The organism is Cupriavidus sp. JZ107, from assembly GCF_053903255.1.
This window is the reverse complement of record NZ_CP096480.1, coordinates 1,941,465-1,997,345: the sequence shown is the minus strand read 5'-3', so window position 1 is coordinate 1,997,345 and position 55,881 is coordinate 1,941,465. Positions and strand designations below refer to the sequence as shown.

Sequence of the window (55,881 nt, the reverse complement as noted above, 5' to 3'; positions counted from 1 at the left end):
CGGCGCTGGCCTTCGACGCGGTGCCGCGCGCGCTCGGCGGCCTGTTCGGCGCCAGCCAGAACGCCAACATGAGCGGCGAGAACGGGATTCGCTCCAGCGGCGGTTCCAGCGCGGCCAATACGTTCAACGGCACCATCACGGTCACCGTGATCGAAGTGCTGGCCAACGGCAACCTGGTGGTGTCCGGCGAGAAGCAGATGGCCATCAACCAGGGCGCGGAATTCATCCGTTTCTCGGGCGTGGTCAATCCGCGCACGATCACCGGCGACAACGCGGTGCCGTCGACCCAGGTGGCCGACGCGCGCATCGAATACACCGCCAAGGGCTATATCGACGAAGCGCAGAACATGGGTTGGCTGCAGCGCTTCTTCCTCAACGTTTCACCGTTCTGATTCGCGTCATGTCTTTGCGCTTGGCTGATTGCCTCCGCGGTTGCCGCCGCCCTAGCCGATCCGGCGTCTCCACGCCGGGCCTCCTGCCGCTGCTCGCGCTCGCCCTGGTGCTGGCGCTTGGCGTGCTGCTGCCCGCGGGCCCCGCCCATGCCGAACGCCTGAAGAACCTGGCGACCATCCAGGGCGTGCGCGACAACCCGCTGGTCGGCTACGGCCTGGTGGTCGGTCTGGACAACACCGGCGACCAGACCATGCAGACGCCGTTCACGACGCAGAGTCTGACCAACATGCTGTCGCAGCTGGGCATCACGCTGCCGGCCGGCCGCAACATGCAGCTGAAGAACGTGGCCGCGGTGATGGTCACCGCGACGCTGCCGCCGTTCGCGCAGCCGGGCAGCCAGCTCGACGTGGTGGTGTCGTCGATGGGCAATGCCAAGAGCCTGCGCGGCGGCACGCTCTTGATGACGCCGCTCAAGGGCGCTGACGGCCAGGTCTATGCGATCGCGCAGGGCAACCTGCTGGTCGGCGGCGCCGGTGCCTCCGCCAACGGCAGCAAGGTACAGATCAACCAGCTGGCGGTCGGCCGCATCGCCAACGGAGCCATCGTCGAACGCGCGGTGCCGGCGTTCCAGGCGGACAACGGCATGCTGACGCTGGAGCTCAAGAGCTCCGACTATGGCACCGCCGAGCGCGTGGTCGAGGCGATCAACCGCAATCTGGGCGGCGGCGTGGCCAGCGCGCTCGACGCGCGCGTGGTTCAGGTGCGCGTGCCGCAGGCCTCGTCGCAGCGCGTGGCGATGCTCGCGCGCATCGAGAACATCGACGTGACGCCGGCCCGCGCCGCGGCCAAGGTCATCCTGAACGCCCGCACCGGCTCGATCGTGATGAACCAGGACGTCACCGTGCAGGACTGCGCGATCGCGCACGGCAACCTGTCGGTCGTCATCAATACCCAGCCGGTGATCAGCCAGCCGGCGCCGTTCAGCGGCGGCGAAACGGTGGTCGCGCCGGTGTCGGAGATCAACCTGAAGCGCGACGGCGGCTCGCTGCAGCTGGTCCGCGCCGGCGCCTCGCTGTCGGCGGTGGTCCGTGGCCTGAACTCGCTGGGCGCGACGCCGGCCGATCTGCAGACCATCCTGGAAGCGATGCGCGCGGCGGGCGCGCTGCGCGCCGAGCTCGAAATCATCTGATCGCGACGGGCCATCGCATGAGCCAACCGATCCACGCTCAAGCCGATCTGTCGCAGCGCTTCGCGCTCGACACGCAGGGATTCGAAGCGCTGAAGCAGGGCGCGCGCGACGGCAGCGCCGACACGCTGAAAGCCGCCGCCAAACAGTTCGAGGCCGTCTTCACGCAGATGGTGCTCAAGAGCATGCGCGAAGCGACGCCGCAGGACGGGCTGTTCGACAACGAGCAGACCAAACTCTATATGTCGATGCTGGACCAGCAGCTGGCCCAGCATCTGTCGTCGAAGGGCATTGGCCTGGCCGAGGTGATGGCGCGCCAGCTGGCGCGTGCCAGCGGCCAGCCGCTGCCGCCGGAGGCCGCCGCCGCCAGCCGCATGGACGATGTGGCGGGCTCCCTCGGTCCGCTGCTGGACGGACGCACCACCGCAGCGGCCGGGGCCGACGAGGAACAGGTGCCGCGCGCCGGCACCGTGGTGCCGGGCGCCAACTGGAACCCGACCGCGGGCCTGCGCCAGTACCAGGCGCAACAGAGCGGCCAGTGGCAGGGCGGCGCCGCCATGTCCGAAGACACGCCGTCCCATATCAGCGCCTTCGTCAGCCGCATGGCCGGCCCGGCCGTGGCCGCCTCGCGCGCCAGCGGCGTGCCGGCACGGTTGATCCTGGGCCAGGCCGCGCTCGAGTCGGGCTGGGGCCGCCGCGAAATCACCCATGCGGACGGCAGCACTACCCACAACCTGTTCGGCATCAAGGCTGGCGCCAACTGGAAGGGCCCGGTCGCCGAGATCACCACCACCGAATACGTCGACGGCCAGCCGCAGAAGATCAAGGCGAAGTTCCGCGCCTACGGCTCGTACGAGGAAGCCTTCTCCGACTACGCACGGCTGCTGACCAACAACCCGCGCTATGCCGGCGTGGTATCGGCGGGCTCGGCCGAGGAAGCCGCCCACGGCCTGCAGCGCGCCGGTTATGCGACCGATCCCGAGTATGGAGCGAAGCTGGTCAGGATCATGCGCAAGGTGCCGGTCTAAGGACCGGCTTTGCGATCCAGAACACCGCCGGTTTTCTCCCTCTCCCGCTTGCCGGAGAGGGGCGGGGGAGAGGGCATTTGGCGTTTCGCACGCCACCGCCGCCCGAAACGACCCGCAACCCTAAAGTCCGCCGCCCAATCTGCCGTTACCACCCTCATCCACCGCCACGGTCGCGACTGCATCGCGCGGCCAGGGCGACCAACAGAATCCGGGGCTAGTGCATGTCTCTCTTCAATATCGGCTTGTCCGGCCTGAATACGGCACAGAACGCGCTGACGACCATCGGCCATAACGTCAGCAACGCGGCGACCGCCGGCTACACGCGCCAGAACACCATCATCGCGTCGTCGGGCGGCCAGTACACCAGCCAGGGCTTCTTCGGCCAGGGCTCGACCACCACCACGGTGATGCGGGTCTACGACGAATTCCTGACCAGCCAGCTGCGCGCCGCCGAAACGTCGAGCGCGCACCTGTCGACGTACTCGGAACAGATCAAGCAGATCGACAGCCTGCTGGCCGACCAGAAGGGCGGCATCGCGCCGCTGATGCAGAAATTCTTCGCCGCGGTGCAGGGCGTGGCCGACAAGCCGGGCGACACCGCGGTCCGCCAGAATATGCTGAACGCCGCCCAGTCGCTGGCCGGCCAGCTGCGTTCCGCGGCGTCGTACTTCCAGAACCAGCAGGAAGGCATCAACAGCGAGATCCAGAGCTCGGTCACGCAGGTGAACGCCTTCGCCAAGGAGATCGCCTCGCTGAACAGCGAGATCGCCAAGGCCACCGCCGCCAGCGGCGGCCAGCCGCCCAACGATCTGCTGGACCAGCGCGACGAAATGGTCGCGCAGCTGAACAAGCTCGTCGGCGTCAAGGTGGTCGCGCAGGACGGCGGCAGCTACAACGTGTTCGTCGGCAACGGCCAGCCGCTGGTCGTCGGGGCCAACTCGTACGACCTGAAGGCCGTACAATCCGCGGCCGACCCGTCGCGGATGGGCATCGCCTATACGCTTCCGGACGGCACCGCGATCGAGATGGATGACGCGCTGTTCAGCGGCGGCAGCATCGGCGGCCTGATGCAGTTCCGCAGCGAGACCCTCGACGCCGCGCAGAACGCGATCGGCCGACTGTCGCTGGCGATCGGCCAGACCTTCAACGCGCAGCACCGCCTGGGCATGGACCTGAAGGGCCAGATCGGCGGCGACATGTTCGCGATGGGCTCGCCGACGGTGATCGGCAACACGCGCAACAACGGCACCGGCACGGTAGCCGCCACGGTTGCCGATGCCACCGCGCTGACCACCAGCGACTACACGGTGACCTACGACGGTACCAGCTACAGCCTGGTGCGGATGTCCGACAACGAAGTGGTCGCCACCGGCGCCGGCCCCACCTTCACGGCCGACGGCCTGAGCATCACGGTCGGCGGCACCATGGCCGCGGGCGACACCTTCCAGATCCAGCCGACCCGCAATGTCGCTCGTTCGTTCGACCTCGCCATCACCGACCCCGCCAAGGTCGCCGCCGCCTCGCCGGTGCTCGCCGAGAGTAGCGCATCCAATGTCGGCTCCGGTACGGCCAAGGTCAGCAATGTCGCACAGGGCTTCAACGTGCCGCCGTCGAAGATCGTCGCGACCTACGACGGCACCGGCTATACCTTCACCGACGCCGCCGGCAATCCGGTGACGCCGGACGCCGGCCCGGTGCCCAACGGCAGCGCGGTCGACTATACGTTCGACGGCGTGACCGTCAGCTTCGGCGGCGCGCCGAAGGCCGGTGACAGCTTCACGATCGGCTCCAACGTCGGCGGCTCGTCCGACAACGGCAATGCGCTGGTGCTGGCCAAGCTGCAGACCACCAAGACCATCAACGGCGTGTCCAGCTTCAACGACGCCTATGCCGAACTGGTCAACGACATCGGCAGCCGTACCAAGTCGATCGATATCGCGTCGACCTCGCAGAACAGCATCACGACCCAGGTGCGTACCGCCCAGCAGTCGGTCTCCGGCGTCAACATGGACGAGGAAACCGTCAACCTGCTGCGCTTCCAGCAGCTCTATCAGGCCAGCGCGCAGGTGATCCAGACCGCCTCGTCGCTGTTCGACGCCATCATCAATATCCGCTGACGGGCCGCCCGCCTACCGAGACCAGGAAACCATCATGCGTGTCGCCACTTCCACGTTCTACCAGCTCGGCCTGTCCGCGATGAACGGCCAGCAGTCCTCGCTGCTGCACGTGCAGCAGCAGCTCGGCACCGGCCGGCGCGTGCTGAACCCGTCCGACGACCCGATTGCCGCCACGCGCGCACTCGGTGTGACGCAGTCGATTGGCGTCAACGAGCAATACGCCACCTCGCGTACCCAGGCCAACATCAGCCTGGCGCTCGAGGAAAAGACGCTGCAGAGCGTGATCACCACGATCCAGAACGTGCAGACGCTGATCGTCAACGGCGGCAACGGCACCATCAGCAACGCCGACCGCGCCTCGATCGCGTCCGAACTGCAGAGCAACTACGAGCAGCTGCTGGGACTGGCCAACGCCGACGACGGCAACGGCCAGTACCTGTTTGCCGGCTTCAAGTCGGGCACCCCGCCGTTCGCGGCCAATGGCGGCACCGTGCAATACGTCGGCGACACCGGCTCGCAACTGCTGCAGGTCGACGTCGCCCGCCAGATGGCCGCCGGCGACAACGGCCGCGATGTATTCCTCAGCGTCACCGGCTCGGCCGACTACGTGATGACCGAAGGCGGCGGCAACACCGGCACGGCGCTCTACGGCGCGCTGTCGGTCACCGACCCGAGCAACCCGCTGTACGGCCACGAATTCTCGATCGACTTCACCGTCGACGGCGCCGGCAATACCAGCTACACCGTCACCGACAACAGCGCCGTGCCGCCCACGGCCATCGTACCGTCGACGCCGTATGTCGCCGGCGACGCGATCCAGTTCGGCGGCGTGTCGTTTACCGTCAAGGGCGCGCCGGCCAACGGCGACTCGATGACGCTGGCCCCGGCCAAGCAGGCGGGCACCGACATCTTCGCGAACATCCAGGCCGCCATCGACGCGCTGAAGCAGCCGATCGTCACCGACGCCGACCGTGCGCGGCTCGATAACGCACTGTCGACCGCCAACCGCAAGATGTCCAACTCGCTCGACAACGTGCTGACCGTGCGCGCGTCGGTCGGCTCGCGGATGCAGGAACTCGATGCGCTCGACACCATCGGCGCCAACCGCGACCTGAACTACGAGCAGACGCTGTCGGGCCTGCAGGATCTGGACTACGCGTCGGCGATCGCCGAGTACTACCAGCGCCAGACCGCGCTCCAGGCGGCACAGCAGTCGTTCATGCAGATTCAGGGGATGAATCTGTTCAATTATCTGCGGTAAGCCTGGATAAGGCGGACAGGGCCGAGCGGCCTGCCTCGCCTCCTTACTGCGCCTTCGCTCCGGAGCGGCGGACCAGCTCGGCGCACTTGCCGGTCTCTTGCTGGATGAAACGGGCGAAATTCTCCGGTGTGGAGGCGAGCGGCCGCAGCGCCATCGTGGCATTGGTGCGCTCCATTTCCGGGGTCTTCAGTGCCTGTGCGATGTCCGCATTCAGGCGCTCGATCACCGGGGCCGGCGTTCCCGCAGGTGCCACGATGCCTCCCCATGCCACGGCTTCGAAACCGGGGAAGCCAGGTCGTCGCCACTGCCGGGCAGGCGCTGCGGATAGCGGATATCGAGCGGCGCGCATAACGGCAGGCACGCGACGATGGCTCGTGGCGGGATGCCAAATTCGACCAGCCGGGAACGCTGCAAGGCGGCGAGCATCGTCAGATGGCCGCCGGCCGACTGGCCCCCGATGGCGATCCGTTCCGGGTTCCCACCATGCCTGGCGATGTTCCGATATACCCGTGCCAAGGCGCCAAGGCAATCGCCGAGCATCGCATCCCACTTGTGTTCGGGGGGCCAGGCGATACGAGACAGACACCAGCACGATCCCCGCAGCGGTCAGCGCCGGCGCCATCAGGCCCATCGATTCCTTGTATCCGTTCGTCCATGCCCCGCCATGGGCAAACACCAGTACCGGTGCGCCTTCCGCATTGGGCGACTTCGCGGGTAGACGTCGACCGTCTGGTAAGGGTCGGGGCCATATGCCGGAGCGGCGATGCGCGTGCACTGGCCGAGGGCCGCTGCCGAGTGCTCGAGGGCTCTGCGGGCGTAGTCCTCCGCCTCGGCGGGAAAGATTGGCCGCTGCGGTGGAAGATCGGCAAAGGACATCGGGCGGCTTACTCGGGATGGCGCGGTGACGTCACTGTACGTATAGTACGTACACAGCGTATATCCGGGTAATTCCCGACTTCGGTGGAAACCGCTTGCGGTACTCGTTGGCGCCGAGGGCTTAAGACGCGGGGGGCTCGGAGTCCTGCTGTGCCTCGACAATGATGCGCAAACATTTGAGGAAGAGCGGCCGGTATTCATCGGGCAGCAATGCCATGAAGCGCCGCTCGACCTCGACGTCGCGGGGCATCACCCGCTCCAGCAGCCGCGCGCCTTCCGGCGCCAGGAATAACTGATACGCGCGCTGATCGTCCTTGGCAGCTACCCGCTGAATCAGGCCGGCGGCCGACAGGCGCTTGACCATCTCGGCCATGGTGTTGCGGTCCATGAACAGGCGATCGGCCAGTGCGCTTTGGCTCAGACCCGGCTCCTGGTACAGGATGACCAGCGCGGCCTTCTGCCTCGGGGTGATCGAGTCGCTGGCGAACGTCTGCGCAAACATCTCCTCGGCGCGGAAATGCGCACGCCGCAGCAAGTGGGTCGGGACATCTTCCAGCTTGAATCCCTGCAATATTTTCCTGACCTCAGGCGATACCTGGCTGCCCGCATGATCGCTTGCAGCGTGTCCGTGCTTGTCCTTGGCACGCGATGTGGAAGCGGTCTCCCGGTTCCGGGAGGTGGTGCGTGTCGGCATGGGCAAATCCATCAGCAATGTACTGAGCGCCATTGTGCCAAATACGCACGCCTGTGCACATGCCACCCATGCTCCATCTAAGCACTATGCGTACTAATTTTTCCGGCGAATGAGGGTAAACGTGCATCGGCGCGGTCGCGTTTTGCATTGACTTCGTTGTTTCCCGTTGCATAGACTGATGGACATAGAACGTACACGTACAAATGCACCAAAACGGAACTTCGGATTCCGGCCAACTTGATGGTGCTCGTGCCCGCGTCAGAAACCATCCGGAGAGCGGATTGAGACAGATCGTTGCCACCCGTTGCCTTCCCGAGCCGCGCTTTCACTACAGCCCGGTCGTTCGGACACAAGCCGGCGTGTTCGTATCGGGCCTCGTCGGTCTGGAGCCACGAACGGGAGCACTTGCTCAGGGCACGCATGCACAGACGCGGCAGATTCTGATGAATCTGTTTGCGCTGTGCCATGAGCAAGGTTGGCCCCGCGAGTGCATCGCGATGGCGAGGCTCTTCTGCATTCCCTCAGCGCGGCAGGCCGACATGCATCGTGCATGGGAGGAGGCGTTCGCCGATATCGCGCCGCCGGCACGGTCGTTCGTGGTCGTGCATTCGCTGCCGTTGGGCGCGGATGTGGAGATCGAATTTCAGTTGGCGCCCTGAGAGCGCAAGGAGGTCGGTATGTCGAACGGAGAAATCGTGGCGGGCTTCCTTGCTCCGCATCCCCCGCACCTGGTCTACGCCGAGAACCCGCCGCAGAACGAGCCGCGTGCGGAAGGCGGCTGGGAACAGCTGCGCTGGGCCTATGAGCAGGCCCGCGCAAGCCTGGACGCGCTCAAGCCCGATGTGCTGCTGGTCCATTCGCCACACTGGATCACGCAGGTCGGGCACCATTTTCTCGGTGTCCCTCATCTGTCGGGCAAGTCAGTCGACCCGATCTTTCCGAACCTGTTCCGCTACCGCTTCGAATTGGACATCGATGTCGACCTCGCGCAGGCCTGTTGCGACGAGGGCCGCAAGCTCGGCCTGGTGACCAAGATGATGCGCAATCCGAATTTCCGCGTCGACTACGGAACCATCACCACGCTGCATATGGTGCGACCGCAATGGGATATTCCGGTGGTCGGCATCTCGGCCAACAACACGCCTTACCACCTCAACACGAAGGAGGGGCAGGGCGAGATGGACCTGCTCGGCCGCGCCACGCGCGAGGCGATTCGCAAGACTGGCAGGCGCGCAGTCCTTCTGGCCAGCAACACACTGTCGCACTGGCACTTTCATGAGGAGCCGTCGCTGCCTGAAGACATGAGCAAGGAGCACCCGGAGCGCTACGACGGCTACAAGTGGGATGTCCGCATGATCGACCTGATGCGCAAGGGCCAGATGAAGGAAGTGTTCGAGCTGCTCCCGCAATTCATCGACGAAGCATTCGCCGAGGTGAAATCCGGCGCCTTCACCTGGATGCACGCGGCGATGGGGTATCCCCAGCTTGCCGGCAAGCTGCATGGCTACGGCACCGTCATCGGTACCGGCAACGCCGTGATCGAGTGGAACCTCGAGGAGGCCGGCCTCTCCAGCCTGGAGCCCGTGACGCAATCCAGTCTGAGCCCGGCATAACCATAAGAAGCAGGAGACCTGAACGTGACGATCGTATCCGCATTCCTCGTTCCCGGCAGCCCGCTGCCGCAACTGCGGCCCGACATCGGGCCGTGGGGCCGCATTCGCGAAGGGTTCGCGCGGGCCGGCAGGGCGCTCGCCGAATCGAAGCCCGACAGCGTGCTGATCTACTCCACGCAATGGTTTGCGGTGCTCGACCAGTTGTGGATCACCCGCGAGCGCAGCACAGGCCTGCACGTCGACGAAAACTGGCACGAGTTCGGCGCGCAGGAGGTCGACATCCACTCCGACTGCGCACTGGCCCAGCGGTGCGTGCAAGCCTGCAATACCGCAGGCATCAAGACGCGCGGCGTCGACTACGACCAGTTTCCGGTCGATACCGGCACGATCACCGCCACCACGCTGATGAGCATCGGCTCGACCGAGCTACCGGTCGTTGTCGCGGCGAACAACCTCTACCACGGCGCCGAGCAGACGGAGCAACTGGGCGCGATCGCGTCAGCCGCGGCGCGGGACAAGCGCGTGGCCGTGGTGGGGATCGGCGGCCTGTCCAGCAGCATGTTCCGCGAGAACATCGACATGGAGACGGACCATATCGTCTCCGACGCGGATGACAAGTGGAATCGGCGTGTGCTGGGCCTGATGGAAGGCGGCGATATCGACGCGCTTCGCGCGGCGCTGCCGCAGTACGCCGCCGAAGCGCGCCCCGACATGGGCCTCAAGCACTTCTACTGGCTGCTCGGTGCGATGGGCGGCAGTTTCAAGAAGGCCACGGTGCATCAGTACGCGCCGCTGTACGGCAGCGGCGGCGCGGTCGTGGAGTTCTCGGTCCAGTAGCGTGTCTCGGTAAGGGCTTGCACTGCAGGCTTGCACTGCGGGCCCGCATTTTGTCTCCAAGGAGCATTCGTCTTGAAGCAGTACAGAAATTTCATCAATGGCCGGTTCGTCGAGAGCCAAAAGCGGTTTGCAGGAATCAACCCGGCGACCGGAGTGCGCTTTGCCGATGTGCACGAAGCCACCAGGGAGATGGTGGATGAAGCCGTCGCGGCGGGCCATCAGGCAGTGCGTGGCTGGGGCGCGACCTCGGTGGCCGACCGTGCCGATATGCTCTATCGCATCGCTGACGAGATCGATCGGCGCGCCGATGACTTCCTCGACGCCGAAGTCAGCGATACGGGAAAACCGGTATCGCTGGCCTCCAAACTGGATATCCCGCGCGGCGCGGCCAACTTTCGCATCTTTGCGGACATTCTGAAGACGGCTCCACTGGAGACCTTCCGCACCGAGCTGCCTGGCGGAGCCCACGCCATCAACTACGCCGTGCGCAAGCCATTAGGGGTGGTTGGCATCATTTCTCCGTGGAACCTGCCGCTGCTGCTGTTCAGCTGGAAGGTCGCTCCCGCGCTGGCCTGCGGTAATGCGGTGGTGGCGAAGCCGTCGGAAGAGACGCCGGGAACCGCGACGCTGCTCGCCGAGGTGATGCAGGAAGTGGGGCTACCGGGCGGCGTGTTCAACCTGGTGCATGGGTTCGGGCCGAACTCGGCCGGCGAGTTCATCACCAAACATCCCCGCATCAACGCCATCACCTTCACGGGGGAATCAAAGACCGGCACGGCGATCATGCACGCCGCCGCCGAGGGCGTGAAGCCGGTTTCGTTCGAGCTGGGCGGCAAGAACGCTGCCATCGTCTTCGCGGACTGCGATTTCGACAAGACCGTGGATGGCATGACGCGCGCGGCGTTCCTCAACAGCGGCCAGGTTTGCCTGTGCTCCGAGCGGATCTTTGTCGAGCGTCCCATCTACGATCGCTTCGTGACGGCGCTCGCCGAACGCGCCAAACAAATCAGGCTGGGCGACCCCACCGACGAGGCGACTGGCATGGGCCCCGTCATCTCCGCGGGCCATCGCGACAAGGTTCTCAGCTACTACGCGCTGGCGCGTGAAGAAGGCGCCGAGTTCATCGTCGGCGGTGGCATCCCCAGCCTGGGCACCCCGTTCGATGACGGTTTCTGGGTCGAGCCGACGCTGATCGCCGGCCTGCCGGACGATGCACGCTGCGTGACGGAAGAGATCTTCGGGCCGATCTGCCACGTCACGCCTTTCGACTCGGAAGCCGAGGTCATCCAACGCGCGAATGCGACGCCCTATGGCCTGGCCGCGACCATCTGGACCAGCAACGTGAACAAGGCCCACCGCGTCGCGCAATCGATGAATGTGGGTGTGGCCTGGGTCAATGCCTGGTTCCTGCGAGACCTGCGCACCCCGTTCGGCGGAAGTGGCCTGTCCGGCATCGGGCGCGAGGGCGGCCTGCACTCGCTGAACTTCTACTCCGAGCTGACCAACGTCTGCATCCATGTCGATGCCCCGGATGCACGCCATGACTGAGAAGACTCCGAGCAAGGCCGCGACTTCGGCGGCCGTCGTCGAAGGCCGGGCGCAGCCGCGCGGCAGGTTTCCGCACGTCAAGCGCGCCGGTGATTTTCTGTTCGTCTCCGGCACCAGCTCGCGCCGGCCCGACAACAGCTTCGTGGGTGCGGACGTCGATGCCATGGGCGTGCTCGACGCCGACATCCGACAGCAGACCCGCGCGGTCATCGAGAACATCCGGGCCATTCTGCAGGGCGTCGGCGCGGAGCTGAACGATCTGGTGGAGCTGTCCGCCTATCTGGTCGATATGGGCGATTTCAAGGGCTACAACGAGGTGTACGCCGAGTACTTCGACTACGACGGTCCGGCCCGCACCACGGTGGCCGTACACCAGCTGCCTCACCCGATGCTGCGCATCGAAATCAAGGCGGTCGCCTACAAGCCGCTGGCTCCACGCGCATAAAGGAAGATTGCATCGTGACACCACAACAACGCGAAGAGGCCGCACGGGCCCTTTATCACGCCATGGATAGCGGGAAGCCGATTGCGCCGTTGCGCGACAGCTACCCGGACATCAACGACGAAGATGCCTATGCGATTCAGGCCATCAACACGGACCGTCGCATCGCGTCAGGCCGGCGCGTGATCGGCCGCAAGATCGGCCTCACCTCTGTCGTCGTTCAACGGCAGTTGGGCGTAGACCAACCCGACTTCGGCGCGCTCTTCGATGACATGTCGTTTGGCGATGCCGAGCCGATTCCGCTGTCGATCCTGCACCAGCCAAAGGTCGAGGCAGAGATCGGCTTCGTCCTGGGCCGCGATCTCGACATGGACCGGCCCACGCACCAGGAAGTGCTGCAAGCCGTGGACTACGTGATCCCGGCCCTCGAAATCGTGGGGAGCCGTATCGCCGACTGGAACATCAAGTTCGTCGACACCGTCGCCGACAACGCTTCGTGCGGGGTCTACGTATTGGGTTCGACACCGGTTTCCCTGCGCGGCCTGGATCTTGGCCTGGCCGGGATGTGCCTGTCGCGCCGTGGCGAACCGGTGTCGACCGGCGCCGGCGCGGCCTGCCTGGGCAACCCGCTGAACGCGGTGGTCTGGCTGGCGCGCACGATGTCGCGGCTCGGAAAGCCGCTGCGCGCAGGCGAACTCGTCCTCTCTGGAGCGCTGGGCCCCATGGTTCCGGTCAAACCGGGCGACGTGTTCGAGTGCCACATCAATGGGGTGGGACGCGTATGCACGCAGTTCGAATCGGATAACCAGGACACGGGAGTGGCGGCATGACTGCGTACGAAGAGATCACCGTCCGTCTGGACGATGCTGCCCGATACGCGCGCGAGATCCCGCAGTTCGACACGGACAGCAAGCTGAGCCTGCGGGACGCCTACGAGATCCAGCGGGCCTCCATCGCACGCCGACTCGAGCGAGGAGAGCGCCGTGTCGGCCTGAAGATGGGCTTCACCAGCCGGGCGAAGATGGTCCAGATGGGCCTGTCGGACGTGATCTGGGGCCGGCTGACCGACGCCATGCAATTGGAGGAGGGCGCCAACGTCGAGCGTTCGCGCTTCGTGCATCCGCGGGTCGAGCCGGAACTGGCGTTTCTATTGAAGAAGCCGTTGGCGGGAAACGTCACCGGCGCCGAGGCCCTGGCGGCGGTCGAAGCCATTGCCCCCGCGCTGGAAGTCATCGACTCGCGCTATCGGGACTTCAAGTTCACGCTTCCGGAGGTCATTGCCGACAACGCGTCGTCCAGCGGTTTCGTGGTCGGCGGCTGGCATTCGCCGTCAACGGACTTCAGCAATCTGGGACTCGTGATGAGCATCGACGGACGCGCCGTGCAGATCGGCTCGACGGCGGCACTGCTGGGCGATCCCTTGCGCTCGCTGGTGGCCGCGGCGCGTGTTTCGGCGGCGGCGGGCGAGCCGTTGCAGGCCGGGTGGATCGTGCTCGCCGGCGGGGCGACGCCAGCCGAGTGGATCCATCCCGGACAGCACATCGCGATGCGGATGCAGGGATTGGGCAGTGTCGGCTTTCAACTGGTCTGAGCACCCGGTCCGCTCATCCGCATCCCAGCACCCGTTCCTATCCTGAGTTCGCTATGCCCAGAAAATTCAAGGCTGCCATCATCGGCAGCGGAAACATTGGCACCGATCTGATGATCAAGATCCTGCGTCACGGCCATTGCATCGAGATGGCGGCCATGGTCGGGATCGATCCTGCCTCGGACGGTCTCGCCCGTGCATCGCGCCTGGGCGTGGCGACCACGCACGAGGGCGCCGAGGGTCTGACGCGCCTGCCCGTTTTCGACGAGATCGACTTTGTGTTCGATGCAACCAGCGCCGGCGCGCACGTACGCAACGACGCGCTGTTGCGTGCGCACAAGCCCGACATCCGCATCATCGATCTGACGCCGGCCGCCATCGGCCCGTACTGCATTCCCGTGGTCAACGGTCAACGAAATCTGGACGCGCCAAATGTCAATATGGTGACCTGCGGCGGTCAGGCGACCATTCCGATGGTGGCGGCGGTATCGCGCGTCGCCAAGGTCCACTACGCCGAAATCGTCGCCTCCATCGCCAGCAAGAGCGCCGGGCCCGGAACCCGGGCCAACATCGACGAATTCAACGAGACAACATCAAAGGCGATCGAGGCAGTGGGTGGCGCCTCCAAAGGCAAGGCCATCATCGTGCTGAACCCGGCCGAGCCGCCGCTGATCATGCGGGACACCGTCTACACCCTCAGCGATGTCGCCGACGAAGCGGCCATCGCGGATTCGGTGGCGAGGATGGCAGCCGATGTTCAGGGCTACGTGCCCGGCTATCGCTTGAAACAGGCCGTTCAGTTCGACCGCGTCGAAAACCTCAATGTGCCCGGCGTGGGCCGCATCTCCGGCCTGAAGACCAGCATCTTCCTGGAGGTCGAAGGGGCCGCGCACTACCTGCCGGCTTACGCGGGAAACCTCGACATCATGACCAGCGCTGGCCTTCGCACGGCCGAGCAGATGGCGGCACGCATGGCGGCCGCGACGGCCACTGCCTGAACCCGGGACACGACGATGAGCAAAGAACAGAACGCCATGCCGCCCAAGCTTTACGTCTCCGATGTGACGCTGCGAGACGGCAGCCACGCAATCCGACACCAATACTCGTTGACCCAGGTCCGCCAGATCGCCAAGGCGCTGGACGACGCCCGCGTCGATTCCATCGAGGTCGCACATGGCGATGGGCTTCAGGGTTCGAGCTTCAACTACGGCTTCGGCGCCCACACCGACCTGGAATGGATCGAGGCGGTGGCCGATGTGGTCAAGCACGCCAGGATCGCGACCCTGCTGCTGCCCGGCATCGGCACCGTTCACGACTTGCAGGCGGCGTACAACGCCGGGGCCCGCATCGTGCGCGTGGCAACCCATTGCACCGAAGCCGATGTGTCGCGCCAGCACATCGAGTTCGCGCGCCACCTGGGCATGGATACGGTGGGCTTCCTGATGATGAGCCACATGTCTGCTCCGCAGGCGCTGGCTCAACAGGCCAAGCTGATGGAAAGCTACGGCGCAACGTGCTGCTATGTCGTCGATTCCGGCGGCGCGATGACCATGAACGATGTTCGGGATCGCGTCCTCGCACTGCGCGAAGTCTTGCAGCCCGAAACCGCCATCGGCATCCACGCTCATCACAACCTGAGCCTGGGCGTGGCCAACTCCATTGTCGCGGTGGAGGCTGGCGCCATCCGTGTCGACGCGAGCCTGGCCGGGATGGGCGCCGGTGCAGGCAATGCACCTCTGGAGGTGTTCATCGCCGCTGCGGAACGCATGGGCTGGCAGCATGGCACGGACTTGTACCGACTGATGGACGCCGCCGATGATCTGGTACGTCCGCTGCAGGATCGCCCGGTGCGCGTAGACCGCGAAACGCTCGCACTCGGCTACGCCGGCGTGTACAGCTCGTTCCTGCGACACGCCGAGGCTGCCGCCCGCAAGTATGACCTGAAGACGGTCGACATTCTGGTGGAGCTCGGCAGGCGCCGCATGGTCGGCGGTCAGGAAGACATGATCGTCGATGTGGCGCTCGATCTGAAAAAACAAATGGCGGTATAGGCGGGCGTGTGGTGGTCTTTTCCCGCGCAAGGGAACGCCTGCCAGACGTTCATTGATTTCCTCTGCCTGGTACGTACGTACCCTATCGATGAGGGGCCCGAATATGACAGCACAAGCTGTTCTTCAGAAGAAGACGGATTGGTCGATATGGTCGATGGCATATTGCCAGGTCGACATGGCCAAGGACTTCTTTGGCGGTGCCGGTATTTATTCGAATGCCGGAAGCTGTCTCAGCCCAATGATCTACACGTTGCTGGTTGGCGGCGAAGTCGGCGGAAAGCAGCATGTCGCCCTGGTCGATTGTGGTTTCCAGAACAACCACTGGCTGACGCGCTACGCATTTTCAAGCTGGGAGGACCCCGCGGCAGTCCTCGGCCGGGTCGGCTTCGCGCCCGAGGATGTCGAAACCATTCTGGTGACCCATATGCATTTCGATCATATGGGAAATTTCGAAGCATTTCCTAACGCAAAGCTCCATATCCAGTTCGACGAATATGCGGGATGGTCGGATGCCGTGTGCTCGGCACACCAGCACGAGACGGAAGAAGAAAAGGAATGGGTCTTTACCTCATTCGATCCCGCGGATCTGATACGGGCATCACAGGGGGTCTCGAACGGGCGGATCAAGTTCATTCGCGGCGACGAAGAGGTCTTGCCCGGTGTCACGGCGAGGCTGGCCAAGGATAGCCATACCTTCGGTTCGCAATGGTTCGAAGTCAGCACGTCAATGGGCCTTTTATCGTCGCCGGGGATATTGCCTACTGGTACTCCAACATTGAGCGCATGTGGCCACCCGGATACCACCAGGGCAACGCATTCAATCAGATCAAGGCGTATCGGCAGATGCGAGAAGTGGTGAAGAACAAGACCGATCGCGTGATACCCGGTCATGATCCGGAAATCTGGAATCGCCATCGGACCTGGACCGCCCCAAGCGGAAACCAGATCGCGGAAATCAACGTCAAGGCTGGGGACACGTCAAGACGCCCGGATGCATCCGGCAACAGGACACTGATCACTTGAGATCATCGGTTCGAGAAGCAGCGAACGCCATCTATCGTTCGTCGGGACACCTTTCCTCGGAGAGCCCATGTCGTTTTTGTATCGCCAGTTTCAGACACAGGAACAAATTGACGCGCAATACGACGTCGAGAAGTCCGTCCCGGATTTCATGGTCTACGCCAGACACTATGCAGAAGAGAGCGAGGCCGTACGCAGGCGCTTGAAGCTTGTGCCGAGCGTGCCGTTTGGTCTCACCCTTGATGAGACGCTGGATATCTTCCCTGCCGAGGCGCCGGGCTCGCCGGTCTTCGTGTTCATCCATGGAGGAGCCTGGCGCAGCCTCAGCAGCAAGGAATTCTCCACGGTAGCAAAGGGCCTGCACGCGCGTGGCTTCACGACCGTCGTGGTCAACTATTCGCTCTGTCCCAAGGTCAGCATCGATGAAATTACGCGCCAGGCTCGCGCCGCGGTTGCATGGGTACTGAGAAACATCGAACGCTATGGCGGAGATCCAGGGCGTGTGGTTCTCGGCGGACACTCGGCAGGTGGGCATCTGACGGCCATGTGTCTGCAAACCGATTGGCAGAACGCGTACGGATTGGCCAGGGACCCGCTTGCCGGGGCCGTCATGGTGAGCGGGGTATTCGAAATCGAGCCGTTCCGCTGGTCGTCAATCCAGCCGATGCTGCAGATCGACGATGGTGTCATTCGGAGAAATACGCCACTGCACCAGGTGCGTCAGTGCCGCACGCCGATCCTTGTGTCGTGGGGCACCGAGGAACCAGAGGAATTCGCACGCCAGTCGCGCGCTTTCGCGCAGGCATGGGGCGACGCGGGAAACCAGGTCCAGACGCTGCCGCAGGACGGCCGCAATCACTTTGATGCCATCTACGGTTTCGAAGAATCCAACCACCCGCTGACCGAGTGGATCGTCAAGGTTGCGGGGATCTGATTTCAACCGGATCGAGATAGAGAGCCGACCATCATGAAGAGCAACATTTCTGCCGTGGCGCCCGCACGTCGCGCCTTTCTTTCCGCTGGGGTCGCTGCGGCGGGGTTGGCGCTGGCGAGCCCGACGACGGCAAGTTCGCCGGTACGAAAGGGGCCGCCGGTCTGGATGGATTTCGATCAGGAAGCCCTGGACAAGGCCTACGACCAGGCCGCATGGGCGCCGAACATCGAAACTCTCATCAGGCGCTGCGAAACGAACACCGAGGTCGCCCGGCGCCGTATCGGCGCTCCACGCAAGATTGCTTACGGCCCAACTTCGCATGAAACGCTGGAACTGACCGCCGCGAAGAAGGCCGGAGCGCCCGTGCATATCTTCGTTCATGGTGGGGCATGGCGTGGCTCCTCTGCGGCGCAGTGGGGATTCATGGCCGAGAATTTCGTGGCGAACGGCATCCACTATGTCGCCCCGGATTTCATCAACGTGATTCAAGCGAAGGGCAGCCTGGGGCCGATGGTCGACCAGGTCAAGCGGTCCATCGCATGGGTCTACCGGAACGCCGCATCATTCGGCGGCGATCCGAATCGAATCTACCTGTCGGCGCATTCGTCGGGCGCGCACCTGGCCGGTGTGGCGCTGACGACCGATTGGCAGGCCGAATTTGGCCTGCCCAACGATATCGTCAAGGGCGCGGTCCTGGTCAGCGGCATCTATGATCTGAAGCCTGTGAGGCTGTCGTCTCGCAGCAGCTACGTGAGCTTCGATGACGATGTCGAACAACGCTTCAGCCCTCAGCGCCACCTGGACCGGCTCAATACCCCGCTCGTATTGGTGCACGGGTTGCTGGAGACGCCGGAGTTCATTCGCCAGTCACAGGACTTCGGTGCCGCTGTTGCCAAGGCCGGCCATCCTGTGCAACGGATTACTGGACCGGAGTACAACCATATCGAGATCGTCGAAACGCTTGGCAGCCCTTTTGGTCTGGCGGGGTATGCAGCGCTGAAACAGGTGTTGGGATAACCGCATCTTTAACGCTAGGGTCGCATTCCGCTTGCGCCGCCGTTCCCCCGCCACGCGTCATCACCTGGTCGAACGCCTCATCCGCGTTGTCACCGAGAACGTTTCCGCGGGATGGATGGTGACGGAGACTTCGAAGGTGTCGCCCGCCTCGTCAAGGTAGCGGCGCACGACTTTCAGCACCGACGACCCGATTTCGATGCCGAGCGCGCGGGCCACGCGTTTGTCGGTCAGCGTCGAGGCACGTACGCTTTGTTCGATCTCGGCGATCTGCCGGCCGTGGCGCGACTCGATCAGCGAGCTGACGAGCACGTCCGGCGTATCTCGCACGATGGCGCCGATGTCCTCGTAGGCGGTATCGATATAGATGTCGGTCCACGCGATCGGCGTGGCGGCCGCATCGTCGTTCCATCGCACGCTTGAAATGCGCAGCCATTTCGTTGCCGGCGTGCCCCCCAACGCAGCAGCCACTTCGGCAGGCGCGACGGTCGTCTCCACGGCTTGCACTACGCGCCGATGCTGCTCCCCGAACTGCATCAGATCTTCGACCGACGCCAGCGTCGGCTTGAACACCGCCTTGGGCTCGGCGGCTTCGACACGTGTGCCGACGTTCTTTCGGCGCGACACCAGCCCGAGGTCCTGCAGTTCCTGCAATACAGCGCGGATCGTGTAGCGGCTGGCGTGGAACTGCTCGCACAACTCGAACTCGGTGGGCAACAGCGCTCCGACCGGATAGCGGCCGCCCTTGATGCCGTCCAACAGTTCGCGAGTGATCTCTGATGCGGTTCGTCTGCTCATTTCGCCATTGTCCCCGACTCAACGGAGCGCGATTCAAGGGTTAACACCTATTCTCCGGTATATGTTCGAACATATTTAATGCGGATATGTTCGAACATATCGAACGACCAGCCTATTGCAACAAGGTCGCTCCATGCCCAGCTACAGCATTCCCGCCGCCAGTACCGTCGTCGATTCCGCGCTGTTCCGCGATGCTTTCGGAACCAGGAAGATGCGAGAGATCTTCTCCGACGGTGCGCTGGTACAGCGCTACATCGACGTCGAGGTCGCCCTTGCCAGCGCCGAAGCCCGCGTTGGCGTGATTCCGGCCGAAGCGGCCGAGACGATCGCACGCGAAGCGCGTATCGAGCGCATCGACTTCAATCACATGCGCGAGGAAACCGATATTGTCGGTTATCCCATCCTGCCGCTGGTGCACCAGCTGGTGCAGATGTGCGGCGACGCAGGACGTTACGTTCACTGGGGAGCCACCACGCAGGACATCATGGACACGGCGGTGGCTCTGCAGGTGCGCGACGCGCTGGACAGTATCGATGCCGACATTCGCGAGCTGCGGGGCATCCTGGCCGATCTCGCCAAGGCGCATCGCGATACCCCGATGGCCGGCCGCACGCACCTGCAGCAAGCGCTGCCGGTGACCTTCGGCTACAAGGCCGCTGTCTGGCTGGCGATGTTCGACCGGCACCAGCAGCGCCTGGCCCAGCTACGCCCCAGGGTTGCGGTGGTGCAATTCGCCGGCGCCGCCGGCACGCTGGCATCGCTGGGCGACAAGGGCTTCCAGGTGCAGCGCGAGCTGGCCGAGGAGTTGGGCCTCGGGGTACCCGCGACGACCTGGCATGTCGCGCGTGACGGTTTTGCCGAGGCCGTCAATCTGCTCGCGCTGATTACCGGCTCGCTCGGCAAGATCGCGTTGGACATCATGATCATGGCGTCCACCGAGTTTGCGGAAGTCTACGAGCCCTTCGTCAAGGGGCGCGGGGCGAGCAGCACGATGCCGCAGAAGCGCAATCCCATTTCGAGCGAACTGATGCTGGCGGCATCGAAGGCGGTGCGTCAGCACGCCGGTTTGATGGTCGATGCGTTGGTCCAGGACTTCGAGCGCGCCACGGGGCCGTGGCACGCGGAGTGGATCGCGATTCCCGAGAGCTTCATCCTGACGTCCGGCGCGCTGCACCAGGCAAAGTTCGCGCTCGGCGGACTGATCGTCGATGCGCCACGCATGGCTCACAACCTCGGCATCTCCAAGGGCCTGATCGTGGCCGAAGCCGTGATGATGCGGATGGCCCCGCATATCGGTCGCCAACAAGCGCATGACGTCGTCTACGACGCCTGCCGCACCGTCAACGAAGCCGGCGGCACGCTGGCCGAAGCCCTGCTCGCCTTGCCCGCTGTCACGCAGCACTTCGACCGTGCGGCGATCGAGCAGATGGTCGATCCCACCAACTACCTCGGACTCGCGCCGCAGATGGTGGACCGCGCCGTCGCTCTATCGGCGGAAATCCCCTGAGCCAGCGCCGCCAGTACGGGACCGAGGCCGGTCAACGCGCACCGATCGCATCGAACGATTCAAGCGCATCCATTGCGGCGGCGGGCCGAAGCAGTCCGATCGCTGCAGCCTACCAAGGAGACAAATCATGAAAGCCATCCCAACCGTCGTGCGCGCCTCGATGACGATCGCCGCGCTGCTTGCCGCGGCGTCGGTACACGCGCAGAACTGGCCGACCCGGCCGATTACCTGGATCGTGCCCTTCGCCGCCGGCGGCCCCACCGACGCGCTGGCACGCACCATTGCCGACCGCGTGTCGCGCGAAGTCGGCCAGTCGATCATCATCGAAAACACGCCTGGCGCAGGCGGCACGATCGGGGCAGGGAAGGCAGCTCGCGCGCCCGCGGACGGCTACACGATGCTGGTGGGGCATATGGGCTATATGGGCGCCGCGCCGGCTCTCTACAAGAAGCTGCCCTACGACCCGGTCAAGGACTTTGCCCCGGTCTTCCGCTTTCCGGATACGCCAATGGTCTTGATGGTGCGCAAGGACCATCCCGCCAAGGATGTAAGGGCGCTGGTCGACTATGGCAAACAGAATCCGGGCAAGCTATTCATCAGCAATGCCGGCATGGGCTCGACCTCGCACTTGATCGCGGCGATGTTCGCCTCGTCCGCCGGCATCAAGGTCTCGCTGGTGCCGTACAAGGGTGCGGGTCCGGCGCTGATCGATGTCATCGGCGGGCAGGTCGATGGCATGTTCGACCAGACCAACACCGCGTTGCCGCAAATCACCGAGGCCAAGGTCAGGCCGCTGGCCGTCACGTCGGCCAGGCGGGTGGCACAGCTCAAGGACGTGCCGACGCTTGCCGAGACGGTCGCTCCCGGCTTCGAAGCGGCAACCTGGTATGGCATCTATGCGCCCAAGGGCACGGCACCGGCGGCAGTGGAAAAGATGCAGCAGGCCTATCTGAAGGTGATGAAGGACAAGGCGTTCACCGACCGGTTGTCGGCGCAGGCGATCCAGATGCTGCGCGAGGACCAGTACACGGCCAGCGCGCTGGGAAAGCACACCGAAGCGGAAGTCGCCCGCTGGAAGGTGCTGGCGGCCAAGGCCAATATCTCGCTGGACTGAGCGCGATGACGGCGACCCGCACCGAATACGACGCCTTCGGCCCGGTCGACATCCCGGCCGACCGCTACTGGGGCGCGCAGACCCAGCGTGCCCTGGCCGTCTTCGACATTGGCAGCGAGCGCTTCCCGCCCTGTTTGATCCGCGCGTTCGGCCTGCACAAGATGGCGGCGGCCACGGCCAATCTGCAGTGCGGCGCGCTGGATGCCGGCATTGCGGCGGCCATCATCGATGCGAGCGCAGAGGTGTGGCACGGCGCCTTCGACGACCATTTTCCATTGACGGTCTGGCAGACGGGATCCGGTACGCAGACCAATATGAATGCGAACGAGGTCATCGCCAATCGCGCGAACGAGCGGCTAGGCCAACCGTTGGGGACCAAGCGGCCCGTTCATCCGAACGATCACGTCAATCGCTCGCAATCATCCAACGACAGCTTTCCGACGGTGATGCACCTTGGTGCGGTGCTGGAATTGCAAGGCACGCTGCTACCGGCACTGACGGCACTACGAGACAGTCTGCAGGCCCGCGCCAAGGACTTCGCCGATATCCTCAAGCTGGCCCGCACGCATCTGATGGATGCCGTGCCGACGACGCTGGGCCGCAGCTTCGAAGGCTTCGCCGCGCAGATGGATCACGCGGTGGCACGCATCGATTCGACGATGCCGCGGCTGCTGATGTTGCCGCAGGGCGGCACTGCGGCAGGGACGGGGCTGAACGCGCCCGCCGGATTTGCGCAGGCATTCTGCGACGAAGCAAGCCGCCTGACGGGTCAGCCATTTCGTCCCAATCCCTGCAAGGTCGAAGGCATGGCAGCCCACGATGCCTTGCTGGAACTGTCTGGCGCGCTGAACGTCATCGCGGCATCGTTCATCAAGATCGCCAACGATCTGCGCTGGATGAGCTCGGGGCCGAGCTGCGGCATCGGAGAAATCGTCATGCCGGAGGACGGGTTGACATCGTCGATCATGCCGGGCAAACGCAACCCGACGATCGCCGAGGTCATGGTGCAGGCTGGCATGCAGGTGGCCGGCAATCACGTGACCGTCACCATGGCAGCCGCCAGCGGCAATTTCGAGCTGAACGTCGCCAAGCCGGTGTTGATCCATAACGTGCTCCAGTCCATTCGACTGCTCGCAGACAGCGCGCGTACGCTGGCACAGCGGGTGATTCCGGGACTGGAGCCGAATCACGCGACCATGGCGCGACAGCTCGAGAGTCCGCTTCTGGCGGCCACCGCGCTCAATCCAGTGATCGGCTACGACCAGGCAGCACGGATCGTGCGCCACGCCATGGCAATGGGAGTGTCGCCACGTCAGGCGGCGGTCGACCTGGGGGTGCTCGGCGGCGAGGAGTACGACCGGCTCGTGAACCTCGAGAAGATGGGGCGTGGAGTCGCATAGTCCTTGCCCCATGCAGCGGTGAAAGGTCTCGAGCCCTTTTGGCTTGAAGGCAAGCAAGCTTTGCCGTTGACCTGCCGCTCGATCCGAAGCGATCAATGACGCGGCGGATTCGGATCGCTTCCTGCGGGGTTTCGCGTCTCCTGTACCTTCTGCTCGCCTACCGGCGCATTGCTGACCGGCGAGACCAGCGAGGACGGATCTATTGCGCCAGAGCCGGTCGGCGCCGTACTTCCCTGCGCCTGCGTCGCCGGGGCTTCCGATACACCGACTCTGCGGTCATCGTCGCCACCGCACGCCGACACCCCAAGGGCTGCCAGCGCTGCGGCGAACGCTACGCCGGCGCAGCGGGTCATCGAATCCTGTTTCACCTTGCACCTCCTGATTCTCGGCAATCGCTGCATGGTGCGGCACGCTCGGCAGTGCGGCCCGGCCCTGCCTTCGTAGGGGCAGTCTTGTCGCAAATCGACGCGACGGAGAAGACGAAAGCTGTAACAGATCGTTACGCGTCTTCTCATTTGGATCGCCCGAACTACCGTCTGCAATATGCGGCCCGCATGTCGATGTTCAGCCTTTGGTGACCCCGCCAAGGAGGCAACAGATGGGTGCTCGAATTGCAGTGATATCGCTCGTCGGTGCGACTTTGCTGGCCGCACATCCCGCTCCGGCGCAAGCGCCTTCCACCGATGCACAGATCAACGCGATCGTGCAATCGATCCTCAACCAGATGACGCAAGCCGAGAAGCTCGACTACGTCAGCGGCACCGGCGCATGGGACGTCAAGCCGCTGCCTCGGCTAGGCGTGCCGCAGATCCGCGCGACGGACGGCGGCCTTGGCGTGCGATTGAGCGATCCGCAAGGCGTCGCCTATCCGGCCGGCCCTGCGCTCGCATCGACATTCAGCGTCGATCGCGCCAAGCAGATGGGTGTCGGCCTTGGCCTGGACACGCGCAACCACGGTTTCCAGCAGGTGACCGGCCCTGGCCTGAACATGTATCGCACGCCTTTCGCCGGCCGTGCGTTCGAGTACCTGTCCGGTGAGGATCCCTTTCTTGGCGCGGTGCTGGGCGCCGCGCAGGTCAATGCGATCCAGTCGCAAGGCGTGTGGGCCGACGCGAAGCACTATCTCGCCAACGAGCAGGAGGTCAACCGCTTCAACCTGATGGAGACCATCAGCGAGCGGGCACTGCGGGAAATTTACATGGTGCCGTTCGAATCGGCTGTAAAGAACGCCAATGTCGCGGTGATCATGTGCGGATTCAATGGGCTCAATGGCGCCGATCCGGTTTGCGAGAGCGAGCATGCGATTCAGCGGGTGCTGAAGAACGAATGGGGATTCAAGGGCATCGTCGAGACCGACTATGCGACGCTGAAACATGGCCAGGCCGCGGCAGTGGCGGGCGTGGATATCGAACGGCCGTCAGCGCTGCATTTCACGCCAGCCGCGCTCAGTGCGATGCTGGCAAACGGCTCGTTGACGCAAGCCCAGCTCGATGACAAGGTGCGCCGGATTCTCGGACGCGTCGTGGCCTACGGGTTTATCGGCAGCGTGCCGCCGGCGACCGGCGAATCGCATCCGCCGTTTTCCGAGCGCGCCGCGCTGGACGTGGCGCGCGAGGGCATCGTGCTGCTGAAGAACAGCGGGCAACTGCTGCCGTTGCAGCGCGGCTCGGTGCGCAATATCGCGGTGATTGGACGGCTGGCCACCGACGTGCCGCCGACCGGCTTCGGCAGCGCCTATGTCCGGGCCTCGCGCTTCATCACCGAGATCGACGGCTTGCGGCAGATCGCCGGTCCGGGCACGAATATCGTGCTGCTCGACGCGCTGACGCTGGATCCGGCCCGCTCCGCCTGGACCACGCCGACTGGGCAGCCGGGCGCGCAGGCGCAGTACTTCGCCAATGCCACCTGGAGCGGTGCGCCGGTGTTGTCGCGCGTGGAGCCGGTGATCAACCTCGATACGTCGGGCAATGCGCCGCCGGGAAGCGCCTATACCACGCGCTATGGCGGCGACGGCTCGGCGCCACCGTCGTCGGTACGCTGGACGACCACGATCCGGCCCACGATCACCGGGCCCCATGTGTTCAAGGCCAGGGCCGATGGCGCGGTCCGTCTCTACGTCAACGGCCAGCTGATCATGGACAACGGCGAGGGGACACCGCTTCCCAACAACGTGATTCCGCCTACCGTGCCGCTGAGCGCGCGCATGCATTTGCAGGCGGGGCAGACCTATACCGTGCAGTTCGACTACTCGCGCCGCCCTGGCTATATCCCTGTGTTCGGCGGCTTCCTCGGCGCGCAATTGAGCTGGGCCTCGCTGCAGGCGCCAGCGGATCTGCGCAACTACGATGCGGTGGTGGTCGCGGCCGGCAACAGCGCGGAGTACGAGGGAGAAGGATTCGATCATCCCTTTACGCTGCCGGAATTCCAGGACGAGCTGATCGCCAACCTGTCGCGAGCGAATCCGCGCACGATCGCCGTGCTGCATGGTGGCACCGGACTCGACATGCGCAACTGGATCGATCAAGTAGGCGCCGTGCTGCACGCGTGGTATCCCGGCTCGAACGGCGGGCAGGCGCTGGCCGAGATCCTGTTCGGCGACGTCAATCCTTCCGGCAAGCTGCCCATCACGATCGAGCGGAACATCGCGGACAACCCGACCTATCCGAACTACCCGCAGTTTTCCAACGATCCGAACATCCGCGCGATGACCTACACCGAGGACATCTTCGTCGGCTATCGGGGATTCGAACGCAGCAACGTGGCGCCGCTGTTCCCGTTCGGGTTCGGGCTTTCCTATACGACCTTTGCCTACTCGTCGCTGAGCGTGTCGCCAGGGTTTGCCGCGGGGCAGGGCCGGATCGCCGTGTCGTTCGATATCACCAATTCGGGCCAGATGGCGGGTGCCGAAGCGGCACAGGTCTACGTGAGCCAGCGCGGATCCGCGGTGCCCAGACCGGTCAAGGAGCTCAAGGGATTCACCAAGGTCTTCCTGCAACCGGGGCAAACGCAACGGGTCACGGTGTACCTGGACCAGCGCTCGCTGTCGTATTTCGACCCAGCCCGCAATGCGTGGGTATCGGAAGCCGGCGCGGTCGATGTCCTGGTCGGCGCTTCGTCGCAGGACATCCGGCTGCGCGGCCAGCTGTTCAATATCCTGCCCTCGGTGGTGACGCCGCGCGCCAGCAATCCGCTGCCGGACCCGACGCTGGTGCAATTGGGGCCGGTGCATCCTTGATGCTGGCCGGATGATCGCTTGACACCCGGCCGGCGGGATCCCAGGCCGCCAGCGACGTGAATCCGAACGCAGCGCCGCGTGGCCGGTTCGGCCACGCGTGCGGGCGGCCGGCGCGAGCCTCACGGGCCGAGCGTTCGGACTGCGGAGCCGGCGTCCGCCATGAACGGCGCGTGAAGGCAGTGGTCCTGATCAGAACAGCAGGATGCCCCCCAACGCGCCGCCGCGCTGCCTCGCCGACAGCCCGTCGAACGACTTCGAGCGCGTCTCGCCGATCTCGGCGACCAACGTGATGCTCTTGGTCAGGCTGTAATACAGGCCCGCGGTGAGATTGGCGTTGGATTTGAGTCCGGTCCCTGGGTTGTCGCGATTGCGGCTCTGGCCATAGCCCAGACCGAGCTTGATTCGATCCGTTGCCTTGTACGTGCCCTGCACAAGATAGGCGGAGGTCCGCACATCGCCCTGGTCCGCATCCGACAGAATGCCCAGGCCCTTGCCGGTCTGGTAGTTCGCCAGCAGGCCAAAGCGCCCGACGTTGACCGAGCCGCCGACTTCCACTGCCGCCATGTTCAGCGAATTTCCAGCGGTGTCCTCCATGCGCTGCGACTTGCCGCCCAGCCACAGCTTGTACTGGTCGGTGCCGAAATTGACGCGGCCCTGGAACTGAGGCGTGTTCTTCGCCGTGTAGTCGGGTACGCCGATCACCGGCTGCTGATCGACCGGGCTCATCACTGCCACATCGACGGACAAGCCACTGAACGACGGGGTGGTGTAGACGAACTGGCCATAGGTGCCGACATAGGCGTAGCCCGCGCCAATATGACCGAGCGACACGCGACCGCGCTGCGTGGCACGGGTCGCGGCACCGACACCGAGCAGCGTCATGTCGTTGATGATCGCGTTGTAGCCATACAGCCCATAGTCGCGGCCGAGCTTGACCGTGCCCATGCTGCTGTTGCCGAACGTCAGGTAGGCCTGGCGCACGTCCACCACGTTGTTCTGGGAGATGGCGTCGCCGGTCGCGGCTGCCGCCCCGATACCGATCAGCGCGGCCACATCGTATTCGTCCTGGCGCGACTTCGCGCCGACCGACAGATAGCTGGGCAGCAGGCCATTGCCGATGACCGTGCTGTTGTCCTTGCCGCCGCAAGCGAGCGCGCGGCTGCCAAGCGCCAGTCCACCAATGCTGTCGCCCGAGCACGAATTGGTCGTATAGAAGGCATTGATATTGCCGCCCACCGTCAGCGTCCAGTCGCCGGCCTGGAACTCCGCGGCGCCTGCATGGCTCGTGCAGACCAGCGCGGCGAGGACACATGCGCGGCGGATGGATTGTTGGGGCGGTTTCGGTGTTGCGTGCTGCTTCTGCATGGATGTCTCCTCTTGTGTTGTTGATCTGATGCAGCCGGTTTGCCGGCCGGGCGCATTGCGCAAGCGGCGTGCCGGAGCAGTTGAAGAAGAGGAGCGGATCGAAGGGCTGTGGCGCGGTGAGGCACCGATGCGCACGCTTGAAGCAGCCGTGCCGATCGATGCGGCAAAACGAAACAGGACGCTCGGCGTGGGCGTCCCGAGGCGCCGCACACAATGACCGGCCGATGCGCCGTACGAGGACAGTTGTTGCGGAATCGCTCAGCGATGCGCCGGCATGCGGGATCGGCCGTTCGCGATGTGCCTTGTGTCATTTCCGCTCACTGCGTGCAGCAATGCGACAGGCCGGAACAGTGATACCAATCGGCCAATCGGGTTACAGTGCTCGAATAGTCCAGCGGAGGCGGAAATGACAGTCACCCGGCGTTCTTCGGGCTTGGTGGTGGTGCGTCGGACGCGAGCGCAATGGCGCTGCCTCGTCCTGCGTGCGTACGGCAATTGGGATCTTCCGAAGGGAACGCCGGAGCCCGGCGAAGAGCCGTTGCAGACCGCACTGCGCGAGACTGCCGAAGAGACAGGTTTGTCCGCGCTGACGATGCCTTGGGGCGATGACTATCGCGAAACCGAGCCATACGCCAAAGGCAAGGTCGCACGCTTTTATATTGCCTTGTCCGACGAAGGGACGGTCAGCCTTCCGGTCAGCGCCGAGCTGGGCCGGCCGGAGCATCATGCGTTCCGCTGGGTGTCGTTTGCCGCGGCACTCGAACTGCTGCCGCCGCGCTTTGGGCCGATTCTTCGGTGGGCGCAGAGCGTGGTCGAAGGTATAGCCGAAAAAGATCCCGCATGACCGAGCGCCCGATATGGCGGCAATTCCGCTGCCTATCAGGAACCTCGCGCACCCCGATATCGTCCAAGCTGGATTCGGACCGATATGGAAATCCATCATGCGAAAAGCTTTCCTGAGTGCAATGAGTCTCGTCTTGCTGCTGGGAATGATGGCGGGATGCAGCAACACCGGCGCCCCGGGCGACCGGCAATCCGGCATCACCATGTACGGCACGGTCGACGCCGGCGTCAGTGTCACGCGGTAGGGCGGGGCAACCTATCTCGATCCGTCTTTAACCGCACGACAGTGGGTCGAGCCATTCGCCAATGACCGTGCGTGCGGCGCGTTCCAGCAGAGGACCATGCCGCGCGGCATCCGCACGGATCGCAGCGATGTCGAGCCGATGCGCGGCCAACTCATGCGCATGCCCGGTCAACCATCGCTCTATCTGCCGATGATCGGCCTCAAGGTGAAATTGCAAGCCGAGAATGCGCGGTCCGAGCGAAAACGCCTGATTGGGAAATCCTGGCGTTTCGGCTAGACGCGATGCGTCTTCCGGAATGGCGAATTGGTCGCCGTGCCAGTGCAGTACCGGAATGGCGCCAATATGCCGCAGCGGCGAGGCTCGGCCGTCCTCGGTCAGCGTCAATTCGCCGTAGCCGATTTCCACCTTGCCCGTCGGCGCCACCGTCGCGCCCAGCGCTTCGGCCATCAGTTGTGCGCCGAGACAGATGCCGAGAGTTGGCTTGTCCTGCCCGAGCCGCGCCGCGATGGCGGCCTTTTCCTCCGCGAGAAAGGGATAGCGATCCGTCTGGTACACACCGATCGGGCCGCCCAGCACCACCAACAGATCTGCCGCCGCCACCGTGGCACGGTCGATTGCGTCGACGCCGGCCTCCAGATAGCGGACCGTATAACCGCGTTCGGTCAATAGCGGTTCAATGATGCCCAGATCTTCGAAGGCGACATGGCGGATTGCCAATGCGGTGCGATTCATGCGGTTCAGCTCCATTCAATCAATCAAACAATCGGTCGCGGTATCGGACAGCATTTCGGCCCGCATTTGGGCCAGCATTTCGGCCGGCAGGGCGGGCGGATGGATGCTCCGCCCGCCCTGCCGCCAGGCCAAAGGGCTTACGCGGCGGCTCGCAGCTTCACCGCCGGAAAGTCCACCGGCACGGCAAAGGCCACATTGACGTAGTTGGTGAACAGATTCAGCGCCACGTGAGCAAGGATCTCGACGATTTCCTCGTCGCCGAAGCCTGCCGCGCGCACCGCCCGCACATCGGCCTCGCCGACCTGCCCGCGCGCCTCGACCAGTTTCAGCGCGAAGCGCAGGGCTGCCGCGGTCCTGGGATCGGTGGACTCCCCACCCTGCGCGGCTGACATTTCCTCGGCGCTGGCACCCGCCTTGCGGCCCAGCGCGGTGTGGGCAGCCAGGCAATATTCGCAGGCATTGCGGTTGGCTATCGCCACGGCGATCTGCTCGCCAAGCCGTGCAGGGATGACGCCGTTGCCGAGCGCGCCGAAGCTGCCCCACATGCTGTTCAGCGCGGCCGGAGAATTGGCCACGGCCTTGAACATGTTCGGCGTGGCACCGAACGCGCCGTGGATCTGCATCAGCAGTGCCTGGCGGTCCGCAGTGGTGTGATTGGGATCGATCAACGGGACGCGGGACATGCGGTGACTCCTTGAAGGGGATGGCTGCCGTCCGAATGGAGCGGTCGAGTGGAATGGTAGGTAGAATGCCTGGACGCAAGGTGTGGAAACGTCCATGAAAATTGTCCATTCATCCGAAATCGCCGCCCAGTCGCCGGCGGATCCCGTCGATCGGTTGACCGCGCTGCTGGACCGGTTCCGTGTCCGCACCAGGCTCTTCCATACGGGAAAGCTGTGTGGACGATCCACCTTCGAGCCGCTGCCGGGACGGGCCTTCCTGCATGTGCTTCGCCGAGGCGAGATGGAAGTGCGGCACCGGCCCGGCGATACCGACGTGCCGCGCTTCCACCTTGCCGAGCCGACGCTGCTGCTCTATCCCCGCCCCGTGCATCACCAGTTCATCAATCCTCCCGAGGACGGCTCGGATTTCACCTGCGCGACGCTGGACTTCGACGGTGGGGAACGCAATCCGATCGTGCAATCGCTGCCCTCGCTGGTGCGGGTGCCGCTCGATGCGGTGGAAGGGCTCGGGCCTGCGCTGGACCTGCTGTTTGCGGAGGCGGATCAGGTCCGCTGCGGCTCGCGCGTGCTGGCCGATCGCTTGTTCGAGGTTGTGCTGATCCAGCTGTTGCGCTGGATCATCGATCATCCCGCGGAGGTGGGCGTGACGAGTGGGCTGATCATGGGGCTATCCGATCCGCGCCTGGCGAAGGCGCTCGTCGCCCTGCATCGGTCGCCGTATGAGGACTGGCCGCTGGCGCGGATGGCCTCGACCGCGGGCATGTCGCGCAGCGCGTTTGCCGCGGCGTTCAAGGACGCGACCGGTACCACCCCGGCCGCTTATCTGACGGACTGGCGGCTCAGTCTCGGCGCGTCGATGATGCGCTCCGGGCGACCGGTGAACCTGATCGCCACGGAGCTGGGATTCGCCAGCGCATCGTCGTTCTCGAAGGCGTTCCGGCAGCGGATGGGCGTGTCGCCGCGCAAGTGGCTGGCGGAGTCCTGATTCAGCGCGCCACGGCGGCGCGGCCGCGAATGGCCGCCAGCACCAGCACGGTCGCACACGCCTCGAGGAACGCGACGAAGTACAGGCCCGACGACAGCTGCCCGGTATTGGTCTTGAACCAGCCGATCATGTACGGCGCCACGAAGCCGGCCAGGTTGCCGATCGAATTGATCAGGGCGATGCCGCCCGCGGCAGCGGTGCCGGCAAGGAAGGCGGACGGCAGCGACCAGAACACCGGGAATGCGGCCAGGATGCCGATCGACGCCAGCGTCAGCGCGACCAGGGCCAGCATCGCGCTGTGCAGCCACAGTCCGGTCAACGTCAGGCCGACCGCCGCGAGCAGTGTGGCCATCGCGCAGTGCATCCGGCGCTCGCCGCTGCGGTCCGAGTGAATACCATTGAGGACCATCGCGATGGTGCCCGCAATAAACGGAATCGCCGATACCAGACCGATCTGCAGATTGCCCTGGACGCCCAGTTCCTTGATGATCGACGGCGACCAGAACGCAATGGTGGCATTACCGCTGACCACGCAGAAATAGATCGCGGCGCAGATCCAGACGCGGGAATTGACGAACGCGGCCTTCAGCGTCGAATGCTTGGCGGGATCACGATTCTCCGCCTCGATCGTCCGGGTCACCAGCTGCTTCTCGGTGTCGGACAGCCAACGCGCGTTCGCGGGTTTCTCCGGCAGGTACATCATCACCGCGATGCCGGCGAGCACCGACGGAATGCCTTCGAGCACAAACAGCCATTGCCAGTTGGCGAGGCCATCGACGCCATCCATCGTCGTCATGATGAAGCCGGCCAGCGGGCCGCCGATCACGCCGGCGATCGCAAACGACGTCATGAACAGGCCATTGATGCGCGCGCGCCGTGCGGCGGGGAACCAGTACGTCAGGTACAGCACGACGCCGGGGAAGAAGCCCGCCTCGAACACGCCCAGCAGGAAGCGCAGCGCGTAGAACTGCATCGGCGTCTTGACGAAGATCATCGCCATCGACGCCAGCCCCCACAGGATCGTGATGCGGGCCAGCGTCTTGCGGGCGCCGATCTTCTCGAGCAGCAGGTTGCTGGGCACCTCGAACAGGAAATAGCCGAGAAAGAAGATGCCGGCGCCGAAGCCGTATACCGCCTCGCTGAACTGCAGGTCCTGCAGCATCTGCAGCTTGGCGAAGCCGACGTTGACGCGGTCGATCCACGCGAGGATGAACAGGAAGACCAGGAAGGGAATCAGGCGGATGGCGATCTTGCGATACGCCACTTCGCATTGCCGCGCGACCTCGATGGGCTGCGCGTTCTCCAGGGCGCCAGCGGCGCCGCTCATCGCGGAAGACATGGGTGTTGCTCCTAGGGTGTGGTGGGCGGGGCCGCGCTGCATTGGCGCAGCCCTCGGACGGTCGCTGTGCTGGGGGAACGCCAGCCGTGGCGGCGCGATCTTCTCTGTGCCGTGTAGTTCGGGCCGACGGGGGCCGTGTCAGCGCAGCAGCGGCTCGATGGATCCGGCCACCTGCAGCACGCGCGCGTCCCTGCCATGCAGCCCGCAAACGCTCAGGCCAATAGCCGGCGCGACCGGCAATGACACCGCGCAGCCGTCCAGGAAATTGATCACGCTGGGATTGCGCAGCACCAGGGCGTTGGTCGCGAAGAAATCCTCGTCGCGCTCGAGTGCATCGAGCCGCGGCGCCGGCACCGCAACGGTCGGCATCAGCCAGGCGTCCGCCTCGCGCAGCCGCTCGGCCGCGTGTTGCTGCATCGCGCGGCGCTCGGCCAGCAGCGTGATGTAGTCCGCCGCGCTCTGTTGCGCGCCGCGCCGAATGCGCTGTGCCACCCGCTGGTCGTAGCGTTCGCCATCGCGCGTCAGCCAGTCGCGATGCAGGGCCCATGCCTCGGCCGCGGTCAGGCCGCCTCCGGCGTTGATCTCCGGCAAGCGGCGCAGTTCGGGGAAATCGAACGGCACGATGCGCGCGCCTTGCGCCGACAGCCGCGACAGCATGTCTTCGAATGCCTGGGCGACGTCGGCATCGACGCCATCGCAGACGAAATCGCGCGTCACGTAGACGCGCAGCCCGGCCAGCGACGCCGGACGCGCGTCCAGCGTCTCGCCGCTCAGCACGGCATCCATCGCGGCGCAACAGGCAACCGATCGCGCCAGCGGGCCCGCCGAATCGAGCGACGTCGACAGCGGGACGGCGCCGTCGAGCGGCACCCGGCGCGCGGTCGGCTTGAAGCCGGTCAGGCCACAGAAGGCCGACGGAATGCGGATGGAGCCGCCGGTATCGGTGCCCAGCGCGGCCACCGCCATGCCGCCCGCCACGCTCACCGCGCCGCCCGAGGTGGAGCCCCCGGCGATCCGCTCGGCATCGAACGGCGAGCGCGGCGTGCCGTAGTGCGGGTTCAGGCCAAGTCCCGAGAACGCGAACTCGCTCATATTGGTGCGGCCGATCAGCACCGCACCCGCGGCCCGCAGGCGCGCGACGGCTGGCGAATCGGCGGCCGCCGGCGCATTGCCGTCGAGCACGCGCGAGCCGGCGCGGGTCACCTGTCCGCGCACGTCGAACAGGTCCTTGATCGAAATCGGCAATCCGGCCAAGGGCGAGGCCACCAGACCGGCGGCCCGTGCCTGGTCGGCGGCGCGCGCGGCAGCGAGCGCACCGGCTCCGTCCACCTCGACGAACGCCGCGCCGCCGGCGCTGCGATGGCTGTCGATGCGCGCCAACGCCTGCTCGGTCAGCGCGACACTGGTGGTCTGTCCAGCGGCCAATTGGGCCGCCAGCGCTGCAATGGTCGGCTCGCTCATTCGGCCACCGCCAGGGTTTGCACGCGATAGGCGTGGCGCAGCGTGCGGTTGCGCACCGGGTCATGCAGTTCGACCTCGAACGCCTCGCCATGGCCCAGCTCGCCGATCACGGCCTGGGTGCCGCAGAACATCGCCGTGCCAGGCGGCAGCGAGGCCTCGCCGGTCAGCCGCTGGATCAGTTCGCGCGGATCGAGCAGGCGCGTGACCTTGCCCTCCTGGTACAGCGCGCGCTCGCCGTCGCGCACACGCCAGCAGCGCATCTCGAGACTGTCCCAGTGGTCGGCCACGTCCTCGAAACGCCAGACCTGCGTGCCGACCGGTTTGTCGCACATCTGCTTGGACACCGTCACGTCGTAGGCTTCAACCTTGCGGTCGGTGTGGTCCGAGCCGACGCCGACGTACAGTCCGTCGTTACCCTGCAGCAGCACGACTTCGATTTCGCCGGACGAGTCGTCGCGCGGCACTTCGATGACCTCCGCCGTGGTCAGCAGCGACGCGGCCAGCGGATAGAAGGTCGGCACGCTGGCGGGCGGCTTCACGCCGATGGCCTGCAGCTCTTCGATATGGTGCTGGACGGCCTCGAGATCGCGGCCCGTCCATCCGGCAATGATCAAACGTTGAATGTCGAGGGCGAGTTCGCCCCCGCCGGCGACTTGGAAATGCAGTGTCGGCATTGCGTACTACCTTGATTGGGGAAAAGAGGGTGGTTAGAGCGTCCGGATGATGTTCTTCCGGAATTCGTCGATATGCGTGCGGACCGCTTCCCGCACAGCGGGCACATCCCTGCGCTCCAGTGCGTCGACGATCTCCAGGTGCTCCTGGTAGACGTTCTCGAGATGCTGCGGGTCGGACAGCGACAGGAACCAGAAGCGCGCCTGCTTTTCATGCAGGCCGCGCAGCAATTCGGCCAGTACCCGGTTGCGCGAGGCGGCCGACATCGCGGTGTGGAACTTGAGGTCCAACGAGGCCAGCGCGGGGATGTCGCGACCGGCGATCAGCGGTGGCGAGCGGTCGACGATGTCGCGCATCGCCTTGAAATCGCTGTCGTGCCCGCGCTCGCAGGCCAGCGTGGCGCACAGCACCTCATTGGTGGCGCGCACCTCGATCATGTCGAGTACTTCGTTCAGCGACAGCGGCGTCACCAGCACGCCCTTGCGCGGCATGATCGATACCAGCCCTTCGACTTCCAGCCGATGCAGCGCCTGATGGACCGGGGTGCGCCCCAGGCCGAGCATGGTCGCGACCTGCGCTTCGTTCAAAGGCTCGCCGGGCCGGAATTCGCACGAAATGATGCGCCGCTTGATTTCCGTATAGGCCATTTCACGCATGGCCGCCCCCGTCTGGGAGGCGGTCTGCTTGCCGTTTTCGTCGTCGGTTCCTACCAGTCGGATGGATGTCGCCACGGTCCGCTCTCGTTCTCATCTGAAGTGAGAGTGATACTAGGGTGATATTTCACTGAGGACAAGGGTTGGATTTATCAGGGTTTACGCTGATGGGTAGTACATCGAGGAGGCGGGACGGATGGGAGGCTGGCGACGTGCGTGGCAAGGACGCCGCTTTCGATGCCTACTGGCTGCCGCGGGATTCGCGGTGGGCTGACTCCCGGCATCGAGCTTCAAACGTGCGGCTCGCTGTTCCACCTCGGCCGCCGTGCGCAGCATAGGTCGTGGAGGGGGATAGTGGAGCGCCGCTGCAGGGATTCCCGCAGCGGGAACCGGTGCGAAGGCGCATAAAAAAATCGGGGCCGCCGACAGGCCATGCGCCCCACCGACCGCCTCCTATGAGCCATCCGGGCGAGATCGTTCTTGGCTGGCCTCGATGGTTTCCTCCAGCATCTCCAGCCGGTCCTGTCCCCAGAACAGCTCGCCGCGATAGACGTAGGAGGGTGAGCCAAAGACGCCCGCCGCGACGGCCTCGTCGGTGTAGCGCCGATACTGTTGCGAGATCTCGGCCGTTCTCGCCTTCGACAGCAGGGCGCGATCGTCCATGCCATAGGCAATCAGGATTTGCCGAAGCGTCGCCTCCGATGAAATGTCCTGATCGTCGCACCATTGCGCATGGAGGATCGCCTTGTGCAGACGGCCCACGGATAGTCCAAGGGAATCGGCCGCGATGACGATGCACGAGGCGAGATCCGCGTTCGGACACATGAAAGCCGGCTTGGGGTTGATCGGCATGCCTAGCTTGTCGCACCAGCGACGCAGTTCCGTCAGGCGGTAGGCCTGGCGCTCGGGGGAGCGCTGGTGCAGCAGGATGCCGCCGGTGCGCGCATAGATTTCGGGAAGATCGACAGGCCGGTACCGGATCGCGATGTCGTGCCGCCGCACAATCGCCTCGAGGCGGTCGGCACCGAGATAGGCCCAGTCGGAGTTCATCCAGAAGTAGTAGTCGATGGCGGCCGTGCTCATGTGCGCGCTCCTTCGGTGGTTGCCGGCGGCACGGCGAATCGAAGCGGGCCATGCATCCGTGCCGCGCTGATTGCCGCAATGATGCCCAGCGCGCTCAGATACCAGACGATGTAGCGCGGGTCGCCATTGCCGTAGGCGAGCAGCGAAGTCGCGACGATCGGCGCCAGGCCTCCGCCGATAGCGCCCGAGACCTGCACCGCGATCGAAATGCCGCTGTAGCGCACTTCGGGCGGAAACTGTGCGGAAAACAGGCTCCCTTGCGGACCATACAGGCAGGCGTAGACGACACCGATGGCGATCACCATGGCGAAGGTGATCGAGCCGGGGTCGCGGTACTGCAGCATGCCGAAGAACAGCGGTGCGAAGCCGATGACGCCGACCGCGCCCGCCATGAAGACCCACTTGTAGCCCACCCTGTCGCCGAGCATGCCGAACAGCGGCATGGCGAACAGCGCAACCACCGCGCCCCACACCGTGGCGTCGAGCATGGCGATGCGCGGAATGCCGAGCGTACCGGTCGCGTAGGCCAGCGCAAAGGTCACCACCGTATAGAACCACGTCACCTCGGCCAGCCGGCCGCCGATGACGACGAGCAACTCCCTGGGGTAGCGCCGCAGCACGACCTTGGCGGGCACCTGTACCTTGTCCCCCTTGCTCTTCATCCGCTCGAAGTCGGGAGACTCGGCGACCTTGACGCGAATGAACCAACCCACCAGCAGCAGGATGACGCTGGCCAGGAACGGCACGCGCCAGCCCCATGTCAGCATGTCTTCGTCGGGCAGCGTCGACACCGCGGCCATCGCCAGGGAAGAGAGGATGAGCCCGGGCGCGACGCCGGCCTGCGGCAGGCTGCCGAAAAAGCCCTTCTTGCCTTCCGGTGCGTGCTCGACCGCCATCAGCACGGCGCCTCCCCATTCGCCGCCCACGGCCACCCCCTGCAGCAGGCGCATCAGTACCAGCAGCACGGCGGCCAAGTATCCAATGCTGTCATAGGACGGAATCAGTCCGATCAGGATGGTCGGAATCCCCATCAACAACAACGTGATCAGCAGCATCGACTTGCGGCCGACCCTGTCGCCAAAGTGTCCGAACACGATACCGCCAAGGGGGCGTGCGAAGAAGCCCACCGAGTAGGTGGCGAAGGCTGCCAGCGTGCCGGTGATCGGATCGAAGGCGGGAAAGAAGATCTTGTTGAAGATCAGGGCTGCGGCGGTGCCGTAGAGGAAGAAGTCGTACCACTCGATGGTGGTGCCCATCATGCTCGCGAGCCCGGCGGTAATGTATTGGCGGCGCGACCGCGCCGCCTGTGGAACAGGCGCTGTCATAGCGGCTTCCTTGAAGTGAGATGGCGAAAGCCGACCGGTCAGGCCGCCGGCAACGGGGCGATGCCCCGGGTCTGGCGCGCCCAGTAGTCGAAAGTCGCGTTGACGATCGAGGGCTTGAGCAGATAGTCGTGCGCTTCGCGCGCGAGGGCGTCGTCGACCGGCGTCAACGCGCCGAAGGCTTGCGCGCGGATCTGCATGCGCGCCGCCCGTTCCAGATAGACCGATAGATACGTCGCCTCTTCGCACGAGGCGCCCGCGGCCAGATAGCCATGGTGCGCCAGCACGATCGCACGCTTGTCACCCAGTGCCTCGGAGATCAGCACGCCCTCCTGGTCCGCGATCGGAACGCCCGGCCAGTCCGCCAGAAAGGCACAGTCATCGTGCAACGGCGTCATGTCCATATGCGCGATTACCAGCGGCTGGCGAGCGGCCGCCAGTGCCGACGCCCACGGGGAATGGGTATGGATGATCGATTGCACGTCGGGGCGGGCCTCGTACACCCACAGATGAAAACGCGTAGCCGGGTTGGCCATGCCTTTGCCCGTCAGCGTGTTCAGGTCGCGGTCGACCTCGATGAAATCGTCGGGGGTCGCTTCATCGAAGCCAAGGCCAAAGCGCAGGGTCCAGTAAGCATCGGGCCGCTGAGAACGGACGCTGATTTGTCCGGCCAGTCCGGCTTCCTGTTCTGTCATGGCGAGGATGCGGCAGGCATAGGCCATGGTTTCCTGCACGCTGCGCTCGACGGCGTGCAGGTGCTGCGCCATGTCGCGTGTCGCGCGGGCATCGAAATAGGCCTTTTCTCTGAAGGCGGTGCTCATACTGTCTCCTGGTCATGGATGGATGCGGAACGCTGTCGTTCCAGGAGCGAGTATGAAAAGCGAACGCCATGGGAGCCATGCAGCTCAGCTCATAGCTGCTATTCCAGCGGATTGGGCGGCAGTTTGGCCGAGATGCGCATGGCGCAATCGAGCAGATCGGCAGTCAGCGGCAGCGGCTGACGGTCGGCGCGCAGGATGGCGACGACGCGGCGATGCAGCGAGGGCCGTTGTATCGGCACCTTGCGCAAGCCATAGTCCGTCAGCAGCTTCTCGGGAATGCGGTTGGGCAGGATGCACGCGCCGACGCCGGAAGAAACCAGCCTGAGCATGGCATCGATCGTTTCGGCTTCGGCCACGAATTCCGGATTCAGTCCGCTGCTGTGAATCATGCGGCGAAGGGCGTAGTGCGGCGGAAATCCGACCAGCCGCAAGGTCGAGTCGGTCAGGTCGCTGGCCTGCAATGTCGACGTGTCCCGCACGATCAGGCACATGGCATCGTCGAACAACACATGCGATACCAGCCCACCGGAATCGACGGCGGCATCGTAGACGAAGCCCAGGTCCACCTTGCCCGCCTCGACCAGCGAGACAACTTCCGGAGAGCTGCGGCCCAGCAGCGACAGGTTGACGCTCGGATGGGTGCTGACGAAGGCCGCGACCACGTCCGCGGTGAAGTAGTAGCTCAACGTATGCACGGTGGCCAGCCGAACCGTGCCCTGGCTGACGCCATGCCGCTGGCGAATGGCGTCGACGGCGCGATCGATGGCGCCATAGGCCGGCAGGACCGCCTCCTGCAGTTGCCGCCCCGCCTCGGTCAGCTCGACGCCGCGTCCGGTGCGCACAAACAGCGGCTTGCCGAGGCTGGTTTCCAGGGCGGCAAGCTGCTTGCTGATGCCGGACTGCGTCTGATCCAGTTGCTCGGCGGCCTTCGACAGCGATTTGAGTTCCGCGATCCGGAGGAAATAGCGCAGTTGGCGGTCCATGGCTTCCATGGCCGCAGTGTGCGCCGGCAAGGGCCGGGCTGTCTCTCGGGGTTTGTCAGCAGCGGGGCGGCTGGCGTCAGGCAGGCGGCCCGCTGTTATGCGGTCTCGCGGCGATTCCCGCTCGCGGCCCGCACGATGCTCGACGGCAGACGGCCGGCGACCCGCAGGAACGACCGGCGCATCGCCTGCTCGGAAGTGAAGCCGCTGCGGCGTGCGACTTCCTTCAGCGAGGCTGCGGTCGTCTTGAGCATCGCCGTTGCATGTTCGACGCGAATACGCTCCAGCGCCGCCGATGGCGATTCCTGGGTCTGCTCCATGAATTTGCGATAGAACGATCGCACCGAATGTCCGCTGTATTCGGCCATGTCCTCGGCGCGCCATGGCTCCGCCGGCCGCGCCGCGATCTGCGCAAGCAGCTCCCCGAAGGCCCCGGCGCTGCTGGTTTGCAGGCGCAGCGCATCGCTGTATTGCGCCTGACCGCCAGGCCGGCGCATGTGCACGACCAAGCGTTTGGCAACGGCCGCGGCGCAGCTGGTGCCGGCATCCTCTTCGATGAGCGCGAGTGCCAGATCGATCCCCGCGGAAACGCCCGCGGAGGTGTAGACGTTGCCATCGCGCAGGTAGATCGGGACCGGGTCGACCCGCACGCCCGGATAGGCGCGGGCAAGCCGGTCAGCCGCACGCCAATGAGTGCAGGCGGCACGTCCTTCCAGCAGTCCGCTGGATGCCAGCAAGAACGCGCCCGTACAGACCGAGCAGACCCGCCGCGCGCTTGCCGCCAACGCGGTCAACGCGTGGCGCAACGCCGGTTCGTCGCAGGCCGTGTCGACGCCCGGTCCGCCGGGCACCATCAGGGTATCGACCGGCAGCGACAGTTCGCTCCAGGGTTCGGTCAGCACGGCCAGCGGTCCGGTGCCCTTCACCGGGCCACCCATTGTGCTGACGATGCGGACGTCGTAGGCGGGGCCCCGCTCGCCCGCGGCGGTCACGAAGGCCTGCACCGGGCCGGCGAGGTCAATCGCCTGGAAGCCGGGGTAAACCAGCAGGGCGACCACCGGTGACGCCGGCTTCGGCGCGGGCACGGCGGCTGGCAGCGGTTGAGGGCAAGTTGGCAGGGCCATGGGGAAGGGCGCTCCTAGTATGACTGGACGTCGTGTCCGCTGAAGCAAGCGTCGCCACGCGTTCTTGGGAGCTATTCGATGCTGGTGAATTTTGCGTTATTCGAAGGTGTCACACAACTGGACCTGACGGGGCCGTATGAAGTCCTGGTTCGCGCGCCGGGCTTTCAATGCGAGCTGGTCGCCAAGCAGGCCGCACCGGTTCGGTCCGATCGTGGCCTGATGCTGGTGCCGACCACGACCATCGCGCAGGCCTCGCCTTGCGACCTGCTGGTCGTGCCCGGCGGCCCGGGCACCGATGCCGCCCTTGTCGATCCCGAGTGGATCGCATTCGTGCGTGAGCAGGCCGAGCAGGCGCGTTGGGTGTTCGGCATCTGCACGGGATCGCTGCTGCTCGGCGCGGCGGGTTTGCTGCACGGGCGTCGCGCCTCCGGCCACTGGCTGGCCCGCGATCTGCTGACTCAGTTCGACGCCATCCCGATGGACGACCGCACCACCATCGACGGCAAGTACTTCACGTCCGGTGGCGTGACCGCGGGCATCGACATGGCCTTGCGCGTGGTCGCCAACGTGCTCGACCAGGAGGCGGCCGAGCAGATCCAATTGCAGATCGAGTACGACCCCGAACCTCCTTTCGTTGGCGGCACGCCATTTACCGCTCGGCCGGAGATCATCGCCCGCTGCAGGAGTGCGGGCGCGCAGCGGCGCAGACTGCGCGAGGTCGCCGTACAGGAAGCCGCGCAGCGGCTGGCCCTCGAATGGAGCCGGCAATGAACGCCGTGGCCATCCGTCTTCGCCGTGCCGCCGTTGTCGTCGCTGCGATCGCGGGCATGTTCCATGGCGCGACAGCACGCGCGGAGGCGTACCCGGCTCGGCCGGTGACCATTGTGGTGCCGTATGCAGCCGGAGGACCGATGGACCTCGTGGCCCGCCAACTCGCGGTGGTTTTGAAGGACCGGCTCGGCACCACCGTAGTGGTCGAGAATCAGGGCGGGGCCGGAGGCACGATCGGATCGCAGCGAGTCGCGCGCGCTGCTGCCGACGGCTACACGCTGCTGCTGCATCATGTCGGGCTTGCGACCGTGCCGGCGCTGTATCCGTCGCTGAAGCTCGATCCGCGGCGTGACCTGGTGCCGCTGGCGCTGGTATCGGAAGTGCCGATGATGATCGTCGTCCCATCGGGATCATCGATAGCGGGAATCGAACACCTCGCATCCAGGAGTCGTGGCGGCCAACTGAACTGGGGAACCGCGGGGCCCGGCTCGGCCTCGTCGCTTTGCATGCGGCTGGTCGGGGCAGCGATGCGCGGCCGCGATACCGAGATCGCCTACAAGGGCACAGGGCCTGCGCTGATCGACCTGATGGCAGGACGCGTCGATGCGATGTGCGACCTGGTCACCAACCTGAAGCCGATGCTCGATAGCGGCAAGGTCGCCGCAATCGCAACGGTGTCGGAACGCCGCAATCCCTTGTTCCCCGCAGTGCCTGCGCTCGTCGAGCAAGGCTTGCCAGTGGCCAGTTTCGCGGTGTGGTACGGGTTGTTCGCCCCGTCCGGCACATCCACGGCGGTCGTGCAGGCATTGCGCCGTGCCAGTGAGGCGGCGGTGGGCGATGCTGCGTACCGCACGGCGCTGGCCGGCGCCGGGGCCACTGTACCGAACGCCGGCGACGCTACGGGGAATCGACTCGGTGAGCGGTTGTTGCAGGACATAGCGCGGTTGCGCCCTTTGCTGACGGCTGCCGCGGAGGGCCGCCACTAGGGAAGCCCGGGACGCCGTCCCGCGAGTCCAGGGCGGCAATCGTTGGGCAGCGGCTATCCCAGATCGACCAGGACCTTCCCCCCCTCGATGCGCACCGGATAGCTGCGAATGTTCTCCGTCGCCGGCGCGCACACCGCCGCGCCGGTCCGCACATCGAACTTGCCCTGATGCAGCGGACATTCGATCTCGTGTCCATCGAGAAAGCCGTCGCACAGTCGCGCGTGTCCATGCGTGCAGAGATTGTCGGTGGCATAGATTTCGCCATCGACGGCGTAGAGCGCAATCTCGCGTCCGGCCACTTCGACAGCGATCACGTCGTCCTGCGGCACGCTGGAAAGTCGGGCCGCTTCGGTCCAGGTTTCGGTCATCGTTCGCTCCAGGATCAAATCGGATAGATCAGCGAGTTTGGAATCATCTCGCTGTCGAAGATGCAAAGCCGCGAGGCGAAACGCAGGCCGCCCGGCGTGCGCACCACCGTGTCCAGATAGCGGCCGGTGTTCAGCACATCGGTCAGCTGATCGGGCTTGGTGCGCAGCACCGCGTAATTGGCCTCGGACACGATGCGCTCGCCGTCGGCGCTGCGCACCAGCGGTGCGCCGACGATGTGGCGCTGATAGTAGGGATCGTGGAACAGCGTCTCCCGAATGCCGTAAATGCGATCCCGCAGCATGGCCTTGCTTTCGAACGACAGCGTCGCCAGCGGCAGGCCGCGTTCGTGGTTTTCGCGCGGCTGGACCCTGTAGAGGCAGTCGTCGGTGAAGAACTCGGGCCAGCGGTCCCAGTCGCCGTTGTCGACGACGCTGGCGTAGTCGGCGTACAAGGTCAGCAGCGCGTGGTAGTCGGCGAATTCCATCGTCATACCTCCATCACCTTGCGCCAGTAGGCGTACATACCGCGAATCAGCGTCTCGGTGACCATGTGGTCGGTGTTCTCCGCGGTGAGGCCGCCGAGTTCGGCGAGCACGCGGTGCCAGGGCTTCTGCGCGAAGCCTTGCTGCGAGCATTCGATCGCTTCGCCGTCGTCGGCCGAGACGAAGCCGGCGGGGCCGAACAGATTGGCCTGGCGCAGCCGGCGTCGCGTCATGGCTTCATCGTCGTCCTCGAAGCCGAAGTGGGTCCAGACGAAGTCGAACGCATCGGGTCCTCTCGGCTGGATATGCCGCGTCGATACCGAATTGACCTGCTGCTGGAAGATGACGCTGGGGAATATCGTCATCATCACGGCCGTGGGTTCGCCCCACCAGGGCTCGTGCACGATGTCGAGCAAGCGGTCGTCCTGCAAGGCCATCTGGTCCTTGAAGCTTGAGACACCGGAGGTGACCTCGCTTTTTCCGCCCTGTCCGCGTGTGGAAACCATCGCGGCATGACGCCAATGCGGATCCATCACGAGGCGCGCCTTGTTGTCCGCGCGCCAGAGGCCGAAGGTCACGAACCACGTATGCAGCAGTCCCGGATGGTACGGGTCCTTGATGTTCTCCTGCATCAGCTTCCAGTTGCCTGGAATGCGCTGTTTGTTGTAGCCGAGCAGCTTCAACTTGCGCCCGCTGAACAGGCGGTCGAAGTAGCCGAGGATGTCCGGGCCGAGGTAGGTCTCCAGCGATTCAACGTCGTGATCGAACGACGCGAATACCACGCCGCCGCGCGTGGCCACCTTCAATTTGGTCAGGCCGTGTTGCTCCGGCCGGAAGTCGGCGGGCATGCCCCCATTGACCTTGCCGTCCTGCTTGACACCGCGACGAAACGGCACGCCCTGTAGATTCCCTTTCAGGTCGTAGTTCCACTGGTGATACGGGCAGTGGAAGTCCTTGCGGTTGCCGCTGCGCTCGCGGCAGAACTTCATGCCGCGATGCGCGCAGACGTTTTCGACCACGTTGATATCGCCGTCCGCATCGCGTATCACGATGACGGAGCGCTCGCCAATCGCGGTGCGCTTGAAATCGCCGGGATTCTGTATCTCGGCTTCGAGGGCGACGTAGTTCCAATGACCGCGATAGAAGCAGCGCTCCAGTTCCCGCTGGTAGAGCTGCTGGTCGGTATAGACGCGGAACGGGATGCGGCTGATGCCGTCGTCGGGCCATATCGGCTCGGTGCATGCGGCGTGGATATTCATGTTTGGTCTCCCTATTTTTTTGGTCCGGTTTTCCCGGCGCCCATTTCTGAAGCGATCGAATCGTCAACCGCCCGACGCGTAGAAAGCATCGGCGTAGATGTGCTCCGTGCGGACGCCGCGATCGCGCAGCAGTACCGTTGCGGCTTCGACCATCGGCGGCGCGCCACACAGGTATGCCCGCCAGCCGGTCAGGTCGCCGTAGTCCTGCTCGACCGCCTCCGTAACAAGCCCGGTACGCAGATCGCGGTCGCTGCCCGGCAAAGTCGACACCACATCGATGCGCAGGCGAGGATGCCGCTGGGCAAGCTCGTTCAACCAATCGAATCCGTAGGCATCCCGCGGCGATCGAATGCCGAAGTACAAATGGATCGGGTTGGTCAGCCCGGCCGCAATGGCGCCGCGCACAATGGCGAGCACCGGCGCGAGGCCTGTCCCTCCGGCAATGCAAAGAATCGGATCGTCATTGCGCGTGCGCAGATACGAGGTGCCTAGCGGCCCGCTGACGCGAACGGTGTCGCCCACCTTCAGCCGATCGCAGATATATCTGGTGACGCGACCGTCCGGAACCATGCGCACATGGAATTCCAGTTCGCCTTCACCCGGCAGCCGCGCCATCGAATAGGGGCGGATATGGTGCGGCGTGAACTGCAGCATCGCGTATTGGCCCGGGGAGAACGACAGCGGCTTGGCCGGTGCGAGCCGGATCAGCTTGATGTCGTGCGTCAGGTCTGCGAGCGCCGTCACCGTGCTCCTCACGATGCGAGCGGGGTGGACGACGATCTCGTCCGGCTCAGGGATCTCGATGGTGCAGGGGCCCATCACCACGGACTGGCAGGCCAGCAGAGGGCGAGGGTCTTGCTTGCCGATGCCGCCGTTGCTGGTATTGCCATCGACGGCGTGACGCACATCGCCCTCGACCAGCCGACAGCGGCATGTGCCGCAGCGTCCCGCCATGCAGCTGTACGAGATTGGCACGCCATGCTGCTGGAGGGCGGTCAGCAAGTTCTCGCCCTGCGGTACATCGAGACGCTGTCCGTGGGGAAGGACGCGCACTTCCATATCGTCTCCGGTTCGTTGTTGTTGTTCTCGTTCTCGTACTGTCCGGCCCCCATCTTCGGGCATCGGCACAGATAAACCAATAGAATCCGCCTTATATGACCCATTCACCAAAGTGATAATGAAAAAGGAGGGGGGAGACATGCGGCTGCAAGACGTCGATCTGAATCTGCTCGTCGTGTTCGAGCACCTGCTGCGATTGCGTACGGTATCGGGCACCGCGCGCGAACTGGGCCTGACGCAACCGGCCGTCAGCAATGCGCTCGCGCGACTGCGGCGAATCTTCGACGACCAGTTGTTCGTACGCAGCGCCAAGGGGATGCTGCCGACGCCAGTGGCTGAGGATCTTGCCGAACCGGTCGCCTATGCACTGGACGCGTTGCAGTCGGCCTTGAACCGCAAGGTCGCCTTCGATCCGCTGCGCAGCGATCGCCGATTCCAGCTGGCAATGACCGATATCGGCGAAGTGCATTTCATCCCCAGGCTGATGAGCGCATTGCGGGAGCGCGCTCCCGGCGTGTCGATCGCGACCGTGCGCAATACCGCGATCAACCTGGCAGAGGCAATGAGCTTGGGGCAGGTCGATCTCGCATTGGGCCACCTGCCCGAGCTGCCATCGGAGTTCTACCAGCGCCGGCTGTTTCGCCAGCGCTATGTCTGCATGTTCCGCGCGGGCCATGCGCTGGACAAACGCATCGTGCGGCTACAGGACTTCGAGCGTGCCGACCATGTGGTGGTAACGGCCGCAGGCACTGGCCACGCGCGCGTCGATGAAATCCTGGCCAAGCTCGGAGTACGACGCAACATCCGCCTGCGCGTACCGCACTTCGTCGCACTGGCCGATATCGTCGCCACCACGGACCTGGTGGCCACCGTCACCGAGAAGTTCGCAGAGCGCAGCGCGGCATATTTCGGTCTCAAATCGATCCGCCATCCGGTCGATCTCCCGGATATCCAGATCAATCTGTTCTGGCATGGACGCTATCACCGCGATCCCGGCAATCAGTGGTTGCGGGATTTGATTTTTGAGTTGTTTGCGGAGGGGTGAGGCGGCGTGCCGACTGTCGGTCCAATGGGCAGGCCGCTGAATGGAACTCGTCCCCACTTCGGTAGGGATCAATTTCATATCCAATGGACCGTTAATCAACCGGTGACAACGCGATCTGCCGGTTGGATGTGCGTAGGAAGCGAATCAATAAAACAGACCCGCCAGTTCCGCTGCGCACTTGTATAACGCCGATGTTGCGTAATCCCACTCATTGGGGGTGTCGCCTTCCGGTGCCTTGCGCGACCATTCCGCGCTTGCTTGTTACCCACGCTGTTCTTCCCGTATTCCCCTGCTTGGGTTCTACGTCGCGGCGTGTGTCAATAGGAATGCGCAGATAGTAAGAAACTTTATTAACTGAGTTAAAAAATACTAAATTCGTCGTTTAATTAGAAATCGAGAAATTCCTCTAATTCGACGGAAATCCTAAAGAATCAATCTTTGACATTTGGCCTGCGAGTTCCTCGCTATAGTGCGCCAGCCAATCTCTTCCGCATCGTCATCTCCATGAACCGCCGCTGCTATCGCCTCGTCTTCAATCAACATCGCCGCATGCTGATGGCGGTCGAGGAGTCTGCCGCCGGCATGGGCAAGGGACGCCACGGCGCATCGCGCGCGGAACGCGCCACGGCTAATGGCGGGACGCATCAGGTCGTCGCGCGCTTCGGGTTGCCCGCGGTGACATTGGCGGCGTGGCTTGTTTGGGGACTGCCGGTGCATGTCCGGGCGCAGGTGGTGGCGGATCCTAACGCCGGTGCTCACCGGCCCACGGTCGTACAGACCGCTTGTCAATCCTGCGATTAGGGCAGCCGCTGAAGGAGTTGGGCTAGGGTTACAGCTCGGTGCCTTTGGCGCCAGTGTAATAGAACAATTGGCGCGGCCAGATGTTGGGCAGACAGTTGTGGACGGAGGGCTTGGCGTCGCCGTCGATCGCGTTACTGGTATGGTCCCTTCCCTTGCACCTGTAATTAACGAAATCGGCGAGCGTGTGAAAGCTACGGATGCAGCGCAGAAATTGCGGGATGGATTGAACAAATGAAATTGCAAGTTGATGGAAAATTAAAAGGATGGGTCATGACAGTCCTGGTTGTTCTGGGATTGTTGATAATATTCCTAGCGATAAAGGTTGTTCCTGCCGGGGTGTGGAGGATAGTAGTTGCTTCGCTAGGCTTGGCAATAGCCGCCATCGGCGGATATGCGGCAAAAGCACAGGTCCTTGGCCTTCGTCCATTTGGAGAGCCTGCTTGGCGGAAGGCAAAACGCACGTACGTGGACAATGAAGACAATGCTTGATTGAGATATCAAATCTCGTTCTTGTGAGAAAGTCATACGTGGTCTGGAGATTTTTTGGGGAAAAAAATTTCATCCGACTAATCTAATGTATTGGCTGTCATGACTCTGACCATGGAAATAAAGAAACTAGACCATCGTCGGACTTGGACGAATTATGTTCCTATCGGGGAATAAGACAGAGCGAAAAGTGATGTCTCGACGTGGCCGAGATATCGTGAAAAGCACCGCATGCCCCGCTGCATCCAGTATTCATGAAGCTCCAAAAGAAATCTGTTCCTACTGCGCGTTGGATATGCATCACGGGCGCAATCGCCATGTCTCAGTTAGGTCACGGGCAAGCGCTTCCTGCTAACCCGCCCCCGTCAGCAGTCCAAACGGTAGCCGAGCAAGAGCAACGCATCCGCCAACAACAGGAAGCGCGTGAACGAGCTCAGACGGTGGATTCTCCCGGCGTACGCGCGGCTGAGGCGGCACCAGTCGAATTCCCAACTCTGCCGGACGAGACGCCGTGCTTCCGCATCGACAACTTCGTTCTCGATGTTCCCGGCGATCTGCCGGCACCTGTACGGGAACAGGGCGCCGCAAGTTTGCCGCAGGACCCCTTCGCATTCGCCCGCACCTGGCTCGACCACTACAAGGGTAACTGCGTCGGCAAGCATGGCATCGACCTGCTGATCAAAGGCGTCTCGCAAGCCATCCTCGACCGCGGCTATGTAACTAGCCGTGTGCTGGTGCCTGAGCAGGACCTAAGCACGGGAACGCTGCGTTTGACCTTGATACCCGGCGTCATTGGCGAACTGCGCTTTGCCGAGCCGGACCTATGGGGTACGTGGAGGAGCGCGTTTCCAACTCGTAGCGGTGAGCTGCTGAACTTGCGCGATCTCGAACAAGGGCTCGAGCAGATGAAGCGCGTCGCCAGCCAGGACGTCGATATGCATGTCGTGCCGACCGCCACGCCTGGAGTCAGCGATGTCGTCATCGCGGTCAAGCGAAGCAAACGTTGGACGGTAGTCGCGTCCGTCGACGACTCGGGCAGCCGTTCGACCGGCAAGCGACAAGGCAATGTCAGCCTCGCCATCGACAACCCGTTGGGGCTCAATGATCTATTCAACGTGGGCTATTCCCGCGATCTCGAGTTCGGCGACAAGGCTCGTGGCACCAAAGGGTGGAATGGCTTTTATTCCGTACCGTGGGGCTATTGGACCGCGACACTGTCGGCCTACAGTAGCGACTATTTCCAACAGGTCGCCGGCGTCAATCAGACGTTCGTGTTCAGTGGCGAGTCCCAGAACGTGGACCTCAAGCTGCATCGGGTGATTCGCCGCTCGCAGAACGACGTGTTGGGTCTGCAATGGCGGTTAACGCGCCGCTTTGGCAAAAGCTACATCGAAGACACCGAGATCGCGCAACAACGGCGCAACAACACCGTGGCGGAATTCGGCATCACCGACCGGCACTACTTTGGCGCTGCACAACTGGACGCCAGCCTTCTGTATCGGCAAGGTGTTGGCGGCTTCGGATCGCAAGCCGACACGCTGGCGGCGCAAGGCGGACCGACCTGGCAGTTCAAGATGGCGGTGGCCGATATCAACCTTTCCGTGCCGTTCAAGCTGGGTCAGCAGTCGACGCGGTATGTGACCACATTCCGTGGTCAGTTCACCAACGACCGCTTGTACTTCGTCGATGCCATTACGATTGGCAGCCGCTATACCGTGCGCGGTTTCGATGGAGAGAACTTGCTGGCGGGCGATCGTGGCTTCTATTGGCGCAACGAGCTGCAGCTTCCGGTCGCGAATACTGGGCAGGCACTCTATGCGGGACTGGACTACGGTCGCGTATTCGGGCCTTCGACTGCCGCATTGGTCGGCACTCAACTTGCGGGCGCCGTACTCGGATTGCGCGGCGGCGTAGGAACCGGATTGGGAGCGTTCTCCTACGACGTGTTCGTCGGTACGCCCGTGTACAAGCCAACGGCTTTCCATACGGCCGGCGTAACCGGCGGGTTTCAATTGGTGTATCAGTACTAGATACCGCTTTCCAATCCGACAATCCTGTTTCCATTCCACAGTTCCATCATGAAAAGCAACCACGCAAAGCGGATCGGCGCACTTGTCTTGACTGTCGGCGGAGCGCTTCTCCTGACTTCGTGTTCCCTGATACCCCAGCCGAAACGATACCTGTCCGAAAAGGCCGTTGACTACAACCCGGCCGATTCGGCCCGGGTTCGGTTTTACGTGGAGGCGGGAGTTTCTGCCTCATATCGCGCCGAATCGACATGCTACTCGGGATGGTATGAGGAGGACAGCAAGCGCGTGGCCGTTACCGGCACAGGACTCTTTGACAGCTGGAAGTATTCGTCACACAGTACGACGATTGGGATGCCGCAAAGCCCGCGTCCCTGGATGCGTTTCGAAGGACTCGTTTTCAAATCTGCGATCAACGAATATGTCGTAAAGGGCGCGAAGCCGCTCACGATCTCCATGTCGGAAACGTCGCAGAATTGGCGGTGCGATCCGCCTTCCGTATCGTTCGTGCCAGAGCCTGGCAAAGACTATGACGTCTTCATGTCGACCCAATATAGACGGTGCTGGATCGATATCCGCGAGATCGACGCCGAGGGCAAGGATGTTCCAATCAAGCCGAACGAGGCATCGCGCTGCAGCGCCACTTCCTGAGCCCGTTGTCCGATGATCGATCCCGCTTTCCCCAAAATCCTGATCATCACCGGCCTGATGGCCGCCGGCAAATCGTCGGTCGCGCAGGCCATCGCGGAACGCCTGCCAAAGTCCGTCCACCTGGGTGGCGACACATTCCGCAAGATGATCGTGAACGGACGAGCGGAAGTGACACCGGAACTCTCTCCAGAGGCGCTGCAACAACTCTCGCTGCGCTACCGAATCGCCTGCGACGCATGTGAGGCCTATGCCGACGCGGGCTTTACCGTAATCTATCAGGACGTGATACTTGGCGAGTATCTGAACGAGGTTTTCACGAGGCTGTCCCGCTGGTCGCCGGGTGTACTAGTGCTGAACCCTTCGTTGGATGTGGTCGCGCGGCGCGATGCCGAGCGGCGCAAGACGGCGTATGCCGGCGATTGGACGCCTGCCTCGCTGGCCGCAGGGCTTCAACATACACCGCGTATCGGCTTGTGGCTCAACACCTCGGCCATGACGGTGGAGCAGACCGCCGACTTCGTATTGCGCCATCCGGAGGCGACCAGGTCAGGGAGGTACTAGAACGAGGGCCGGACTGCCGTCATTCGAATCTCGCCATGGCGGCGCGGAAATCCCCGCATTTCCTGGTTGCCTTACCATGCGGTCATTGCACAGCGGACCCTCTCCGCATCCAAACGATCGAGCACAAGCCATGGCATTGACAATCACCCCAGGAACCACGACCCGCACCCTGATTCGCGGCGAGGCAGGCGATATCGAACTGCTGATCGACGCACCAAAGGAAGCGGTGCAGGGCATAGCCGTTGTCGGCCACCCGCATCCGATGCAAGGCGGTACGGCCGACCACAAGGTGCCGCACCAGTTGGCGCGCGAATTGACCGCCCACGGTTTTCTGGCGGTCAGGCCAAACTTCCGCGGCGTTGGCGGAACCGAGGGCGCGCACGATGCCGGTGTCGGAGAGACCAACGACATGCTGGCGGTAGTCGGCCATCTGCGCGAGCAATACCCGGATCTGCCTCTGGCGCTGGCGGGATTCTCGTTCGGGGCCTTCGTTGCCGCGCTGGCATCGGTGCAGCTCGCCGAGCGCGGCATCACGATCGATCATCTGATATTGACCGGAATGCCCTCGGGCCCCGTTGCGAATCACCGCAGCTACGATACGCCGGAGGTGCAGGCCAATGCGCTGGTGATTCATGGGGAGAACGACGAGCGCGTCGCGCTGTCGGCCATCTTCGATTGGGCCCGCCCGCAGCAGTTGCCGGTCGTGGTGGTGCCGGGTGCGGACCATTTCTTCTCCGGCAAGCTGCCCGTACTCAGGCGCCAGGTCGCCAGATATCTGGAGCGTCCGGCCTCGTCCCCCGAGGCGTGAATCCACTGTCGGCCGGCGCCTAGCCCGGCAAGGCGCCGCCGATCAACCTGACCCCCTTCCACTGCCCGCTCTCGACCATCTGCGACACGATGGCCTGCAGCGCGGCCTCGACGCTGCGGCACGCCAGGCTCAGGCTCGCCGACGACGACAGGCACAGGCTGACGCGCCGCTCCAGCGTTGCGTCGGAGATAGACATCGCGGCGAGCTGATCGTCTTCGTCGCCGGCCAGCGCCGACCACGGCAGGATGGTCCACCCGAGCCCCTCGCGCACCGCGGACAGCAGCACCGATACCGCGCTGGTTTCCGCGACGAGGCGGCATTGCAGTCCGGCGCTGACCAGCGCGCGATCGCACAGCACGCGGACCGAATTGGGAAAGCTCGGCAGCAGCAGCGGCAGCGCCGCGGCCTGCGCCAGCGTGATGGTGTGTGGATGCCCTGGAATCGGCCGGCCCACCAGCATCAATTGCTCGTCGAGCAGCGGGGTCGACTGCATGTTGGGGCGCTGCTGCACGTCCATCGCGACGGCGAGATCCAGCTTCTGCAGCGCCAACGATTCCGCGAGGTCCGCGCTCGAGCCTTCGACGATTTCCAGGGTGATATCGGGGAAGTGCTCGGTCACATGCCGCAGCAGCGGCAATGCAAGCACGCGCGAGGTGCTGGTCGGCAGCCCGACGGTGACGTGGCCGCATGGTACGTCGCGGCCGTGCTGCACCGCGGCCTTGGCCTCTTCCATCTGCCGCAGCACCATCTTGGCGTGGCGGTAGAGGATATGGCCGGTCTCCGTCGGTCTCGTGCCAGAGGGGCCGCGTACCAGCAATCTGGCGTCGAGTTCGGCTTCGAGGTTGGCGACGTGCTGGCTCAGCGAGGGCTGGGCGATATGGAGTGCATCGGCCGCGGCGGTGATGCTCTCCAGTTCGACGATGCGCGCGAAATAGCGCAGCTGCTTCAGGTCCATATTCGGCAAGGCGGTGGCGTGGTGGTCCACGCCAAACGGTCGCGAATGCGGCCGAATCGATGGCGGGGCACGCCGGCAATGTAGCATCCGCCGGCGTCCCGCTGCCTGTTCCGACAGTCGGGACCTACCGCAGGACTAGCCGCGAATCGGCAGGTCGAGATACGACGCCAGTTCGCCGCCGAGCCGGATCGACAGCCGCGGGGGACGGCCATACGGCACCTGCGGAAAATGCCCGCGGTCCGCGCCGGCGATCGACAGGCGCAGCCGGCTGCCGGCAGCAAGGGTCCAGGCGACGGGCAGCATCGCGAAGTGCAGGCGCTCGGTCTGCCCCGGTACCAGACGGACGGCGTCGGCAGCCGCAAACGTGCGGTAGGGCCACGTCGTGCGGTATTCCGGCGGGCACGGCGCGGTCTTGCGATGCAGCGCGCGCAGCATGCCTTCGGTGATGTAGCGCACTTCGCCGGACGCCTCGACCTCGGACAGGAACACATGCAGCGCGGCATCGGGCTGCGAGCTCGCGAGGCCGATGTTCAGTACGACATGGCCGGCGATCGACAGCGGCGCCGTCAGTACCGCGCCATCGAAGGACAGCAGATCTCGCTGCCGTTCGCTCCAGTCTGGGTAATAGTCCTCGATATTGGCCGCGCCAAGCCGCTCATAGCGTGTTTGACGGCCGGTTGACCAATTGAAGCTGGCCATCGTGTCCCGGTCCGATTCCGTGGCGGGACACGCGGGCGACAGGCTTTCGGCATCGGCGGTCAAGTAAAGCCGCTGCGCGCGCTCGGCCGGCGGCCACGTCGGCGCTGCATGCCATTGCTCGTCGTGAACGCTGTAGTAGTGGACGCGTCCTTCCTGCTCGAGCCCGGACGGCAATTGCATCAGATGATGATCGAAGAAGCGCAATACCTCGGCCAGCAGCGGGAAGTCGGATGCCGCGCGGCTGCGCCATGGCGAGATATTGGTGCGCGCACCGTGGTCCCACGGGCCCAGCAGCAGCCGGCTGTCGTGATTGGGCAGCGACAGGAAGCGGGTGATCGCGCCATTCGCATAGCCGCCGCCGTCGTACCAGCCCGAGACCGAATACACCGCGACATCCTGCGCAATGCCGTCGAGATAGCGGTAAGGACTGCAGCTGCCCGAATCGAGCGCCGGATCGTGCTGCGTGGCGCCATCGCGGAAGGCGAACTCCGGCGCCAGATCGGCCAGCGCGAAGTTGTTGCGATGCTGCTCGATGGCCGCCTGCACCAGGCTGCCATCGGCGTCCGCGTCGACGCGCTCGGGCCCATCGAAGCGTGGATCGTTGAAGTACGGATAGCGGGCCAGCAGCGCCCGGTCGTCCTGATCGAGCGCAACCATCAGTTCGTCGTAGGCCTGCACCCACACCTTGGACAGCAGGCCGCCGGGGTACAGCTGCTCGCTGTAGATATCGGAGACCGCGAACAGCGGCGCGATCGCCTTGACCGCGGGATGGCCCGTGCTGGCCAGGAAGCAGGCGGCCGCGCCGAGGTACGAGATGCCGGTCGAACCGATACGGCCATTGGACCAGGGCTGCGCCACGATCCAGTCGGCGATCTCGAAATAGTCGTCCCGCTCGGTCGGCGAGCGCAGCGCGTCGCGCGTGCCGAAGCTCGCGCCGGTGCCGCGCACGTCGACCACCACCACCGCATATCCCTTGGGCACGAAGGCATCGCGGTACTTGGCGGTGTTCGGGCTCGGCTCGGCGCCGGGCTCGCGCAGCCGGAAACGGCGGAAATAGGGCGTGAAGATGACGATGGTGGGATAGCCCGCCGGCGAGCCTTCGGCCTCCAGTGGCTGCGGCACGAAAACATCGACGGCGAGCTGGCATCCATCGCGCATCGTCACATAACAGGACAGCGGATGATCCGGAATGGCGAAGCGCGAAGGGCGCGTTTCGAGATAGGCGCTGGCCGGCGTTTTCCAGGCATTGCCGCGGAGATCGATATCGGACATGAAACTTGCGTTGAAGTCGGTGGGTTCGCGGCAATGGTAAGCAGCGCCCCGGAAGCCGCGGAAAGACGAAATGTCGATGGGGACATAGGGCTGGGCTATGGCATGCTGCGCCGCGGCACCTTGGTTCGTCTATCGCCGCGTCGGGATGCCCCATGACAGGGCCGAACGCCGGCGCGAAATCGCATGACGTGCACCGTGGCGATTCGGCATGCCCCCGGGGAGGGCAGGCGGCAGTCCGTCATAGGATCGACCTATGACGGCATCGAGATTCCGTATTGGTTCGCTCCCGCGCGAATTCTTACCATCGCTCTACGAGCCGGATCGAGGCGCGCCGATGTGAACGCCGCCATCGACACCATTTCTATTCGCATGACTGGGGAGAACTGCAGATGTACCGTTCCTTGATGGGCGCCGCGATGGCGGCCCTGATGACGCTGTCCGGCGCCGCCGTCGCGCAGGACGCCTATCCCAACCGTCCTGTCCGGCTGATCGTGCCGCAGTCGGCGGGCTCGGGCGGCGATGTGGTGGCACGGATGCTGGGCGACAAGCTTAGCCAGGAGCTGGGCCAGTCCGTGGTGGTCGACAATCGCGCCGGCGCCAACGGCATCATCGGTACGTCGTTCGTAGCCAAGCAGCCGGCGGACGGCTATACGCTGCTGCTGACCGGTGTGTCGCAGGTCAGCTTCA

General features: G+C 64.4%; 57 protein-coding genes (2 of these 57 running past the window's edge). 35 read left to right on the top strand and 22 right to left on the bottom strand.

Features of this window, described 5'->3' with window-relative positions; translation table 11 throughout:
* From flgH to flgL, 5 genes are all read left to right on the top strand, one after another.
* Positions 1-392 carry the 3' portion of a flagellar basal body L-ring protein FlgH gene (gene flgH, locus M1D55_RS08610; RefSeq protein ID WP_052511343.1) on the top strand. 298 nt of this gene lie to the left of the window's left edge, so only the last 392 of its 690 coding nucleotides appear in the window; the start codon falls outside the window, past its left edge; its stop codon occupies positions 390-392.
* Positions 393-400: 8 nt separating this feature from the next.
* The gene (locus M1D55_RS08605; RefSeq protein ID WP_456280664.1) at positions 401-1,582 is read left to right on the top strand and encodes a flagellar basal body P-ring protein FlgI; all 1,182 of its coding nucleotides are present in this window, start codon (positions 401-403) and stop codon (positions 1,580-1,582) included.
* A 17-nt stretch (positions 1,583-1,599) separates the two neighbouring features.
* The gene (gene flgJ / locus M1D55_RS08600; protein ID WP_456280663.1) at positions 1,600-2,607 is read left to right on the top strand and encodes a flagellar assembly peptidoglycan hydrolase FlgJ; all 1,008 of its coding nucleotides are present in this window, start codon (positions 1,600-1,602) and stop codon (positions 2,605-2,607) included.
* Between the two features lie 221 nt (positions 2,608-2,828).
* Positions 2,829-4,724, top strand: coding sequence for a flagellar hook-associated protein FlgK (flgK, locus tag M1D55_RS08595; protein WP_456280662.1), 1,896 nt, complete (start codon positions 2,829-2,831; stop codon positions 4,722-4,724).
* Positions 4,725-4,758: 34 nt separating this feature from the next.
* The gene (gene flgL / locus M1D55_RS08590) at positions 4,759-5,985 is read left to right on the top strand and encodes a flagellar hook-associated protein FlgL (protein WP_456280661.1); all 1,227 of its coding nucleotides are present in this window, start codon (positions 4,759-4,761) and stop codon (positions 5,983-5,985) included.
* Between the two features lie 43 nt (positions 5,986-6,028).
* Here the strand turns inward: flgL and M1D55_RS08585 are convergent, their stop codons facing one another.
* The 3 genes from M1D55_RS08585 to M1D55_RS08575 all read right to left on the bottom strand — a co-directional run bounded on the left by M1D55_RS08585 (position 6,029) and on the right by M1D55_RS08575 (position 7,555).
* Positions 6,029-6,238 carry a hypothetical protein gene (locus M1D55_RS08585; protein ID WP_456280660.1) on the bottom strand — a complete coding sequence of 70 codons (210 nt, stop codon included), beginning with the start codon at positions 6,236-6,238 and terminating at the stop codon, positions 6,029-6,031.
* On the bottom strand, positions 6,208-6,525 hold the full coding sequence (locus M1D55_RS08580) for an alpha/beta hydrolase (protein ID WP_456280659.1): 318 nt from the start codon (positions 6,523-6,525) through the stop codon (positions 6,208-6,210). The genes M1D55_RS08585 and M1D55_RS08580 overlap by 31 nt, the downstream gene beginning before the upstream one ends.
* Before the next feature lie 457 nt (positions 6,526-6,982).
* The gene (locus M1D55_RS08575; RefSeq protein WP_082928564.1) at positions 6,983-7,555 is read right to left on the bottom strand and encodes a MarR family winged helix-turn-helix transcriptional regulator; all 573 of its coding nucleotides are present in this window, start codon (positions 7,553-7,555) and stop codon (positions 6,983-6,985) included.
* A 281-nt stretch (positions 7,556-7,836) separates the two neighbouring features.
* On the opposite strand from M1D55_RS08575, the gene M1D55_RS08570 reads away from it, so the two are divergent.
* The 12 genes from M1D55_RS08570 to M1D55_RS08515 all read left to right on the top strand — a co-directional run bounded on the left by M1D55_RS08570 (position 7,837) and on the right by M1D55_RS08515 (position 18,605).
* Positions 7,837-8,214, top strand: coding sequence for a RidA family protein (locus M1D55_RS08570; protein ID WP_064576202.1), 378 nt, complete (start codon positions 7,837-7,839; stop codon positions 8,212-8,214).
* Between the two features lie 18 nt (positions 8,215-8,232).
* Entirely contained in the window at positions 8,233-9,168 is a 936-nt protein-coding gene (locus M1D55_RS08565) for a DODA-type extradiol aromatic ring-opening family dioxygenase (protein WP_064576203.1), read from the top strand.
* 24 nt (positions 9,169-9,192) lie between these two features.
* The gene (locus M1D55_RS08560) at positions 9,193-10,005 is read left to right on the top strand and encodes a DODA-type extradiol aromatic ring-opening family dioxygenase (RefSeq protein WP_456280658.1); all 813 of its coding nucleotides are present in this window, start codon (positions 9,193-9,195) and stop codon (positions 10,003-10,005) included.
* A gap of 72 nt (positions 10,006-10,077) precedes the next feature.
* Positions 10,078-11,553: a 2-hydroxymuconic semialdehyde dehydrogenase gene (locus M1D55_RS08555; RefSeq protein WP_456280657.1), complete on the top strand. Its 1,476-nt coding sequence runs from the start codon at positions 10,078-10,080 to the stop codon at positions 11,551-11,553.
* On the top strand, positions 11,546-11,998 hold the full coding sequence (locus tag M1D55_RS08550) for a RidA family protein (protein WP_231906448.1): 453 nt from the start codon (positions 11,546-11,548) through the stop codon (positions 11,996-11,998). Before M1D55_RS08555 ends, M1D55_RS08550 begins: the two co-directional genes overlap by 8 nt.
* 14 nt (positions 11,999-12,012) lie before the next feature.
* On the top strand, positions 12,013-12,825 hold the full coding sequence (gene mhpD / locus M1D55_RS08545) for a 2-keto-4-pentenoate hydratase (RefSeq protein ID WP_456280656.1): 813 nt from the start codon (positions 12,013-12,015) through the stop codon (positions 12,823-12,825).
* On the top strand, positions 12,822-13,586 hold the full coding sequence (locus M1D55_RS08540) for a 2-keto-4-pentenoate hydratase (RefSeq protein ID WP_064576208.1): 765 nt from the start codon (positions 12,822-12,824) through the stop codon (positions 13,584-13,586). The genes mhpD and M1D55_RS08540 overlap by 4 nt, the downstream gene beginning before the upstream one ends.
* Positions 13,587-13,639: 53 nt before the next feature.
* On the top strand, positions 13,640-14,581 hold the full coding sequence (locus tag M1D55_RS08535; RefSeq protein WP_456280655.1) for an acetaldehyde dehydrogenase (acetylating): 942 nt from the start codon (positions 13,640-13,642) through the stop codon (positions 14,579-14,581).
* A gap of 36 nt (positions 14,582-14,617) precedes the next feature.
* Positions 14,618-15,634 carry a 4-hydroxy-2-oxovalerate aldolase gene (gene dmpG / locus M1D55_RS08530; protein ID WP_064576380.1) on the top strand — a complete coding sequence of 339 codons (1,017 nt, stop codon included), beginning with the start codon at positions 14,618-14,620 and terminating at the stop codon, positions 15,632-15,634.
* 103 nt (positions 15,635-15,737) lie between these two features.
* Complete coding sequence (locus tag M1D55_RS08525; RefSeq protein ID WP_456280654.1) at positions 15,738-16,493, top strand: MBL fold metallo-hydrolase; 756 nt, start codon at positions 15,738-15,740, stop codon at positions 16,491-16,493.
* A gap of 231 nt (positions 16,494-16,724) precedes the next feature.
* Complete coding sequence (locus M1D55_RS08520; protein ID WP_456280653.1) at positions 16,725-17,588, top strand: alpha/beta hydrolase; 864 nt, start codon at positions 16,725-16,727, stop codon at positions 17,586-17,588.
* A 33-nt stretch (positions 17,589-17,621) separates the two neighbouring features.
* Positions 17,622-18,605 (top strand): alpha/beta hydrolase, encoded by a 984-nt coding sequence (locus tag M1D55_RS08515; RefSeq protein ID WP_456280652.1) that lies wholly within the window; start codon positions 17,622-17,624, stop codon positions 18,603-18,605.
* Positions 18,606-18,665: 60 nt separating this feature from the next.
* Here M1D55_RS08515 and M1D55_RS08510 read toward each other — a convergent pair whose 3' ends face one another.
* Entirely contained in the window at positions 18,666-19,400 is a 735-nt protein-coding gene (locus tag M1D55_RS08510) for a GntR family transcriptional regulator (protein WP_053824388.1), read from the bottom strand.
* A gap of 133 nt (positions 19,401-19,533) precedes the next feature.
* Here M1D55_RS08510 and pcaB point away from each other — a divergent pair, with 133 nt between their 5' ends.
* From pcaB to M1D55_RS08490, 4 genes are all read left to right on the top strand, one after another.
* The gene (pcaB, locus tag M1D55_RS08505; RefSeq protein WP_456280651.1) at positions 19,534-20,907 is read left to right on the top strand and encodes a 3-carboxy-cis,cis-muconate cycloisomerase; all 1,374 of its coding nucleotides are present in this window, start codon (positions 19,534-19,536) and stop codon (positions 20,905-20,907) included.
* A 127-nt stretch (positions 20,908-21,034) separates the two neighbouring features.
* The gene (locus tag M1D55_RS08500; RefSeq protein WP_006575501.1) at positions 21,035-22,021 is read left to right on the top strand and encodes a tripartite tricarboxylate transporter substrate binding protein BugD; all 987 of its coding nucleotides are present in this window, start codon (positions 21,035-21,037) and stop codon (positions 22,019-22,021) included.
* 5 nt (positions 22,022-22,026) lie between these two features.
* Positions 22,027-23,421 (top strand): class II fumarate hydratase, encoded by a 1,395-nt coding sequence (locus tag M1D55_RS08495; RefSeq protein ID WP_456280650.1) that lies wholly within the window; start codon positions 22,027-22,029, stop codon positions 23,419-23,421.
* Positions 23,422-24,124: 703 nt separating this feature from the next.
* Complete coding sequence (locus M1D55_RS08490) at positions 24,125-26,656, top strand: beta-glucosidase (RefSeq protein ID WP_456280649.1); 2,532 nt, start codon at positions 24,125-24,127, stop codon at positions 26,654-26,656.
* 189 nt (positions 26,657-26,845) lie between these two features.
* Here the strand turns inward: M1D55_RS08490 and M1D55_RS08485 are convergent, their stop codons facing one another.
* On the bottom strand, positions 26,846-28,021 hold the full coding sequence (locus M1D55_RS08485) for a porin (RefSeq protein ID WP_456280648.1): 1,176 nt from the start codon (positions 28,019-28,021) through the stop codon (positions 26,846-26,848).
* On the opposite strand from M1D55_RS08485, the gene M1D55_RS08480 reads away from it, so the two are divergent.
* From M1D55_RS08480 to M1D55_RS08470, 3 genes are all read left to right on the top strand, one after another.
* Positions 28,020-28,238 carry a hypothetical protein gene (locus M1D55_RS08480; RefSeq protein ID WP_157071961.1) on the top strand — a complete coding sequence of 73 codons (219 nt, stop codon included), beginning with the start codon at positions 28,020-28,022 and terminating at the stop codon, positions 28,236-28,238. The two genes, M1D55_RS08485 and M1D55_RS08480, sit on opposite strands and share 2 nt — an antisense overlap.
* Positions 28,239-28,427: 189 nt before the next feature.
* A complete protein-coding gene (locus M1D55_RS08475; RefSeq protein WP_064576221.1) occupies positions 28,428-28,865 on the top strand; it encodes an NUDIX domain-containing protein in 438 nt (145 codons plus the stop codon).
* Positions 28,866-28,986: 121 nt separating this feature from the next.
* Complete coding sequence (locus M1D55_RS08470; protein ID WP_269447088.1) at positions 28,987-29,109, top strand: hypothetical protein; 123 nt, start codon at positions 28,987-28,989, stop codon at positions 29,107-29,109.
* Between the two features lie 27 nt (positions 29,110-29,136).
* Here the strand turns inward: M1D55_RS08470 and M1D55_RS08465 are convergent, their stop codons facing one another.
* Positions 29,137-29,841, bottom strand: coding sequence for a glutamine amidotransferase (locus M1D55_RS08465; RefSeq protein ID WP_456280647.1), 705 nt, complete (start codon positions 29,839-29,841; stop codon positions 29,137-29,139).
* Positions 29,842-29,978: 137 nt separating this feature from the next.
* Positions 29,979-30,524, bottom strand: a complete 546-nt coding sequence (locus M1D55_RS08460; RefSeq protein ID WP_456280646.1) for a carboxymuconolactone decarboxylase family protein — start codon at positions 30,522-30,524, stop codon at positions 29,979-29,981.
* 94 nt (positions 30,525-30,618) lie between these two features.
* Between M1D55_RS08460 and M1D55_RS08455 the strand changes: the two genes are divergently transcribed.
* Complete coding sequence (locus M1D55_RS08455; RefSeq protein WP_023264114.1) at positions 30,619-31,509, top strand: AraC family transcriptional regulator; 891 nt, start codon at positions 30,619-30,621, stop codon at positions 31,507-31,509.
* A gap of 1 nt (position 31,510) precedes the next feature.
* On the opposite strand, the gene M1D55_RS08450 is transcribed toward M1D55_RS08455, so the two are convergent.
* The 9 genes from M1D55_RS08450 to M1D55_RS08410 all read right to left on the bottom strand — a co-directional run bounded on the left by M1D55_RS08450 (position 31,511) and on the right by M1D55_RS08410 (position 40,964).
* Positions 31,511-32,848, bottom strand: coding sequence for an MFS transporter (locus M1D55_RS08450; protein WP_043438979.1), 1,338 nt, complete (start codon positions 32,846-32,848; stop codon positions 31,511-31,513).
* Positions 32,849-32,986: 138 nt separating this feature from the next.
* Positions 32,987-34,309, bottom strand: coding sequence for an amidase (locus M1D55_RS08445; protein WP_456280645.1), 1,323 nt, complete (start codon positions 34,307-34,309; stop codon positions 32,987-32,989).
* A complete protein-coding gene (locus M1D55_RS08440) occupies positions 34,306-34,983 on the bottom strand; it encodes a DUF2848 domain-containing protein (RefSeq protein WP_456280644.1) in 678 nt (225 codons plus the stop codon). Before M1D55_RS08440 ends, M1D55_RS08445 begins: the two co-directional genes overlap by 4 nt.
* Positions 34,984-35,016: 33 nt before the next feature.
* Positions 35,017-35,712, bottom strand: coding sequence for a GntR family transcriptional regulator (locus M1D55_RS08435; RefSeq protein WP_144425991.1), 696 nt, complete (start codon positions 35,710-35,712; stop codon positions 35,017-35,019).
* Between the two features lie 375 nt (positions 35,713-36,087).
* The gene (locus M1D55_RS08430; protein ID WP_006575514.1) at positions 36,088-36,717 is read right to left on the bottom strand and encodes a 2-hydroxychromene-2-carboxylate isomerase; all 630 of its coding nucleotides are present in this window, start codon (positions 36,715-36,717) and stop codon (positions 36,088-36,090) included.
* Positions 36,714-38,042 (bottom strand): MFS transporter, encoded by a 1,329-nt coding sequence (locus M1D55_RS08425; RefSeq protein ID WP_456280643.1) that lies wholly within the window; start codon positions 38,040-38,042, stop codon positions 36,714-36,716. Before M1D55_RS08425 ends, M1D55_RS08430 begins: the two co-directional genes overlap by 4 nt.
* 38 nt (positions 38,043-38,080) lie before the next feature.
* A complete protein-coding gene (locus M1D55_RS08420) occupies positions 38,081-38,860 on the bottom strand; it encodes an aldolase (RefSeq protein ID WP_456280642.1) in 780 nt (259 codons plus the stop codon).
* A gap of 98 nt (positions 38,861-38,958) precedes the next feature.
* Complete coding sequence (locus tag M1D55_RS08415; RefSeq protein ID WP_064576230.1) at positions 38,959-39,852, bottom strand: LysR family transcriptional regulator; 894 nt, start codon at positions 39,850-39,852, stop codon at positions 38,959-38,961.
* A gap of 86 nt (positions 39,853-39,938) precedes the next feature.
* Positions 39,939-40,964, bottom strand: coding sequence for a GlxA family transcriptional regulator (locus M1D55_RS08410; protein ID WP_082928540.1), 1,026 nt, complete (start codon positions 40,962-40,964; stop codon positions 39,939-39,941).
* 78 nt (positions 40,965-41,042) lie between these two features.
* Here M1D55_RS08410 and M1D55_RS08405 point away from each other — a divergent pair, with 78 nt between their 5' ends.
* Positions 41,043-41,735: a DJ-1/PfpI family protein gene (locus M1D55_RS08405; RefSeq protein WP_064576232.1), complete on the top strand. Its 693-nt coding sequence runs from the start codon at positions 41,043-41,045 to the stop codon at positions 41,733-41,735.
* Complete coding sequence (locus M1D55_RS08400) at positions 41,732-42,721, top strand: Bug family tripartite tricarboxylate transporter substrate binding protein (protein WP_197498341.1); 990 nt, start codon at positions 41,732-41,734, stop codon at positions 42,719-42,721. Before M1D55_RS08405 ends, M1D55_RS08400 begins: the two co-directional genes overlap by 4 nt.
* A gap of 53 nt (positions 42,722-42,774) precedes the next feature.
* Here the strand turns inward: M1D55_RS08400 and M1D55_RS08395 are convergent, their stop codons facing one another.
* The 4 genes from M1D55_RS08395 to M1D55_RS08380 form a co-directional block, all read right to left on the bottom strand.
* Positions 42,775-43,089 carry a non-heme iron oxygenase ferredoxin subunit gene (locus M1D55_RS08395; RefSeq protein WP_064576234.1) on the bottom strand — a complete coding sequence of 105 codons (315 nt, stop codon included), beginning with the start codon at positions 43,087-43,089 and terminating at the stop codon, positions 42,775-42,777.
* Between the two features lie 14 nt (positions 43,090-43,103).
* The gene (locus M1D55_RS08390; protein ID WP_043436489.1) at positions 43,104-43,574 is read right to left on the bottom strand and encodes an aromatic-ring-hydroxylating dioxygenase subunit beta; all 471 of its coding nucleotides are present in this window, start codon (positions 43,572-43,574) and stop codon (positions 43,104-43,106) included.
* Between the two features lie 2 nt (positions 43,575-43,576).
* A complete protein-coding gene (locus M1D55_RS08385; RefSeq protein WP_456280641.1) occupies positions 43,577-44,830 on the bottom strand; it encodes an aromatic ring-hydroxylating dioxygenase subunit alpha in 1,254 nt (417 codons plus the stop codon).
* 63 nt (positions 44,831-44,893) lie between these two features.
* Positions 44,894-45,889: a 2Fe-2S iron-sulfur cluster-binding protein gene (locus tag M1D55_RS08380; protein WP_232204355.1), complete on the bottom strand. Its 996-nt coding sequence runs from the start codon at positions 45,887-45,889 to the stop codon at positions 44,894-44,896.
* A 139-nt stretch (positions 45,890-46,028) separates the two neighbouring features.
* Here M1D55_RS08380 and M1D55_RS08375 point away from each other — a divergent pair, with 139 nt between their 5' ends.
* The 7 genes from M1D55_RS08375 to M1D55_RS08345 all read left to right on the top strand — a co-directional run bounded on the left by M1D55_RS08375 (position 46,029) and on the right by M1D55_RS08345 (position 52,268).
* On the top strand, positions 46,029-46,934 hold the full coding sequence (locus M1D55_RS08375) for a LysR family transcriptional regulator (RefSeq protein ID WP_232204356.1): 906 nt from the start codon (positions 46,029-46,031) through the stop codon (positions 46,932-46,934).
* Between the two features lie 438 nt (positions 46,935-47,372).
* On the top strand, positions 47,373-47,735 hold the full coding sequence (locus tag M1D55_RS08370) for an ESPR-type extended signal peptide-containing protein (RefSeq protein ID WP_456280640.1): 363 nt from the start codon (positions 47,373-47,375) through the stop codon (positions 47,733-47,735).
* A gap of 231 nt (positions 47,736-47,966) precedes the next feature.
* Complete coding sequence (locus M1D55_RS08365) at positions 47,967-48,224, top strand: hypothetical protein (protein ID WP_456280639.1); 258 nt, start codon at positions 47,967-47,969, stop codon at positions 48,222-48,224.
* A gap of 251 nt (positions 48,225-48,475) precedes the next feature.
* Complete coding sequence (locus M1D55_RS08360) at positions 48,476-50,251, top strand: ShlB/FhaC/HecB family hemolysin secretion/activation protein (protein WP_456280638.1); 1,776 nt, start codon at positions 48,476-48,478, stop codon at positions 50,249-50,251.
* Between the two features lie 48 nt (positions 50,252-50,299).
* Positions 50,300-50,899: a hypothetical protein gene (locus tag M1D55_RS08355; protein ID WP_232204360.1), complete on the top strand. Its 600-nt coding sequence runs from the start codon at positions 50,300-50,302 to the stop codon at positions 50,897-50,899.
* Positions 50,900-50,911: 12 nt separating this feature from the next.
* Positions 50,912-51,460, top strand: coding sequence for a phosphotransferase-like protein (locus M1D55_RS08350; RefSeq protein WP_456280637.1), 549 nt, complete (start codon positions 50,912-50,914; stop codon positions 51,458-51,460).
* A 130-nt stretch (positions 51,461-51,590) separates the two neighbouring features.
* Entirely contained in the window at positions 51,591-52,268 is a 678-nt protein-coding gene (locus tag M1D55_RS08345) for an alpha/beta hydrolase (RefSeq protein ID WP_456281334.1), read from the top strand.
* Positions 52,269-52,287: 19 nt separating this feature from the next.
* Here M1D55_RS08345 and M1D55_RS08340 read toward each other — a convergent pair whose 3' ends face one another.
* Both M1D55_RS08340 and M1D55_RS08335 read right to left on the bottom strand, forming a co-directional pair.
* Positions 52,288-53,253 (bottom strand): LysR substrate-binding domain-containing protein, encoded by a 966-nt coding sequence (locus tag M1D55_RS08340; protein WP_456280636.1) that lies wholly within the window; start codon positions 53,251-53,253, stop codon positions 52,288-52,290.
* 105 nt (positions 53,254-53,358) lie between these two features.
* The gene (locus M1D55_RS08335; protein WP_456280635.1) at positions 53,359-55,194 is read right to left on the bottom strand and encodes a CocE/NonD family hydrolase; all 1,836 of its coding nucleotides are present in this window, start codon (positions 55,192-55,194) and stop codon (positions 53,359-53,361) included.
* A gap of 389 nt (positions 55,195-55,583) precedes the next feature.
* On the opposite strand from M1D55_RS08335, the gene M1D55_RS08330 reads away from it, so the two are divergent.
* On the top strand, positions 55,584-55,881 hold the 5' end (the start) of the coding sequence (locus M1D55_RS08330) for a Bug family tripartite tricarboxylate transporter substrate binding protein (protein WP_006575533.1). It continues 674 nt past the right edge of the window; only the first 298 of its 972 coding nucleotides appear in the window; it begins with the start codon at positions 55,584-55,586; its stop codon lies off the right edge, out of view.

Bases quoted from the DNA above. Each gene is read 5' to 3' on its own strand.
- M1D55_RS08605 (WP_456280664.1), top strand. From the start codon at position 401: ATGTCTTTGCGCTTGGCTGATTGCCTCCGCGGTTGCCGCCGCCCTAGC.
- flgJ (WP_456280663.1), top strand. From the start codon at position 1,600: ATGAGCCAACCGATCCACGCTCAAGCCGATCTGTCGCAGCGCTTCGCG.
- flgK (WP_456280662.1), top strand. From the start codon at position 2,829: ATGTCTCTCTTCAATATCGGCTTGTCCGGCCTGAATACGGCACAGAAC.
- flgL (WP_456280661.1), top strand. From the start codon at position 4,759: ATGCGTGTCGCCACTTCCACGTTCTACCAGCTCGGCCTGTCCGCGATG.
- M1D55_RS08580 (WP_456280659.1), bottom strand. From the start codon at position 6,525: ATGCTCGGCGATTGCCTTGGCGCCTTGGCACGGGTATATCGGAACATC.
- M1D55_RS08575 (WP_082928564.1), bottom strand. From the start codon at position 7,555: ATGCCGACACGCACCACCTCCCGGAACCGGGAGACCGCTTCCACATCG.
- M1D55_RS08565 (WP_064576203.1), top strand. From the start codon at position 8,233: ATGTCGAACGGAGAAATCGTGGCGGGCTTCCTTGCTCCGCATCCCCCG.
- M1D55_RS08550 (WP_231906448.1), top strand. From the start codon at position 11,546: ATGACTGAGAAGACTCCGAGCAAGGCCGCGACTTCGGCGGCCGTCGTC.
- M1D55_RS08540 (WP_064576208.1), top strand. From the start codon at position 12,822: ATGACTGCGTACGAAGAGATCACCGTCCGTCTGGACGATGCTGCCCGA.
- M1D55_RS08535 (WP_456280655.1), top strand. From the start codon at position 13,640: ATGCCCAGAAAATTCAAGGCTGCCATCATCGGCAGCGGAAACATTGGC.
- dmpG (WP_064576380.1), top strand. From the start codon at position 14,618: ATGCCGCCCAAGCTTTACGTCTCCGATGTGACGCTGCGAGACGGCAGC.
- M1D55_RS08525 (WP_456280654.1), top strand. From the start codon at position 15,738: ATGACAGCACAAGCTGTTCTTCAGAAGAAGACGGATTGGTCGATATGG.
- M1D55_RS08520 (WP_456280653.1), top strand. From the start codon at position 16,725: ATGTCGTTTTTGTATCGCCAGTTTCAGACACAGGAACAAATTGACGCG.
- M1D55_RS08515 (WP_456280652.1), top strand. From the start codon at position 17,622: ATGAAGAGCAACATTTCTGCCGTGGCGCCCGCACGTCGCGCCTTTCTT.
- M1D55_RS08510 (WP_053824388.1), bottom strand. From the start codon at position 19,400: ATGAGCAGACGAACCGCATCAGAGATCACTCGCGAACTGTTGGACGGC.
- pcaB (WP_456280651.1), top strand. From the start codon at position 19,534: ATGCCCAGCTACAGCATTCCCGCCGCCAGTACCGTCGTCGATTCCGCG.
- M1D55_RS08500 (WP_006575501.1), top strand. From the start codon at position 21,035: ATGAAAGCCATCCCAACCGTCGTGCGCGCCTCGATGACGATCGCCGCG.
- M1D55_RS08495 (WP_456280650.1), top strand. From the start codon at position 22,027: ATGACGGCGACCCGCACCGAATACGACGCCTTCGGCCCGGTCGACATC.
- M1D55_RS08480 (WP_157071961.1), top strand. From the start codon at position 28,020: ATGGATGTCTCCTCTTGTGTTGTTGATCTGATGCAGCCGGTTTGCCGG.
- M1D55_RS08485 (WP_456280648.1), bottom strand. From the start codon at position 28,021: ATGCAGAAGCAGCACGCAACACCGAAACCGCCCCAACAATCCATCCGC.
- M1D55_RS08475 (WP_064576221.1), top strand. From the start codon at position 28,428: ATGACAGTCACCCGGCGTTCTTCGGGCTTGGTGGTGGTGCGTCGGACG.
- M1D55_RS08470 (WP_269447088.1), top strand. From the start codon at position 28,987: ATGAGTCTCGTCTTGCTGCTGGGAATGATGGCGGGATGCAGCAACACC.
- M1D55_RS08465 (WP_456280647.1), bottom strand. From the start codon at position 29,841: ATGAATCGCACCGCATTGGCAATCCGCCATGTCGCCTTCGAAGATCTG.
- M1D55_RS08460 (WP_456280646.1), bottom strand. From the start codon at position 30,524: ATGTCCCGCGTCCCGTTGATCGATCCCAATCACACCACTGCGGACCGC.
- M1D55_RS08455 (WP_023264114.1), top strand. From the start codon at position 30,619: ATGAAAATTGTCCATTCATCCGAAATCGCCGCCCAGTCGCCGGCGGAT.
- M1D55_RS08450 (WP_043438979.1), bottom strand. From the start codon at position 32,848: ATGTCTTCCGCGATGAGCGGCGCCGCTGGCGCCCTGGAGAACGCGCAG.
- M1D55_RS08445 (WP_456280645.1), bottom strand. From the start codon at position 34,309: ATGAGCGAGCCGACCATTGCAGCGCTGGCGGCCCAATTGGCCGCTGGA.
- M1D55_RS08440 (WP_456280644.1), bottom strand. From the start codon at position 34,983: ATGCCGACACTGCATTTCCAAGTCGCCGGCGGGGGCGAACTCGCCCTC.
- M1D55_RS08430 (WP_006575514.1), bottom strand. From the start codon at position 36,717: ATGAGCACGGCCGCCATCGACTACTACTTCTGGATGAACTCCGACTGG.
- M1D55_RS08425 (WP_456280643.1), bottom strand. From the start codon at position 38,042: ATGACAGCGCCTGTTCCACAGGCGGCGCGGTCGCGCCGCCAATACATT.
- M1D55_RS08420 (WP_456280642.1), bottom strand. From the start codon at position 38,860: ATGAGCACCGCCTTCAGAGAAAAGGCCTATTTCGATGCCCGCGCGACA.
- M1D55_RS08415 (WP_064576230.1), bottom strand. From the start codon at position 39,852: ATGGAAGCCATGGACCGCCAACTGCGCTATTTCCTCCGGATCGCGGAA.
- M1D55_RS08410 (WP_082928540.1), bottom strand. From the start codon at position 40,964: ATGGCCCTGCCAACTTGCCCTCAACCGCTGCCAGCCGCCGTGCCCGCG.
- M1D55_RS08405 (WP_064576232.1), top strand. From the start codon at position 41,043: ATGCTGGTGAATTTTGCGTTATTCGAAGGTGTCACACAACTGGACCTG.
- M1D55_RS08400 (WP_197498341.1), top strand. From the start codon at position 41,732: ATGAACGCCGTGGCCATCCGTCTTCGCCGTGCCGCCGTTGTCGTCGCT.
- M1D55_RS08395 (WP_064576234.1), bottom strand. From the start codon at position 43,089: ATGACCGAAACCTGGACCGAAGCGGCCCGACTTTCCAGCGTGCCGCAG.
- M1D55_RS08390 (WP_043436489.1), bottom strand. From the start codon at position 43,574: ATGGAATTCGCCGACTACCACGCGCTGCTGACCTTGTACGCCGACTAC.
- M1D55_RS08385 (WP_456280641.1), bottom strand. From the start codon at position 44,830: ATGAATATCCACGCCGCATGCACCGAGCCGATATGGCCCGACGACGGC.
- M1D55_RS08380 (WP_232204355.1), bottom strand. From the start codon at position 45,889: ATGGAAGTGCGCGTCCTTCCCCACGGACAGCGTCTCGATGTACCGCAG.
- M1D55_RS08375 (WP_232204356.1), top strand. From the start codon at position 46,029: ATGCGGCTGCAAGACGTCGATCTGAATCTGCTCGTCGTGTTCGAGCAC.
- M1D55_RS08365 (WP_456280639.1), top strand. From the start codon at position 47,967: ATGAAATTGCAAGTTGATGGAAAATTAAAAGGATGGGTCATGACAGTC.
- M1D55_RS08360 (WP_456280638.1), top strand. From the start codon at position 48,476: ATGAAGCTCCAAAAGAAATCTGTTCCTACTGCGCGTTGGATATGCATC.
- M1D55_RS08355 (WP_232204360.1), top strand. From the start codon at position 50,300: ATGAAAAGCAACCACGCAAAGCGGATCGGCGCACTTGTCTTGACTGTC.
- M1D55_RS08350 (WP_456280637.1), top strand. From the start codon at position 50,912: ATGATCGATCCCGCTTTCCCCAAAATCCTGATCATCACCGGCCTGATG.
- M1D55_RS08345 (WP_456281334.1), top strand. From the start codon at position 51,591: ATGGCATTGACAATCACCCCAGGAACCACGACCCGCACCCTGATTCGC.
- M1D55_RS08335 (WP_456280635.1), bottom strand. From the start codon at position 55,194: ATGTCCGATATCGATCTCCGCGGCAATGCCTGGAAAACGCCGGCCAGC.